Annotated in this window: 26 protein-coding genes; 14 read left to right on the top strand and 12 right to left on the bottom strand. The window is 73.9% G+C overall.

Going from position 1 to position 45,323, the window contains the following annotated elements; all coding sequences use genetic code 11:
- The first annotated feature begins 534 nt into the window (after positions 1–534).
- The 5 genes from RM844_RS27705 to RM844_RS27685 all read left to right on the top strand — a co-directional run bounded on the left by RM844_RS27705 (position 535) and on the right by RM844_RS27685 (position 12,427).
- On the top strand, positions 535–3,534 hold the full coding sequence (locus tag RM844_RS27705; protein WP_311670150.1) for a family 16 glycoside hydrolase: 3,000 nt from the start codon (positions 535–537) through the stop codon (positions 3,532–3,534).
- A gap of 277 nt (positions 3,535–3,811) precedes the next feature.
- Positions 3,812–5,392, top strand: coding sequence for a PQQ-dependent sugar dehydrogenase (locus RM844_RS27700; protein ID WP_311670149.1), 1,581 nt, complete (start codon positions 3,812–3,814; stop codon positions 5,390–5,392).
- A 340-nt stretch (positions 5,393–5,732) separates the two neighbouring features.
- Positions 5,733–6,401 carry a sigma-70 family RNA polymerase sigma factor gene (locus RM844_RS27695; RefSeq protein WP_311670148.1) on the top strand — a complete coding sequence of 223 codons (669 nt, stop codon included), beginning with the start codon at positions 5,733–5,735 and terminating at the stop codon, positions 6,399–6,401.
- A complete protein-coding gene (locus tag RM844_RS27690) occupies positions 6,398–7,624 on the top strand; it encodes a hypothetical protein (protein WP_311670147.1) in 1,227 nt (408 codons plus the stop codon). Before RM844_RS27695 ends, RM844_RS27690 begins: the two co-directional genes overlap by 4 nt.
- 102 nt (positions 7,625–7,726) lie before the next feature.
- The gene (locus tag RM844_RS27685) at positions 7,727–12,427 is read left to right on the top strand and encodes an FtsK/SpoIIIE domain-containing protein (RefSeq protein WP_311670146.1); all 4,701 of its coding nucleotides are present in this window, start codon (positions 7,727–7,729) and stop codon (positions 12,425–12,427) included.
- 54 nt (positions 12,428–12,481) lie between these two features.
- Here the strand turns inward: RM844_RS27685 and RM844_RS27680 are convergent, their stop codons facing one another.
- The 3 genes from RM844_RS27680 to RM844_RS27670 all read right to left on the bottom strand — a co-directional run bounded on the left by RM844_RS27680 (position 12,482) and on the right by RM844_RS27670 (position 14,306).
- A complete protein-coding gene (locus RM844_RS27680; protein WP_311670145.1) occupies positions 12,482–12,922 on the bottom strand; it encodes a hypothetical protein in 441 nt (146 codons plus the stop codon).
- Between the two features lie 7 nt (positions 12,923–12,929).
- Positions 12,930–13,235 carry a hypothetical protein gene (locus tag RM844_RS27675; protein WP_311670144.1) on the bottom strand — a complete coding sequence of 102 codons (306 nt, stop codon included), beginning with the start codon at positions 13,233–13,235 and terminating at the stop codon, positions 12,930–12,932.
- Positions 13,236–13,316: 81 nt separating this feature from the next.
- A complete protein-coding gene (locus RM844_RS27670) occupies positions 13,317–14,306 on the bottom strand; it encodes a hypothetical protein (RefSeq protein ID WP_311670143.1) in 990 nt (329 codons plus the stop codon).
- Positions 14,307–14,501: 195 nt separating this feature from the next.
- On the opposite strand from RM844_RS27670, the gene RM844_RS27665 reads away from it, so the two are divergent.
- The 5 genes from RM844_RS27665 to RM844_RS27645 all read left to right on the top strand — a co-directional run bounded on the left by RM844_RS27665 (position 14,502) and on the right by RM844_RS27645 (position 30,949).
- Positions 14,502–26,423 carry a hypothetical protein gene (locus RM844_RS27665; protein ID WP_311670142.1) on the top strand — a complete coding sequence of 3,974 codons (11,922 nt, stop codon included), beginning with the start codon at positions 14,502–14,504 and terminating at the stop codon, positions 26,421–26,423.
- Entirely contained in the window at positions 26,420–28,573 is a 2,154-nt protein-coding gene (locus RM844_RS27660) for a right-handed parallel beta-helix repeat-containing protein (RefSeq protein ID WP_311670141.1), read from the top strand. The genes RM844_RS27665 and RM844_RS27660 overlap by 4 nt, the downstream gene beginning before the upstream one ends.
- Positions 28,574–28,599: 26 nt before the next feature.
- Positions 28,600–29,499, top strand: a complete 900-nt coding sequence (locus RM844_RS27655; RefSeq protein ID WP_311670140.1) for an RICIN domain-containing protein — start codon at positions 28,600–28,602, stop codon at positions 29,497–29,499.
- 67 nt (positions 29,500–29,566) lie between these two features.
- On the top strand, positions 29,567–30,517 hold the full coding sequence (locus RM844_RS27650) for an aminoglycoside phosphotransferase/kinase family protein (protein WP_311670139.1): 951 nt from the start codon (positions 29,567–29,569) through the stop codon (positions 30,515–30,517).
- Positions 30,518–30,622: 105 nt separating this feature from the next.
- A complete protein-coding gene (locus RM844_RS27645) occupies positions 30,623–30,949 on the top strand; it encodes a DUF4333 domain-containing protein (protein ID WP_311670138.1) in 327 nt (108 codons plus the stop codon).
- Between the two features lie 126 nt (positions 30,950–31,075).
- Here RM844_RS27645 and RM844_RS27640 read toward each other — a convergent pair whose 3' ends face one another.
- From RM844_RS27640 to RM844_RS27615, 6 genes are all read right to left on the bottom strand, one after another.
- Complete coding sequence (locus RM844_RS27640; RefSeq protein WP_311670137.1) at positions 31,076–32,440, bottom strand: cytochrome P450 family protein; 1,365 nt, start codon at positions 32,438–32,440, stop codon at positions 31,076–31,078.
- A gap of 74 nt (positions 32,441–32,514) precedes the next feature.
- Positions 32,515–33,123 (bottom strand): GTP-binding protein, encoded by a 609-nt coding sequence (locus RM844_RS27635; protein WP_311670136.1) that lies wholly within the window; start codon positions 33,121–33,123, stop codon positions 32,515–32,517.
- Positions 33,095–33,472 carry a DUF742 domain-containing protein gene (locus RM844_RS27630; protein WP_311670135.1) on the bottom strand — a complete coding sequence of 126 codons (378 nt, stop codon included), beginning with the start codon at positions 33,470–33,472 and terminating at the stop codon, positions 33,095–33,097. Before RM844_RS27630 ends, RM844_RS27635 begins: the two co-directional genes overlap by 29 nt.
- Entirely contained in the window at positions 33,469–33,867 is a 399-nt protein-coding gene (locus tag RM844_RS27625; protein ID WP_311670134.1) for a roadblock/LC7 domain-containing protein, read from the bottom strand. The genes RM844_RS27630 and RM844_RS27625 overlap by 4 nt, the downstream gene beginning before the upstream one ends.
- Positions 33,864–35,051, bottom strand: a complete 1,188-nt coding sequence (locus tag RM844_RS27620) for an ATP-binding protein (RefSeq protein ID WP_311670133.1) — start codon at positions 35,049–35,051, stop codon at positions 33,864–33,866. Before RM844_RS27620 ends, RM844_RS27625 begins: the two co-directional genes overlap by 4 nt.
- 428 nt (positions 35,052–35,479) lie before the next feature.
- Complete coding sequence (locus RM844_RS27615) at positions 35,480–37,282, bottom strand: acyl-CoA dehydrogenase family protein (RefSeq protein WP_311670132.1); 1,803 nt, start codon at positions 37,280–37,282, stop codon at positions 35,480–35,482.
- Positions 37,283–37,626: 344 nt separating this feature from the next.
- On the opposite strand from RM844_RS27615, the gene RM844_RS27610 reads away from it, so the two are divergent.
- Together RM844_RS27610 and RM844_RS27605 are read left to right on the top strand one after the other, a co-directional pair.
- On the top strand, positions 37,627–39,153 hold the full coding sequence (locus RM844_RS27610) for an alpha/beta hydrolase (protein WP_311670131.1): 1,527 nt from the start codon (positions 37,627–37,629) through the stop codon (positions 39,151–39,153).
- 349 nt (positions 39,154–39,502) lie between these two features.
- Positions 39,503–39,817 carry a MazG-like family protein gene (locus tag RM844_RS27605; RefSeq protein WP_311670130.1) on the top strand — a complete coding sequence of 105 codons (315 nt, stop codon included), beginning with the start codon at positions 39,503–39,505 and terminating at the stop codon, positions 39,815–39,817.
- An 18-nt stretch (positions 39,818–39,835) separates the two neighbouring features.
- On the opposite strand, the gene RM844_RS27600 is transcribed toward RM844_RS27605, so the two are convergent.
- Both RM844_RS27600 and RM844_RS27595 read right to left on the bottom strand, forming a co-directional pair.
- Positions 39,836–40,486: a response regulator transcription factor gene (locus RM844_RS27600; protein WP_311670129.1), complete on the bottom strand. Its 651-nt coding sequence runs from the start codon at positions 40,484–40,486 to the stop codon at positions 39,836–39,838.
- On the bottom strand, positions 40,483–41,679 hold the full coding sequence (locus tag RM844_RS27595; RefSeq protein WP_311670128.1) for a sensor histidine kinase: 1,197 nt from the start codon (positions 41,677–41,679) through the stop codon (positions 40,483–40,485). The genes RM844_RS27600 and RM844_RS27595 overlap by 4 nt, the downstream gene beginning before the upstream one ends.
- A 142-nt stretch (positions 41,680–41,821) precedes the next feature.
- Between RM844_RS27595 and RM844_RS27590 the strand changes: the two genes are divergently transcribed.
- Positions 41,822–43,789, top strand: coding sequence for a protein-arginine deiminase family protein (locus RM844_RS27590; protein ID WP_311670127.1), 1,968 nt, complete (start codon positions 41,822–41,824; stop codon positions 43,787–43,789).
- On the opposite strand, the gene RM844_RS27585 is transcribed toward RM844_RS27590, so the two are convergent.
- Positions 43,786–44,247 (bottom strand): winged helix-turn-helix transcriptional regulator, encoded by a 462-nt coding sequence (locus RM844_RS27585; RefSeq protein ID WP_311670126.1) that lies wholly within the window; start codon positions 44,245–44,247, stop codon positions 43,786–43,788. The two genes, RM844_RS27590 and RM844_RS27585, sit on opposite strands and share 4 nt — an antisense overlap.
- A gap of 141 nt (positions 44,248–44,388) precedes the next feature.
- On the opposite strand from RM844_RS27585, the gene RM844_RS27580 reads away from it, so the two are divergent.
- On the top strand, positions 44,389–45,297 hold the full coding sequence (locus RM844_RS27580) for an NADP-dependent oxidoreductase (protein ID WP_311670125.1): 909 nt from the start codon (positions 44,389–44,391) through the stop codon (positions 45,295–45,297).
- The last annotated feature ends 26 nt before the right edge of the window (positions 45,298–45,323 follow it).

The raw sequence follows: 45,323 nt of genomic DNA, 5'->3' as shown, positions 1-45,323 counted from the left end.
CCCACCCACACCGCCCAACACTGGTTCAACCACCTCGACACCACCGCCCTCACCCCCCACCACAGCCTCACCCAACTCACCCACGCCATCGCACGACTCACCCGCGCCACATAGGCCCAGAAGCCCTGCCCCCGCCCCGCCCCCGCACCCCACCGCCCCGCCCGAAGGCCGGGGCGGTTTACGTGGATTGCCGCGCTTTCCGGGGACCGGAACCACGCGCCGCGCGGAACTGCGCCTGCCGCTGACATTGACAAGGGTTTGGTCCGAACCTACGTTCCCGAAGTGGTAAGCGCTTTCCCCCCGTTGGGGTGGTCGTCGGTGAACCGCGCCGCCCCCCGAGTCGCCCGCCGCGGGCGGACAGGACGCGTCCGCGGCCCGAGATGACGCACGCGCGCCCGTAGAAAACGTTCTCCCGCGTCCCTTCCGTGGACGCCTCACCCCACGCGCCGCACCCGGAAGCCGGCCGACTTCCGGGCCGCGCGGACAACTCCCACGCACCCGCACGTCTCCACAGCCGCGCAAAGGAGTTCGTTCATGAAGGCAACAGCGCGCCGCCGCGCGGCGGTGCCCCTGGGCATCGCCCTGGTCGCCGCGGTGCTCGTCCCGGTGGGAGCGGCCCAGGCCGCCGACCCGGGGGACGAGCTGCCGCCGCAGGAGCCGGGCATCACGCTCCGGGTCTTCGACGTCGGATTCGAGCCGGAGCAGATCTGTGAACTGACCGAAGGCCAGACACCGAACATCGACGTGTTGCGCCCGACCGTCGACTGGGTGTCCGACGAGGACTTCGGCGGCATCGGCAACAACTTCATGGCGCACGTGATCGGCAACATCCACGTGCCCGAGGACGGCAGTTACGACTTCCGGATCATCAGCGACGACGGGTCCAGGCTGTCGCTGAACGGGACCGAGATCATCGAGAACGACCGGCGGCAGCCGCCCACCGCCGCCGACGGGACGGCCGAGCTGACCGCGGGCGCGCACGCGCTGCGCGTCGACTACTTCCAGGGCGCCTACGACAAGGCGCTGCGGCTGGAGTGGAAGCCGCCGGGGGCGGCCGAGTTCGCGCTGGTGCCGGAGTCGGTGCTGACCACGGACGCCGGGGTCACCCGGGTCACCTCGCCCGGGGTGAAGCGGTGCGCCGGCGACGACACCAGCCCGGGGGACGGCCGGCCGCTCGTTGACGTGCACCCCGACTACACCGTGACCGACCTGCGGCCGGACGGCTTCGAGCCGATGGTCACCGGGATGGACTGGTTCGACGACGAGCGGATGGTCATCACCACCTGGGCGGGCCGGGAGAGCTTCGACGGCGCCGTCGAGATCGTCACCGGCACCGTCGGGGAGGACGCCGACCCGGCGGAGGTCACCACCGAGGTGGTGGCCACCGGGATGAACGAGCCGCAGGGCGTGCTGGTCGAGGACGGCGAGGTCATCGTCGCCGAGAAGCACCAGCTGAGCCGGCTGGTGGACGCCGAAGGCGACGGGTTCTACGAGGGCAGCGAGGCCATCGCGAGCTGGCCGAGCGGCGGCACGTACCACGAGTTCGGGTTCGGCCTGCTGGCCGACGAGGAGTACTACTACCTGAACCTGTCGGTGGCGATCACCCCGGGCGGCCGGACCACGGTGCCGCAGCACGTGGAGAACCGCGGCACCTCGGTGCGGATCGACAAGGAGACCGGCGAGCTGGAGTACGTGGCCGGCGGGCTGCGCACCCCCAACGGGATCGGCTGGGGGCCGGCGGGCGAGGTCTACGTGACCGACAACCAGGGGGACTGGCTGCCGTCGTCGAAGCTGGTGCGGATCGAGGAGGGCGCGTTCTACAACCACCACACCACCCCGCCGGGGCCGTTCGACGACCAGCCGGTCACCGAGCCGGTGCTGTGGCTGCCGCACGGCGAGATATCGAACTCGCCGACCAATCCGGTGACCATCGAGGAGGGCGTCTTCGCCGGCCAGTTGGCGTTCGGCGACGTCACCTACGGCGGCATCCAGCGGGCGTTCCTTGAGGAGGTAGACGGGCAGCAGCAGGGCGCGGTGTTCCGGCTGACCCAGGGTCTTGAGTCCGGGGTGAGCCGGCTGGCGCTGGGGCCGGACGGCTCGTTCTACGTCGGCGGGATCGGCGGCGGCGGGAACTGGGAGCAGCCGGGGAAGCTGCCCTACGGTCTCCAGAAGCTGACCCCCACCGGCCAGGACGCCATGGACATCGTGTCGATGGAGGTCACCGAGGCCGGGTTCGACCTGACCTACACCAAGCCGGTCGCCGCCGACGTGCTGGCGAACCTCGCCGAGCGCTACCAGGTCCAGCAGTGGTCCTACAACCCGACCTCGCAGTACGGGGGGCCGAAGCGGAACCTGGAGACGCTGACCGTCGCCGGGGCCTCGGTCTCCGACGACGGCCGGACGGTGCGCCTGGAGCTGCCGGGACTGCGGGAGGACCGGGTGGCGCACGTCCGCTCGCCCCGCCCGTTCGCGGCGGCCGACGGGACGGAGCTGTGGAGCACCGAGGCCTGGTACACCGTGCACAACATCCCCGGCTACCAGGCGCCGCCGAACCCGATCGGCCAGTACGAGGCCGAGGACGGGCTGCTGAGCGGCGGTGCGGACATCGACGACGAGCACGGCAACCACACCGGGGAGGGCTTCGTCGACGGCTTCGACACCATCGGCGCCGAGCTGACCTGGACCGTGGACGTCGCCGAGGCCGGGACCTACCCGGTGACCTTCCGCTACGCCAACGGGCCCAACCCGTATGTCGGCACCAAGACGATCTCGCTGGACGTGAACGGCGCCGACCTCGGTCAGCTCGCGGTCGAGACCACCGAGGTGTGGAACGCGTGGGCCGACCACGTGGTGCCGCTCGACCTCCAGGCGGGCCGCAACACCATCACGGTCGCCGCCGGCGAGGACGACGACCGGCACGTCAACTGGGACCACCTGCGGATCCAGGAGGAGGTCTGCTCACCGGCCGAGCCCGACGCCGGCTACCGGATGCTGTTCGACGGCACCACGGAGAGCCTCGCCGGCTGGGAGATGGCCGGGCCGGGCGACTTCGTCGCGCAGGCGGACTGCACCATGCGGTCCGTCGGCGGGCTCGGACTGCTCACCCACCCCGAGGAGTTCACCGACTACCGGCTGAAGCTGGACTGGAAGATGGGCGGCGACGACAACTCGGGCGTGCACATCGGCGTGCCCGACCCGCAGGGTGACCCGGCGGCCCGCAACGGCGGCTTCGAGGTGCAGATCGACGCCACCGACGTGCCGGAGCTGACCACGGGCGCGATCTACGACTTCCAGGGCGCGGACATCGCGGCGCGGGACGCGGCGCTGAACCCGCCGGGGGAGTGGAACGCCTACGAGATCGTGGTCGAGGACCTGCGGGTGCGGGTCTACCTCAACGGCGTGCTGATCAACGACTACGACACCGAGGGCGCTGACCCGGCCCGGGACCTCAGCTCCGGGCGCGTCGGGCTACAGAACCACCACACCGGTTCCGACGTCTGGTTCCGGAACGTCCAGATCATGCCGCTCGGCTGACCGGACGGCGCGCGCACGCACTCGGACCGGCCCCGCTGGCGGGGCCGGTCCTCACGCGGGCCAGGGCCCAGGACAACGTTTACTGCCGGGAACTCGCGTGGTCGCCCTGGTGTGCGGCCGGGTAACGGGTTAGCGTCGCGCGAAGTCCCACTCCGGGTACGGAAGTTCAGCGAAACCGAACAGAACTCCCCAGCCGCTGGACGGGGTCGCGCGACCGGAGTGGGCGAACCGGCAAAGACGATCCGTGCCCAACCCCCTCACCGCCGTTGGAGTCGCCATGCCACGACGCCGCTGGACCGGGCCGCTGCTGCTCGCCGCATCCCTCACCCTGCTCGCCCCGCTCGCCGTCACCACCACCGCCGTCGCCGCCGAGGACGCGGCGGCCCGGGACGCCCCGCCACCGGCCGCCGCCCTCGACCAGGCCGCCGGCGAACCCGGCACCGCCGAGGTCCCGTTGGACAACCTCACCGCGACCACCACCCAGGTGGCGTCCGGGCTGCGCCGCCCGACCAGCCTGGTCGCGCCGGACGACGGCAGCGGCCGGCTGTTCATCACCGAGAAGCCCGGCACCGTCCGCGCCTACCACCCGGACACCGGCCTTGAGACGACCCCGCTGATCGACATCACCGCCGAGGTGGACGCGGACGCCAACGAGCGCGGCCTGCTCGGCATCGCCACGCCGCCCGACTTCACCGAGAGCCAGCAGCTCTACCTCGCCTACACCGCCGCCGCCGACGGCGCGGTCACGCTGGCCCGCTACGACCTGGCCGACGCCGGCCTCGAAGTGCTGCTGAGCCAGGAGCACGCCGACTACGACAACCACAACGGCGGTCAACTCGCCTTCGGGCCCGACGGCTTCCTCTACTGGTCCATCGGCGACGGCGGCGGCTCCGGCGACCCGTTCGACACCGGGCAGCGGGTGGACACCCTGCTCGGCAAGATCCTCCGCCTGGACGTCAGCCAGAGCTGCGGCGAGCTGGCCTACTGCGTGCCCGAGGACAACCCGTTCGTCGGCGTCGAGGGCGCCCGCGCGGAGATCTGGCACTACGGGCTGCGCAACCCGTGGAAGTTCTCCTTCGACCCGGCCGACGACTCGCTGTGGATCGGCGACGTCGGCCAGGGCGGCTGGGAGGAGGTCAACCACCTGGCGCCCGGCCAGGGCGGCGCCAACCTCGGCTGGTCCTGCCGCGAGGGCCTCACCGAGTTCGACCCGGAGCAGTGCGACCCGGCGGCCGAACTCACCGACCCGGTCTTCACCTACCCGCTGACCGGCGGCAACTGCGCGGTGATCGGCGGCCACGTGTACCGCGGCGCGGAGTACGCCGAGCTGGCCGGCGGCACCTACATCGCCGTCGACTACTGCTCCTCCCGGGTCTTCGGCGTCCGCGCCGACGGCGCCGGCGGCTACGACAGCGCGCAGATCGGCGAGATCAGCGCCACCAGCACCCTGGTCTCCGCGCTGGGCACCACGGTGGACGGCGAGATCTACGCGGTGAACGACCTGCCCGGCGGGCTGCACCGGATGTCCTTCGAGGAGACCGTCCCGGCCAGCACCTGCCAGGTCGCGTTCACCGCCGAGGCCTGGAACAACGGCTACCAGGCCGAGATCACCCTGACCAACACGGGCGAGGAGCCGGTCGCCGACTGGCGGCTGGCCTTCGAACTGGCCGCCGGGCAGCGGTTCGTCTCCGGCTGGGGCGCCACCTTCGCGGCGGACGGCGCGACCGTGACCGCCCGCGGGGACGCGAGCATCCCCGCCGGGGGCAGCGCCACCCTCGGCCTGGTCGCCCGGCACACCGGCGACAGTTCGGCCCCGGCCGCCTTCACCCTCAACGAGGGAGCCTGCACCACCGCCTGACCCGCACCACCGCCTGACCCGCACCACCCCCGACGCCCCGCCGGCCACCCCGGCGGGGCTTCGTCGTGCCGGCCGCGTTCCCCGCGGAAGCGGCGGCTGTCGTTCGGCGGCTGTTGTCCCGCACGCGCGGAACCGGAGCGGCCGGCTCCGCCCCGGGCCTTCGCACTCGGAGGCCCGACTGGCAGGATATGACGTGAATTCAGAGAATCAGAGCTTCTCTTGAGCTATCTCTGACCATCCCAGCTCTATAAATGAGAGGTCGCAACGCACCGGAAACTTTGGGCGGTTTTCCACGACATAGCCTCAGTAGCCCCTTCCAGCGCACCGTTGGAGCCCAGCGATGTCTCAGGCTCAATCGTTTCACCACGCGTCCCGGCCGGTCCCCGCGCCCGCCGCCTCCCACGCGGTCCGGGCGGCGCCCGCCCCCCTGGCGCCCGCCGGCCCGCCGCCGGCCGCGGCGCCCGCCGCCGCCCAGCCCGCCGCCCGGCCGCAGCAGACGCTGCCGGCGGCCGAGCGGCACCGGGAACGGCTGCTCCGGTACGTCAGACGGCTGATGGTCGGGGACCCGCACCGCGCCGAGGACATCGTGCAGGAGACGATGCTGCGCGCGTGGCTGGCCGCGGACGAGTTCGCCGGGGACTTCGGCGGCGAGGCCGAGCGGGCCAGGAGCGACGACCGGCTCGCCGCCTGGCTGCACGTGGTGGCCCGCAACCTCGCGGTGGACGCCCACCGTCGCGAGCGGAGCGTGCCGGCCGGTATCCTCCCCACCGGCCTGCTGCAACAGGCCGACGAGCGGGTCGACGTGGCCGAGTCCGTCGTCAACCGGGTCGCCGTCACCCGCTCGTTGGCCCGGCTCGGCCCCCGACACCGCGACGTGCTCGTCCATGTCCACCTGTGTGACCGTTCCCGGGCCGAGACCGCGCGCATCCTGGGCATACCCAGGGGCACCGTGAAGTCCCGGGCCCACTACGCTCTGTCCGCCCTGCGACGGGAGTTCCCGGCAGTATGAGAGGCACTGACCCTCTGGAGTTCCTGTCCCGGCACCGGGAGATCATCTTCCGGATCCTCGGCATCGTCGCCGTGCTGCTGGTGATCTTCCTCATCATCCGGGCCATCGCCATGCGGATGGGCGGCTGGTCGGCCGCCTTCGCCCGGGTGCGCCGCGAACTGGCGATCACCGCGCACGCGTTCGCCTCCCCCGTCCGCGCCTGGCTGCGCTACCGCCGCTCGCTGCGGGTCCTGGTGCACGGCCTGCGCGCGCCGGCGACCTGGCGGGACGCCGAACGCGCGCTGGCCGCCGCCCGGCAGGCCGCCGGCCCCGACGGGCCGCGCCCGTACGCCGCGCTGGTCGACGGCGGCACGGTGACCGTGCTCCTGGCCGGCGACGGCGTGGGGCCGCCGGACATCGACCCGTGGTGGGTCGCCGACGACGACGCCCCCGACCACTGGAGCATCGACCGCGGCGACCTGCCGCCCGTGGTGCCGCTGCCCGACCAGGAGCCGCCGGTGCTGGTGGCGATCGGCGAACTGGGCGGCTGGTGCGCGTTCCTCGACGTGGCGGTCGGGCCGCCGCTGGTCTGCGTCGACGGCGAGCGGCGCGGCGCCACCGCGCTGCACCAGAGCGTCGCCGCCCAGCTGGACGTGCGGCTGCCCGAGGGCACCGTGGTGGTGGCCGAGGGCGTGCACCGCGCGTTCGACGGCGCCCCGATCCGCACCGCCTACCGCTCGGCCGCCCGCCTCGGCCCGGCCGCCGGGCTGGCCCCGTTCCTGGTCAGCGCCGAGCTGCCGGCCCCGGTGCCGCCCGAACTGGTCGCGCCGCCCGCGCCGTTCCCGCCGCTGCGGGTGCTGCTGCTGGGTGAGGGCCGCGGCTACGCGCGCACCCTGCTGAGCGACCGGACCGGGCAGGTCGGCGTCGTCGGCACGCCGCTGGTGGTCGAGGGCACCGCGCTCAGCCGCGCCATCGCCCGGGTGCTGGCCAGCATCCCGCCGGTGCTGCCGCCCGACCCGGCCGGCGACGCGAACCCGTCGGCGCGGATCTTCGCCGAACGGGACGACGAGGGCCTGGAAGAGGACTCCGAGGCCGTGCCCGCCGCCCCGCCGGTCGCGCTGGCCCCCGGGCCGCCGATCCCCGAGCGGGAGGACGAGGCCGAGGAGGAGGCCGTCGCCGCGCCGGTGGCCGACGAGGACGAGACGCAGGTGGCCGTCCCGTCCGCCCGCCCCCGGCAGCCCTGACCCCCCCGCACACCCCCTCCGCACCAACTCCCGCCGCACCACCCGCCCGACCAGCCCCCGTTACTGCCGACGCACCTCCCTCCGACACCCGTTGGACTGCCCGTGAAGCTGACCGTGACCACCGCCGACTCCCAGGGGCGGCGCACGGACCATCTGCTGGACCTGCCGGGGGACGCCACCGTCGGCGAACTCGCCGCCGCGCTGTCCGCCCCCCGCCTCTACCTCGGCGACCAGCCGCTGGACTCCGGGACGCCGCTGGGCGCCGGCGGCGTCCGGGACGGCGTGCTGCTCGGCCTGAACGCCCCCGCCCCGCCCGTGCCCGACCCGGCCCGCGCCTGGCACCCACCGGCCTCCGACCCGGTGCTGCTCGAACTGCGCCACGTCTCCGGGCCCGGCGCCGGGCAGGTCTGGTCGCTGGGGCCCGGCAGCTACGAGGTGGGCACCGACCGGCGGTGCTCGATCCGGCTGGTCGAACCGGACGCCGAGGAGCCGGGCGAGCCGGGGGAGTTGGCCTACGTGTCCGCGACGCCGGAGTACGGCACCTGGATCACCGTGCACACCGACGGCACGGTCAGCTACCGGCTGCCGGAGGACGCCGACCCGGCCCACTGCGGCCTGCGCAGCCTCACCCCGCCGCCGCCCGTCGATCCCGAGACCGGCACCCCGCTCACCGACGAGGAGCCGGCCGGCCCCCGGGACGGCGGCCCCGGCGGGCACTCCGAGGAGCCGCCGCCGGCCGGGCCCGACGGGCTGCCCGAGGAGGAGCCGCTGCCGCCGCCCGGCTACCGGCCGCCGCCGGCGGACGGCGCCGAGGAGTGGCCGCTCTTCGCCGACCTGTCGCTCGGCGACCATCTGCTGCGGCTGACGCCCCGGTTCGAGGCGGACGCCGCGGTGAAGCCGGCCGGGGACGGGCTGACCATCGAGTACAGCCGGCCGCCGCGCATCCTTCCGCACCTGGACGCCGAGAACCTGAGCCTGCCGGGCCCGCCGGCGCCCCCCGGGCCGCGACCGTTCCCGTTCATGCTGATGATCTCGCCCATGGTCATGGGCTTCGCCATGGTGGCGCTCTTCCGGTCCTTCTACTTCCTGATCCTCATCCTCTTCACCCCGCTGATGGCGCTGGGCAACTGGATGATGGGGCGCCGCACCAACCGCAAGCGGTACGAGGACCAGGTGCGCCGCTACCGGCTGCGCCGGGCCGCCCTGGAACGCGAGATGCGGCGCGCCACCGTGGAGGAGCGGCACCAGCGCAACACCGCGTCGCCCGACCCGGCGGCCGTGCTGCTGACCGCCCGCGGCCCGGGACACCAGCTGTGGGAGCGCCGCCGGCACCACGGCGACTACCTGACCCTGCGGCTCGGCGTGGTCAGCCGCGCCTCCCTCAAGCGCATCAGCGACCAGGCCAGGGAGAGCAACCACCGCCAGGTGCACTGGCGGTTGGCCGACGTGCCGATCGGCGCCGAGCTGCCGATGCTCGGCGTCATCGGGCTGACCGGCGACCAGGACACGGTGCGCGCGGTGGCCCGCTGGGCCGTCATCCAGTCCGCCGTCCTGCACAGCCCGCGGGACCTGCGGATCGTGGTGCTCACCGACGAGGAGCACCGCGCCGACTGGGCCTGGGTGCGCTGGCTGCAACACCTGCGCCCGGCCCGCCGGCAGGGCCCGGCCACCCCGCTGGTCGCCCTCGGCGCCGATCCGGCCTCCGTCAACCAGCGGGTCAGCGAGCTGTACGCGGACCTCCAGTCCCGCGCCTCGCTGGCCGGCAAGTCCACCGGCAACGCGGCGGTGCCCGGCGAGCCCGACATCCTGGTCATCCTGGACGGCGCCTACCGGCTGCGCGAGATACCCGGCATGATCGGCGTCCTCACCCAGGGCCCGCCGCTGCGGGTCTACAGCCTCTGCCTCGACGAGCGCGAGTACCTGCTGCCCGAGGAGTGCACCTCGGTGGTCACCGCCGAGGGCAACCGGCTGACCATGCGGGTCTCCGGCAACCCGGCCGTCACCGGCATCCGCGCCGACCAGGTCACCCCCGACTGGTGCGAGCAGGCCGCCCGCGCGCTGGCGCCGCTGCGCGACGTCACCGTCGAGGCGGACGCCGGCATGCCGTCCCAGGTGCGGCTGTTGCCGCTGCTCGGGCAGGAACCCCCGGACCCGGCCGCGCTGGTGCGGTCCTGGGCCCGCCGGCCGGCCAGCACCACCTTCCCGGTCGGCGCCGGCCACGACGGCACCGCCGCCCTGGACCTGGTCGCGGACGGGCCGCACGCGCTGATCGGCGGCACCACCGGGTCCGGCAAGTCCGAGCTGCTCCAGACGATGATCGCCTCGCTGGCCGCGGTGAACCGGCCGGACGAGCTGACCTTCGTGCTGATCGACTACAAGGGCGGCAGCGCGTTCCGCGAGTGCGCCGAACTCCCGCACACCCTCGGCATGATCACCGACCTCGACGGGCACCTGGTGGAGCGCGCGCTGGCCTCGCTCGACGCCGAGCTGCGCCGCCGCGAACAGCTGCTGGCCGACGTGGAGGTGAAGGACCACCGCGAGTACCGGGCCAAGCGGGCCAGGGAGCCCGAGCTGCCGGCGCTGCCCCGACTGCTGCTGATCATCGACGAGTTCGCCACCCTGGTGCGCGAGCAGGTCGAGTTCGTGCCGGGACTGGTCAGCCTCGCCCAGCGGGGCCGCTCGCTGGGCCTGCACCTGGTGCTGGCCACCCAGCGCCCGGCCGGCGCCGTCTCCAACGAGATCCGGGCCAACACCAACCTGCGGATCGCGCTGCGGGTCACCGACCGGATGGAGAGCACCGACATCATCAACGCGCCGACCGCGGCGGCGATCTCGCCCAGCACGCCCGGCCGGGCCCTGGTCCGGCGCGGCGACGGGCCGCCGATGCCGTTCCAGACGGCGTGGGTCGGCGTCGAGCGGCCGGACGAGGACCCGGACGGGCCCGGCACCCGGGTCGCGCCGCGCACCGTGCAGGGCGTGGAGCTGACCGTGGAGAAGCTCGGCCACCCGCTGCCCGCCCCCCGGGTCATCCACGAGGGCACCGACCCGATGGCCGAGTCGGACCCGGACGAGGAGCCGACCGTCGTGGCCGACGACCCGGACGACGACGGCAGGCCGGCCGACCCGGCCACCGACCTGAGCGTGCTGGTGGCCACCGTGCGGGCGGCGACCGACGCGCTGGAGGACTTCGAGACCCAGCCGCGGCCCTGGCTGCCGCCGCTGCCCGAGCAGCTGCCGATGGCCGCCCCGGAGCAGGACCCGCGCCCCGGCGGCGCCGCGCTGCCGCCGGTGCCGTACATCTTCTTCGACGTGCCGAGCCGGCAGGAACAGCGGCTGGGACACATCGAGTTCGGCACCTTCGGCCACCTGTACGTCATCGGCGCGCCGCGCTCCGGGCGCACCCAGACGCTGCGCACCATCGCCGGCTCGGCGGCCCTCCACCTGACCACCGACCAGCTGCACATCTACGGCATCGACGCGGGTGGCGGCGGCCTGGCCCCGCTGGAGGCGCTGCCGCACTGCGGCGCGGTCGTGCCCCGGCAGGACAGCGAGCGGCTGGAGCGGCTGGTGCGCCGGCTGGTGGCCCAGCTGACCGAACGGCAGCAGGTGATCGCCAAGCAGGGCGTGACCTCGCTGCCCGAGGCGCGGGCCAAGCTGCCCAGGGAGGAACGCCCCCCGCACCTGCTGCTGTTGATCGACGGCTGGGACGCGCTGGTGGCGCTGTGGGAGAAGCAGGACGGCGGCCGGCTCACCGAGGAGCTGCTGCGGGTGCTGCGGGAGGGCGCCACCGCCGGCATCCACGTGATCGCCACCTCCGAGCGGATGCTGCTCGGCGGCCGTCCTGGCCAGCACAACGACCGGCGGCTGGTGCTGCGCCAGTCGGACCGGATGGACTTCGGCATCGTCGGCGTCAACCGCCGGGCGGTGCCGGAGCGGGTGCCGGCCGGCCGCGGCTGGGCGACGCCCGGCGCCGTCGAGGGCCAGGTCCTCACCCTGCCGGCCTCCGCGCTGGCCAAGGGCGGCGACCAGGCGGACGTGCTGCGGGCCATCGGCCGGCAGGCGGCGATCCGGGACGGCGGGGTGGCGGACGAGCTGCGCCCGTTCACGGTGGCCGCGCTGCCGGAGCTGGTCGGCTTCCAGGAGGCGGCCGACCAGATCGCGGACGAGGCGCGCCGGCCGCTGTGGGCGCTGCTCGGCGTCGGCGGCGACACCGGCGGGGCGTTGGGCTACGACTTCGCGGTCGGCTCCGGGTCGTTCGTGGTCGCCGGGCCGCCGCACAGCGGGCGGTCGACGGCGCTGGCCGCGATGTGCGTCTCGCTGGTGACGGGCGGCACCTCGCTGGTGGTGCTCACGCCCCGGGAGTCGCCGCTGCGGCGGCTGGCCGCGCACGGGCTGGCGACGGTGATCGACGACATCGACCCGGACCCGGAGCAGGTGGAGCAGGCGCTGGCCGCGGTGGGCGACCGGCCCACCGTGGTGGTGGTGGACGACGCCGAACTGCTGGTCAACACGCGGGTGGACGGGCCGCTGCGGAAGGTCGCCTCGGCCGGTCGGGACCGGGGGCTGGGGCTGCTGCTGGCCGGCCCGGCGGACGGCATGACCAGCCTGGGCTGGATCGGGATCGCCCGGCGCGGCCGGCGCGGGCTGCTGCTGGCGCCCAAGGCGCTGAACGAGGGCGAGCTGATCGGGGCCCGGCTGACCACGGACCACCTGCGGCCGCAGGTCACCCCGGGCCGCGCCTGGACGGCCGACCCGACCGGGCGGCTGCTGGCGGTCCAGGTGCCGCTGACGGTGCTCCAGTAGCACGACGACGCGGGGCCGGCGCCGGGTGCGGCGCCGGCCCCGCGGTCGTCCGGGTCAGCCCTGGGAGATCGAGGTGCGGTCCTCGTTCCAGGTGACCGGCGACCCGTGCAGGTTGTTGTCGTTGTTCCACTCCGGCGGGTCCGGCGTGTCGGTCTCCACCTCTTCGGCGGTCAGTTCGAGACCGCCCTCACCGTCGATGCTGGAGAGCGTCGCGGCGAAGAGCGCGGAGTCGTTGTTCTTGAACGCGTCGTTGATGCCGGTGAACAGGTTGGCCCAGTTCTGGATGTTGCTGGCCGCCATCTGCATGGACTTGCTGAACTCTTCGTAGGCGGTCTTCAGCGCCGGGCTGGCCTGCTCCAGGTAGAGGCCGTTGTCGAGCAGCGTGCCCACCTTGCCGAGGAGGTCGTAGATCTCCGGCACGATGATGTTGCACTGCGCGCTGAGCTTGCTGGACGTTTCGGCGATGCCGGCGTAGTCGGCGGAGATGTCTGCCATGGCCGCCTCACTTCGGGTTGCGGATGTTCTCCGCGTACTGCTGGTCGAATTCGATCATGCCGTCCTTGATGTCCACGAACTGCTTGGCGAAGCCGTCGATCGCCTCGCACAGCTGCTGGAGCTGCTCGTGGAGCAGGTTGTACTGGTCGGTGATCGCCGCGTTGGTCTCCGGCAGGACGAGGGAGGTGCCCAGCGCGTCGTCGATCGCCGCCTTGGCCGCGTCCACGGCCGGCGTGATGGTGTTTTTGTTGGAGTTCTCCATCGCGGTCGCGGCTTCGTCCACGTCCTCGTAGGTGATGCTGATGTTGGGCACGAGATCTCACTTCCTGTCGTGACTGACTGCTGCTGCGGGCCGGTCGGGAACGGGAACGGGGCTGGGGCTGGGGCGGACCGGTCAGTCATCGACCTCCTGCCAGTCCGACTCCCAGTCCTCGTCGTCGTCCCCGTTCTTCTTGTCCCGGGTGTACTCGGTGACCTCCGTCTCCTCCTCGCCGTCGTCGTTGGTGGTGGTCGTGGTCACCGTCTGGGTGCCGGAGCCGTCGTCCTCGATGGTGTACTCGGCGACGCTCTCGGTGCCGTCCGGGCTGATCGTCGTCACCGTGAAGTCGCGCCGGTCGAAGGACTCGTCCGGGTTGTCCGGGTCGCTCGGGTCGGGCGGCCCGTCGTACTCGACCGTCGTGGTGACCGTCTGCCCGTCGGGCGTCTCGATGACGGTCTTCTCCTCGGTGACGTTGTAGTCCTCGTCGTAGGACAGGTACACGTCGACGGTGCTGCCGTCGTCGTCGGTGATCTGGATGCGGCTGGGCGGGTGCTCGGCCGGCTTGTCCGGCTCGGGGCCAGGGAACGGCGGCCGGTCCCCGAGGTCCTCCTGCCACTGCTCACACCAGCCGGGGGCCTCGCCCTCCCCCTCCGCCGGGTAGCAGTCCACCCACGGGTCGGCGTCCGGGTTCTCGTCGAAGTAGTCGCCCGCGCCGATCCGGTCGGCGTACTCGTCCCAGGCCTCCTTCTTCTCCTGCCAGTTCTCGTACGCCTCGCGCTCCCCGAGCCACTCGTCCAGCTCCGAGTGGCCGGTCATGGTCACGGCACCGGCGGCGATCGACGCGTCCCGCTCCAGCAGCACGTCGGCGACCCCGCCGAACATGTCGCCGAACTGCTTCAGCTTGTCCTTGCCGTCGTTGATCCGGGTCTTGGACAGGCCGTAGAAGATCTGGAACTGGTACGACAGGTTGTAGTTGCCGAAGATCGACTCGTTGGAGGTGGCGGTGCCGTCGCCGATCTCCTGCCACGCGTCCTCGCCGCCCGCCGTCTCGGCCCGGTCGGCCAGGGTGTGCAGCCCCCGCTTCATGGCGTAGAGCTTGTCGTAGTCCATCGCGTAGTCGACCATCGCGCCTCCCTCCACTGCCGGTTGCCGGGCGCCCCGGGCGGGGCCCGTCCTTCACCTGCTCCACGCACCAGCCCGGCGGAAGGTTCAGCGCGCGCGGAAATCCGGTGAACCTCCGGGCCCTCTCGTACGTAGAGCTTGCGAGGGGTGCCAGCGATCATCCCCGTCGTCGCCCGTACTCGGAGAAGGGACCCGGCCATGGCTCGACCTCCGGACTGGAGCGCTCTCAACCTGGGCAGCGACCCGACCCCGGGGGACCCGGACCGGCTGGAGGCGCTGATCGAGGCACAGAAGGCGATCGTCGACCTGGCCACCGAGCTCGACGACGACCTCGACCAACTGATGCGGGAGAACAGCGAGTTCTTCATCGGCGAGACGGCCAAGGCGCTGCGCGAGGAGATGGACGACCGGGTCCGCAAGTTCGTCCAGAGCTTCGCCGAGTCGCACGAGTCGGTCCGCACCGCGCTGGTCACCTACCACGAGGCGATGGTCACCCAACAGGGCATCGCCGACGGGGCGTTGAGCGCCGTGGAGGGGCTGGACGAGGACGACGACGAGATCGAGGTACAGAAGGAGACCGCGCAGAACGCGGGGGAGGCCCTGGAGACGGCGGCCGGCGTCGCGGCCAGCGCCATCCAGGAGGCCGGCTCCAACATCAGCTCGATGATCGACCCGTGCGAGGCGTTCTGGAAGTTCCTCCAGTTCTTCCTGATCGCGCTGATCCTGCCGGCGATCATCCTCGGCGGCCCGACCGCGATCCTCTTCCTCACCCTCAGCGCGGTCCTCTTCGTCAAGACCGTCATCGACTACGTCGGCGGTCGGGCCGGCGTCACCGAGCTGGTGCTGTCCGTCCTCGGCATGCTGGTGCCCACCACCCGCGGCCTCAACGTGGCCGGCATCACCAAGGCCATCAACAACTTCGCCGGCAAGAGCTGGGCCGGCGCCGGCCACAAGTTCAACCAGCTGGTGATCAACGGCGCGAAGGGCTCCTGGACCTCCCTCAAGGGCGGCGGCGCCCTCTTCGTCAAGACCTTCACCCACCTGAAGGCCGGCGGCGCCTTCGCCAACAGCCCGCTGGCCCTCAAGCTGGCCTGGGTCAAGGACTTCGGCAAGTACGTCTGGGCGCACTTCAGCAGCTTCAAGGGCTTCAGCGCGATCTTCCTCCCGGTCAACGTCACCGAGATGGGCGCCGGGTTCGCCGGCTTCGCCAACGCCTTCAAGATCTCCCTGTGGAACCGCGGCGTCCTCGGCCAGTACCGGGCCGGCGCCTTCGTCTCCGGCACCCACATCGTCGACGTGCGCGCCATCACCGGCTTCGACCAGGCCGGCCGCCCCCAGGTCAACTCGGCGCTGTACGCGTTCTACCAGCCGAACGCCTCCAACACCGCCAGGTACATCGCCACGCCGCCCAGGCACGGCTGGAACGACGTCAGCACCGCGCCGATCATCACCATCGGCGGCGGGTTCACCCCGAACAGCGCGGCCGGCTCCGTCGCCGACTTCTCGCTGGCGCCCCCCACTCCCGCCAACAGCTCCGTGGTCTCGCTGCTCGGCAACGGCAGCCGGTCCCACTTCTCCTCGCCCAACGTCTCCACCACCGACGTGTCGGTCATCTCGTCCAGCCCGCGAAACAGCGTGGACAACCTGTCCGTGTTCAGCGAGCCGCCCAGCCGGCCGGCCACGCCGGCCAGCTCGATCTCCGACATGCGGCCGGTCCAGTCGATCGGGATGCACTTCGCCGACCAGGGCCGCAGCCTGGCCCCGCCCACCCCGGTCGTCGCCAACCACGCCGCCGACGGCATCCCCAACATGGCCGGCGAGTTCTACGTGGCCGGCTCGCCCACCGTGGTCACCCACGTGCCGGCCGGCAACGGCCAGATCGTCGGCGTCACCTCGCCGATGCCGTCCAACGCGTCCACGCACACCGTGACCCCCGTCACCAGCACGGTCTCGACGCCCGCCGCCACGCCGGCCGCCACCGCGGTGCCCACCCCCTCGACGGTGACCACCCCCACCGGGGCGCCGGTGGTCAACGCCAGCACGACGACCAACACCAGCACCGTCGTCAACGCGGCCCCCACGCCCACCGCGACCCCGACCGTCAACGTCACCAGCACCACCATCGCGTCGTCGGCCCCGACCGGCAGCACCGTGCACGTCGGCGGCCTGAACTCCCACAGCAACGTCACCACCAGCGCCAACATCGTCTCCGACGCCTCGACCACCACGTTCTCCCCGATCCGCTCCGAGGGCGCGGTGGACGTCTCCCGCACCATCACCGCCGGCGCCCACAACCCCACGTCGGCCGTCAACATCAACGGCGTCACCGGCGTCAACGCGAACGGCGGGCACCTGCCCGGCACGTTCGGCGGGCCGCAGGCCGGCTCGTTCGTCGGCGGCCAGAACGGCGCCCCGACCGGCGTCAACCGGGGCACCGGGGTGGACAACGTCACCGACCTCAACCTGGGCTCGGTCTCCCCGCTCCCGGTTCACTTCGCCGACCAGGGCAGGGGCCTCGGCGTCCCGGACGTCGCCCAGGCCGGCGCCGGCGCCCGCCAGTTCACCGACACCCACATCGGCCCGATCGAGGCGCCCGTCAACCCCGGCGCCCAGCACACCGCGCCCGGCGGCGGCCCGGCCGCCCTCGCCGACGACGTGCCCGCCGTCATCCCGACCGCCCAGCCGCTCCAGGCCAACCCGGCCGGCGGCGGCCACCTCGGCGACGCCCTCAGCCAGCCGGCCGCCGGCCCCGTCGCCCGCCCCGGCGGCGGCGCGCCCCCGGCGCAGGCCACCAACGACCTGGCGGCCCCCACCCACACGTTCACCCCGCCGGGACAGGCCGGCGGCAGCGCCGGCGCCGGTGGCGGCGGCATCGGTGGCGCGCCGCCGGTCCGCCCGGCCGCCGGAGCCGGCACGTTCGGCGACATCGCCAGCCACGTGGACGGCGTCCGGCCGGTCAACCTCAGCGCCATCGGCACCCGCGCCGTGCCCACCACCGAGCCGCTGCCGACCTCGGCCCCGCCCGCCGCCACCCGCGAGGGCGGCGAGGGCGTCCCGCCCGGCCGCCCGTCCGGCGAGGGCCAGCAGGGCCCCGGCGTGGTGCCGGTGGCGAGCATCACCCCCGTCACCCGGGGCGGCGACGGGTTGGCCACCCCGCCGCCCCCCACCACGACGCCGCTGTCGCTGACCCCCGACGGGCCGCCGCCGCCGGTGCTCACCAGGGGCGGCGACGGCGCGGCGCCAGCCGCCGGCGGCCGGGCCGAGATCCCGGCCGGCGCCGGCCAGTTCCCGCACCGCTCCGGGCCGTTGGCCGGCCACACCGTGGTCACCCCGCCGGGCGCGGCGCCGTTCCTGGTCGGCCCGGGCGGCGCCCGGGTCGGCGGCGGCACCCCGCTCGGCGACCTCGGCTGGGGCGTCATCGCCCCCGGCCAGCGCGTCGGGGCCGTGGTGGACGGCTCCGGGCAGCGCACCCACGACCTGGTGCCGCTCGGCGGCCGGGGCGAGCGCGCCACCGGCGAGTACGCCGCGGTGCCGCTGACCGGCGACCGCACCCCGGTGCTCTTCGGCAAGGACGGCGCCCCGTTGGCCGCCCCGACCCGCTTCCTCGGCGACGCCTTCGCCGTACAACGCACCGCCGACAGCGCCCACTTCCACGACCTGAACGGCGTGCTGACCGGCGCCTCGCACCGGCTGCCGGGCCCCGGCGGCCATGAACTGCTCGTCAACCACGGCACCCAGCGCGCCTCCGTGGTGACCCCGGACGGCAACCCGCTGACCGGCGCCGACGCGCGCCCGCTCGGCGACCACGGCTTCCTGGTGGAGCGCGTCGGCCGGCCGACGATCCTGGTCAACGGCGACGGCCTCGCCACCCACACCGTGACCAAGCTGCCCGACCAGGGCGGCCACCCGTGGTCGTTGGCCGTCCCGGTGCCCGGCCACGCGGGCGGCCCGCTGCTGATCCGCGGCGCCGACCAGGTGGTCCCGCCGACCGGCGGCGCCACCCTCACCCCGCTCGGCCAGCACGGCAACCTGGTCAGGATCGGCAGCGACGCGCCGCTGCTGGTGGACGACCTCGGCAACGTCGCCCCCGCCGTGCTGCTCAAAAACCGCAAGGGCGCGGCCGTTGACCTGGTGTTCGCCCCGGCGAGCGGCCGGGCCGGCTCGCCGGCCGTCTACCACACCGACGGCCGGCTCTTCAGCGGCGAGGTGTTCAGCGGCTTCGACGGCCGCCGGATCGTCGTCCAGGGCGCCGGCACCTACACGGTGCACGGCCCCGACGGCACGCTGCTCGCCTCGGGCGCCGGCCGCGCCGGCGGCCCGCTCGGTGAGGGCAACCGGCTGGCGTTCCCGGAGGGCGGCGGCCGGCCCCAGGTGGTCGGCCCCAACAACGCGAAGGCGCCCGGCTCTTCGGCGACCCCGCTGGACGGGGAGCGGTTCCTGATCCAGGTGCCGGGCCAGCGGCCAGGCGTGGTGGACGCCTCGGGCGCGCACACCGCCGACGCGATCCGGCTCGGCACCGGCAAGGGCGACCCGCACGGCTTCGTCACCGTCCCCAGGGACGGCGGCGCGCCCACCGTGTACGGGCCGGCCGGCCGGCCGCTGCCGCACGTCTCGGTGGACGTGGACGGCCGGTGGATCACCCTCCGCCCGGCCGACTCCGGCACCACCACGCTGTACGACCTGGCCGGCGGCTTCCAGGGGCTGCGGCACGGGCTGCCCGGCGGCTACCAGTTCGTCGTCGCCGCGGGCGGCGGCGTGCGGGTCCTTGACCCCAAGGGCACGTCGATGGCCGTCGAGGTGTCCAAGTTCGCCTCGGGGGAACACGCCGTCAAGATCGACGGGGTGATCCGCCTGATCGGCAAGGACGGCTCCAGCACGTACACGATGCGGCCGCTGTTCGGCGAGGACGGGCGGGCCGACGTGGTGGTGCTGGTCCGCCCCGACGGCACCGTCTACCCCTACCCGCGCGACGTGGACGGAGTCCCGCTCACCGACCGGGTGGTGCGCTACTCGGAGACCACACCGAGGCCAACGCCCGCGAACCCCAACCCGGAGCGCACCTTCGTCTACCAGGTCTACTCGGCGGACAAGACCGTCTCCTACGCCGCGGACACCGGCCGGTTCGGCGGCAGTGCCCCCGGCACCGCCGGCCTGCACAAGGTCGACGACATCGAGTACCGCGGCCTCGACCCGGCCGACCAGGCCGCCGTCCGGCAGGAGTTGCTGGAGTCGGTCGGCCGCCCCGCGATCCGGCCGCCCGGCCTGGACGACACCGACCGGTTCGTCTTCATGATGCACGGCGGCTCGTCCAGCACCGGCGGGGCCGGCGGCGTGCCGCCCGTCGGCTCGATGGTCCCGGTCCCCGGCCCGGCCGGCGCCCCGGCGACCTACCTGCACATCTCCGGCGGGACCCTGACGGTCTACCGGGCGGGCGCCGACGGCACGTTGGCCCCCCTGCCCAACGCGGCCACCGCGCTCGTGGACGGCTCCGGCTTCCGGGTGGCGCTGCCCGAGGGCCAGTTCGCCGTCAACAAGGCCGGCGTCCGCACCCACGACGTGCTGCCGCTGGGCACCGAGACCGGCCGGCCGGTGGACTTCCTCTTCACCCCGGCCGCCGGCGGCCCGCCGGTGCTGCGCGGCCCCGCGGGCGAGGCCAAAGCCGAGGTGCCGCAGGTCAACGGCGGCACGGTCGACGTGCCCCGGGGCAACGTCACCCACCGGTACGACCTGGCCACCGGCGACTGGCAGCGGCGCACCCACCAGATCACCGGCGGCACCTGGGCCAACCACCAGGTGACGGTGCCCAACCCGACGCTCACCCCGGGCGCCCGGCCCACCCTGGTGGACAACACGGGCACCCAGGTGCCCGGCGTCACCGTGCACGAGCTGCGGAACCAGGACCTCCGGATCACCACCGACACGCACGGCGGCGGCGTCGTGGTGGACCGGCTCGGCGCCGAGCTGGGCACCAGCCAGCGGCTGCGCGACTTCGGCAACAACTTCACCGACGAGTACGTCATGGTGCCCAACCGGGGCCCGGTGCCGGCCGGTGGCGCCGCCGCGGCCGGCGGGCCGCCGCCCGCGCTCCAGGCGGTCGACGGCGCCCCGGTGCGCGGCGGCAACGTGACGCAGACCGGCACCGACTTCACGGTCACCAGGACGGCCACCCCGGACACCGTCACCGTGCACGGCCCGGACGGCGCCGTCCGCCACCTCGACCACGGCATCCGGGGCGGCACCGCCCTCGACGGCAACCGGCTGATCGTGCCCCGCCAGGGCAACCCGCGGATCGAGGACGGCCACGGTGCGGCGGTGCCCCACACCCAGATCGTGCCGAGCCCCGCCGCCACCGGCGGCTACCTGGTCGTCACCGGCGACGGGGTCGTCACCGCCCAACGGGTCGTCGGGGTCGGCCCCACCGGCGCCGCCGCCGACGTGGCCCTGCCGCTCGGCGGCCGGCCCGCGACCGCGACCGGGCCGGCGCCCGCCCCCGCACCGCAGCTGACCCTGCACACCGGGACCGGCGGCGCCGGCCCCCGGGTGATGGAGACCCAGGCGACCGGCCCGGTCCAGGTCGCCGGCGCCGCCGACATCCGCGTGGTGGGCGGCGACCTGCACGTGGTGCGGGGCACCCACACCGCGGTGCACCACCTCACCGACGGCCGGCTGCTGCAGGACGTACACCGGCTCGGCGGGCCGGTGGCGGCGTTCAACGGGGCCGACCTGGTGGTGCCGGTCGGCGCCCCGGCCCAGCTGGAGCGGGGCGGGACCATGGTGCCCGGCAGCTCGGTCACCGACCTGCCCGGCGACAGCGGCCACGTGGTCCGCGCCGGCGGCGCGCAGCAGATCCTGGACCAGCACGCCCGCCCGCACCCCGGCGCCATGGACGTGACGCTCCCCGACGGCACGGCCGGCGTCGCCGTCCAGTCCCAACGAGCCGGTGTCCCGGACGCGTTCGTCAACAACGCCGGCGTCCTGGACGCCGCCCGCAACCCGCGGTTCGGCCTCGCCGCCGACGGCTCCCCCCAGCAGCTCACCGTCACCTGGCAGGGTGGCGCCCTCGACTACCGGGTCACCCCGGCCGCCGGCGGCGGCTTCACCACCCAGCTCACCCGCGAGACCTACCCGGTGCAGGGCGGACGCACCCTGGAGATCAACCACGCGGTGGGCGGCGGCACCACCGCCCAGTTCCGGACCGGCACCGGCGCGTTCACCCCGGCCGTTCACCAGCAGTGGACCGGCTTCGACGGCTACCGACTCCCGTCGCCCGGCGCCGCCGCCGACACCGTCGTCAACAACCGGGGCGTCGTCACCCACAACGCCCTGCCGCTGCCCAACCGTGGCGGTGTGCGGGACGCGTTCGTCTTCCGGCCGGAGGGCACCACCCCGGGCGGCCCCGTGCTGCGCCAGCCGGACGGCGGCGCCCACCCGGCGACGACCTTCAACCCCGGCCGCGACAGCTATGAGTTCACCACCCCGGGCGGCGTCACCCGCCGGCACGGCGGCGACGGCCGGTTCCTGGAGGAGAACTTCACCGTCAACGGCGGGCAGCTCGCCAACTACCAGCTGCGGCTGCCCGACGACCTCGGCCAGGCCAGCGTCCGGCCGCCCGGCGGCCGGCGGGACACGCCGGTCACCGCCGTCATCCAGACCGACGGCAGCATCCGGGTGCAACACAACACCCTGCACACCGTCGTCAACCCGGCCAACGGCACCGCCGCCACCCACGACGTGCTCACCCTCGCCCCGGCCGGCCACGGTCCAGTGCACGCCTTCACCGACCTGGCCAGCGGGAACCTGCTGCCCGCGCCGCGCGCCGCCAACGGCGACGTCGTGCCGAACACCACCGTCACCAGGACGGTCGACAACGACATCGCGTTCACCCCGACCGGCAACCCGGTCACCAGCATCCTCGACGGCACCACCGGCGCGTTCCGGTTCACCGAGACCACGCTCAACGGCGGCGGCGCGGCGCTGCCGGGAGCCGCGTTCCGCACCTACGAGTTCACCCACAACGGCCAGACCTTCCGCGGCTTCGACCTGCTGGACCGGAACCGCGCCGTGGTCGACGGCTGGGTGGTCACCGGTCGCGGCGACTTCCCCACCGCCGCCGCGCCAACGGCCCCGGACGGCGTCCGTATGACCAACGGCGCCGGCACCGAGACCTGGGTGCTCGGCGCCAACGGCCGGCCGCTGCTGCACATCGGCGCACCGGACGCCACCACCAACGTCCGGGTCGGCACCGTCTACACCCAGGTGGACGGCGGCCCCGCCACCACCACCACCCACCGGGTGATCGCCCTCGGCGACGGCGGCGGCCGACGCTTCTTCGACGCCCCGGCGGCGGGCGCCGCCCCCGGCCCGCGGCCGGTCCGCGACGGCGAGCTGAACCAGATCGGCACCCACCAGGTCACCGTGCAGGGCGCCCACTTCCGCTACACCGACCACGCGGGTGGCCTGCGGGGCGGCGAGTACAAGGACTACGACAACCTCGGCCGGCTGGTCGAGCAGCGGATCAACATCATCAACCGGGGACAGGTCCTCGACGGTCACCACTACAAGGTCAACTACACGTACGACGCCGCCGGGAAGATGAGCGGCACCTACGAGCACTGGCGCCCCAACCCGGCCTGGACCCCGCCGGCCGGCGGCGCCGCCCCGGCCGCCGGCGCGCCGCCCCGCTCCCTCGCGCCGCCCGCCAAGGGACCCTGGCTCGACCGCGGCCGGGTGGACGTCAAGGGCGCAGGCAACGGCCATGTCACCCTGCTCACCAACAACACCGACGGCCTGCGCGGCTTCGTCTTCGAACGCCGCCCGACGCCGAACGGCGGCGTGCTGGACGCGCACGCCCCCGGCACCGTCGAGAAGTTCGTCAAGACCGACGGCAAGCTGTTCTTCGTCCCGAAGATGCGGGAACGCTGGCAGGAGCTGGACGCCGGCGGCAACGCGGCCGGCCACGGCATCCGGATCTGGGGCACCAGCAAGAAGACCTTCTTCGACTACACCGACGGCTGGCACATCTCCCGCTCGAACTCCGGCCCTGTCCACCACTACCGGGAGACCCCGCAGGGCGGCTACGTCATGGCCCACCGCGACGAGGGGGGCGCCTTCTCCTACAAGGCCGGCGAACGGGGCACCTGGTACCGGTACGACGCCGACTTCGCGCCGCTGGCCACCGGGGAGCGCCGCTGGGGTGCCTTCGGCCACGGCTGGACCGACCGGATACTCGACCCGCGGAGCGGCGACTTCACCCTGGTCGCGAAGAAGTTCCCCAGCGGCTGGGGCCACAACGTCCGCAACTTCCAGTCCTTCGACCTGGGCAAGGACGGGCTGCCCGCGGGCAAGGGCGACTACATCACCGTCTCACCGCAGGGCAAGGAGACCGGCGTCCACCGGACCGACGCCGACGGCACCTGGTTCGAGAACCACCGGATCGCCGAGCAGCGCCCGCCGAACTTCATGCGCTGGGCGCTGTCCGACAACTTCCGCCACGTGGACACCGGCGCCCGCGAGGGGCTGCACTCCTTCCTGCCGCACCCCTTCTTCCACCGCAACCACCGCTACACCACCTCGGGCGACCACGCGGCGTTCATGATGGACAGCCGCTTCCAGACCTTCGACTTCCGGCGCGGCGACGCCACCGGGGCCGTCACCGAGCGCGGCATCCAGGGCATCAGCTCCCGCGGCTGGAACACCGTCACCGTCCCGACCGGGGGCCGGATCTCCGGCGAGACCCGGCCCCTGGTCAACGGCAACACGCTCACCGTCGGGAGCGACGTGGCGCTGCCGCCGGGCGCCGTGCTGGACGCCAACCGCCTGCCGTGGACCGAGGGCGCCGGCAAGCTCTCCGGCCACCGCACCTTCGACAGCAACGACTTCGTCGACCCGCCGACCGGCAGCAACAAGACCCGCGACGACGTGGCCTGGCAGGACCAGTTCCGCGCGGACGTGCCCGCCGGCGGCAACTGGTACTCCCGTGGCACGGGCCACGACTGGCACATTGCCAGGATCGGGTTCAAGGACGGCACCATCCTCGACTTCCGGCCCCGCCCCGCCGAGCGGCCCGCCGGGACCGTCGGCGACGGCGGCCTCACCTTCCAACGCGACGTGCACGCCGGCGACATCGCCGGCGGGCGTCCGCGCCCCGCCGGCTACCTGGAGAGCGACTGGGTCCTCACCAACCACCACGGGAAGCTGCTGGCCCGCGGCGACACCTTCCCCGGCTCCGGGGTCGGCGGCATCGACGTCCGGGTGGTCAGCCACTACAAGGAGAGCCCGCTGGGCGCCGGTTCCATCAAGTGGACCGCTGACGACGGGACGAGCGGCGTCCGCAAGCTCGCCTCCCGCAACGACATGGGCCACCACAACTACTTCGACCGCGAGTCCTTCCGCGACTTCATCGAGGTCGACGGGAAGCTCGGCAAGAAGCTGGTACCGGTCCGCGAGCTGCGGCTGCTGGCCGACAACACCACCGTCGTCGCCTGGAAGGTGCCGCCCCCGGCCGGCGCGGCCCCCGCCGCACCGGGCGGCGGCGCCGCGGCCGGCGCCGGCGCGGCGGCCGACACCTGGCGCTGGAACAAGATCGACCGGCACGGCAACATCATGTCCTTCGGCGCCCCCGAGCAGCGGATCCGGCACTGGACGGACGGCGGCGGGATGCGCCGCTGGGAGGACTGGCTGGAGAACGTGCCCGCCGGCAGGCCCGTGCCCGCCGGCGCCTACACCAGCCCGGGCGGCGCCACCCACACCGTCATCCAGGAGATCCCCGCCGAGGTCGGCGGCGCCCTCCGGCAGGCCTTCAACTACCGGCCGCTGCGCCCCCGCGAGTACTTCCCCGACCCGGGCAGCCTCGGCACCCTCGGCCGTACCGGGGACGACCTGCGGGCCCTGGGCTGGAAGGACTTCGAGAGCGGCGCCGTCGCGCACCGCAAGACCGAGCTGCCGGACGGCACCTTCCTGGAGCTGGAGACCATGGCCAAGCAGTGGCGCCGCTGGGCCTACGACCCCGGCACCGGCCAGTGGACGGTGCTCACCGAACGGTCGATCGCCGGCTACGTCTCGGAGCTGCCCGCCTCCTCGTTCACGGCCGCCGCCACCAACGGCGGCACGTTCACCGGCAAGCTCCAGTACACCGGCCGGGAGACGTACTTCATCAGCGCCCTCAACGAGTACCGCGGCTTCGAGCGGATGTACCGCCAGCCCCGCCGCACCCCCTGGGGCGCCGGCGACACCTCGGTCGGCGAGTCTCCCTACACGCCGTTCGCCGTGCAGAACTTCCAGCACATGCTGCTGGAGTTCGGGCAGGAGTTCGTCCTCGACTTCCTCGTCACCATGGCCGTCCTCGCCATCCTGCCCGGCGACTTCGGCTGGGCCGACGTGGGCCACGCGGCGCTCAGCGCGCTCATCTCCAGCTCCGTCAAGAGCGCCACCATCGGCGCCCACAACCTGGGCGCCCACCACTCGCAGTTCCGGGTCGGCCTCAACTGGCAGGACCGCGGCTTCCCCTACCGGTTCCGCCAGGACGACGACGACTGGGCGGGCGAGTGGGCGTCCAACGAGTTCGTGCTCCGCTGGCGCGGCGGCAGCTACGACTTCATCAGGGACGGCTTCTTCGTCGCCCCGCTCGGCGCCTTCCTCGGCAACCTCGCCGCCCTGGAGGTCTTCGGCATGCGGGACGACGAGGGCAACCGGTTCGACATCTCCTTCGGCGAGGCCGCCCTGCTCGCCGCCGGCGCCGCCGCCAGCGCCGCGTTCGGCTCGGCCACCATCGGCGTCGGCAAGACCCTCTTCCAGGGCAACGCCGCCACCCGCATCTGGCACCGGCAGGGCATCGTCGACTTCACCATCGCGCCGATCCTCAGCAAGTTCCTGGAGAAGCCGCTGGGCGCGTTCGTCATCACCCCGTACATCCGCGACCAGCTGGGCATCACCCCGCCCCCGGCGCCCGACAGCCAGGCGGGCGCGGACACCGCGCCGCCACCCCTGCCGGACGGCGGCGCGGTGTCGGCGGCCATGCTGGAGCCCCCGCCCACCCCCGAGTTCGGCAGCGACCTGCCCGTCCTCGGGCCCATGAGCCCCTACCCGCCCGCCGGGCTGCCCAACTGGGAGACCACACCGTGACCGACGACCGCATCCGCGTCGCGCCCCGCAGCCGGGGCGCCCACCGGACCATCACCCAGGCCCTCGGCGCAGCACCGGCCGGCGCGGTGGTCAGCATCGCGCCCGGCGAGTACCACGAGTCGTTCCGGCTGATCCGCCGCGTGACGCTGGTCCCGGAGCACGGCAGCGGCTCGGTCACGGTCGTGGTGCCGGCCGCCGCCGGCGCGGTCACCGTCGCCGCCCCCGACTGCCGGATCAGCGGCCTGGTGCTGCGCGGCACCGACCCGGGCGAGACGCTGCTGCGCGTCGAGGACGCCGCCGGGCTGACCCTGGAGGACTGCGTCGTCAGCCACGGCCGGGTCGAGGTGCTCGGCTCCCGCACCACCGCCAACCGGATCGACCGGCCGGTCGGCGACATCCCGCTCGACCACGACCTGGCCGCCGAACTGGCCGACCCCACCGACGGCGGCGTGCTGGTCACCCGCAGGACCCGGCTGCGCTCCGCCCGGCACACCGCGCTGCACCTCACCGGCGACGCGCTGGCCCGGCTCGACGACACCAGCATCATGGACGTCGAGGGCATCGGCGTCGCCGTCTCCGGCACCGCCGTGCTCCGCGCCGATCAGCTGCGGGTGCACGGCGGCTCCGGCTCGGCGCTGCGCGCCCGCGACGCCTCCCGGGTCCTGCTGCGCGGCAGCGGCCTGTTCGGCGCCGGCCGCAACGGGCTGCTCGTCGAGGACGCCGCCGAGGCGCTGCTCACCGACTGCCGGGTGGAGAACGTGGCCCGCTCCGCGGTCCGGCTGGACGGCACCGCCCGCGCCGAGATCGAGGAGTCCACCCTCGCCGGCGCCCGGCTCTCCGGCGTCGAGGTCCGCGACCAGGCCCGGGTGATGATGCGCGGCGTCCGGGTCAGCGGCGGCGAGACCGGCGTCCGGCTCCGGTCCGAGCAGGAGTCGGTGCTGCTGCACTGCTCCGTCACCGGCCAGCAGGGCAACGGCGTCGAACTGGCCGTCGGCGCCGACCCCCGGCTGCGCGGCGTGCGGGTGGCCCGCACCGGCAAGCACGGCGTGATGGTCGGCGACAACTCCCGCGGCACCTTCGACCACTGCGACGTCATCGCCAGCGGCTTCCCCGCCATCCACGTCGGCCGGGACGGCGCGCCCCGGTTCCGCGGCTGCCGGGTCTTCGACTCCGCGCACGACCTGGGCGTCGCCGAGGGCGCCAACCCGGTCTTCGAGAACTGCGTGGCCATCAACGTCGGTTCGCCCCGGCTGCCCGGCGCCCCGCGCGGCGGCGCCGCCGACCGGAAGGTGGCGCCCCAGCGGGACGAGGAGGACGACGGCCCCGAGGCCGAGTCGCTGACCGACCTGCTGGCCGAACTGGACGAGCTGGTCGGCCTGGAGAACGTCAAGCGGGACGTCGGCGGCATGGTCAAGCTGATGCAGACGGTCCGGATGCGGCAGGAGGCCGGTCTGCCGGCGCCGCCGCTCAGCCGCCACCTGGTCTTCGCCGGCAACCCCGGCACCGGCAAGACCACGGTGGCCCGGCTCTACGGCCGGCTGCTGCACGCCCTGGGGCTGCTCTCCCGGGGCCACCTGGAGGAGGTCGACCGCAGCGCGCTGGTCGGCGAGTACATCGGGCACACCGGCCCGAAGACCACCGAGGCGTTCGAACGGGCGCGCGGCGGAGTACTGTTCATCGATGAGGCGTACGCGCTGACCCCGCCAGGGGTCGCGCAGGACTTCGGTTCGGAGGCGATCGCCACGCTGGTGAAGCTGATGGAGGATCACCGCGACGAGGTCGTCGTCATCGCCGCCGGCTACCCGGGGGAGATGGACCGTTTCATCGGCTCCAACCCGGGCCTGGCGTCCCGCTTCACCCGCAGTCTGCTGTTCACCGACTACGACACGGAGGAACTGGTGCGGATCGTGGAACACCACGCTCGCCGGCACCGCTACGACCTGACCGAGGGCGCCCGCGAGGCGCTCACCGCCCACATCGGGGCCATCCCGCGCGGCGACCGGTTCGGCAACGGCCGCACCGCCCGCCAGCTCTTCCAGCAGATGACGGAGCGCCAGGCGATGCGCGTCGCGGAGCTGACCTCCCCGAAGGACAGCGAGTTGATGGCCCTGAACGAGAACGACCTACCCCTGCCCACGTCCGTGTCCTGACCCACGAGGTATCTCACGAGGCGCCGATGACAAGAAAGCGACCCCAGACCAACCGAAGGTTCGCCACCGAGTTCGCCCGCAGACCGACCGTCGCACGACGCGGACTGCTGCCCGGGCGGCGGGTGTTCACCTCCCTGGTGTGGGCGGTGGCCATGGTGGCGGTGGTCACCGGCTCGATCCGGTTGGTCGGAGCCGTGCTGCCGGGCGACGGCGACAGCGAGACGGTGGCGGCCCCCGCGCCCCCACCGCCGGTGCTGGAGCCCGAACCGGAGCCCGAACCCGAGCCGGAACCGGAACCGGAGCCCGAGCCCGAGCCGGAGCCCGAGCCCGAGCCGGACCCCGAGCCGGACCCCGTGCCCGAGCCGGACCCCGAGCCCGAGCCCGACCCGGAGCCCGAGCCGGACCCCGAGCCCGAGCCCGACCCGGAGCCCGAGCCGGACCCCGAGCCGGAGCCGGCGATGGCGCAAGGACCGGTCTTCCACGACCCGTCCCAGCTCCAGCCCGGTGCCGTCTACTCCCTGGTCGCCGCCACCGCGGACGACCGCTGCCTGGACGTGCCGAGCAGCCAGACCGAGCCCGGCGTCAGGCTCCAGCAGTGGGAGTGCAACGACACCAACGCCCAGCACTTCGTGCTCAACACGACCGGCCAACCGAACACCTACACGCTCAAGTCCATGGGGAACTGCCTGGACGTGCCGAACGGCACCAGCCAGGAGGGCACCCGCATCATGATGTGGTCCTGCAACGGGCAGTCCCCGCAGAACTGGCGCATCGAGTCGCTCGGCAACGGCACCGTCCAACTGGTCGCCGCCATCAACGGCTACTGCCTGGACGTGGCCAGCTCCTCGCCGAACCTCGGCGCCGAGATCCGCCAGTGGGCCTGCAACGGCAGCATCGCCCAGAGCTGGCGGATGCAGCGCATGTGACCCACCCCGCACAACCCCCGCGCCCGGCCCACGGCCGGCCGGCGGCGGCCGCTGGGACGATGGCCCCATGGCAACCTTCCTGACCCCCCAGCAGCTCGCCGACCGCACCGCGGCCGCCGTCGCGGCGGCCGTCGCCGCCGGGCGGGCACTCGGGCTGACCGTCACCGAGCCGAGGGTGCTGCACGACCTCTTCTCCGTCGTCGTCCACCTGGCGCCCGCGCCGGTCGTGGCCCGCCTGCCGACCGTCCTGCCCCACCCGGAGGACCTGGCCGCCGTCGGGCGCCGGCAGCGGGACGAGCTGGACGTGGCCCGCTGGCTGGCCGACCAGGGAGTGCCCGTGATCCCGCCCAGCCCCCTCGTCCCGCCGGAGCCGGTGCGGCGCGACGGCTTCTCCCTGACGTTCTGGTCATACCTCCCGGAGGACCGGGACCGGGAACCCGACTACGTGGCCAACGCCGAGAGCGTCGCCGACCTGCACGCGGCCCTGCGCGGCTACCCCGGCCGGCTGGCCTTCCTGTCCGCGGCCGACCCGGACTCCCTCGACGAGAGCCTCGCCGAACTCGACCGGCACCCCACCCTGATCGACGCGGCCGACCTGGACCGGGCCCGCCGCGAGTGGCGGGCCCTGGCGCCCCCGGCGCGCTCCCGCACCGCCTTCGAAGCCCGCTTCCCCGGCGTCGCACTCCAGCCCCTGCACGGCGACTCGCCGCCGGCGAACATCTTCCACGGCGTGGACGGCGACCGCTACGCCGACTTCGAGCTGGTCACCCTGGGCCCCGTCGAGTGGGACCTGGCCGGCCTCGGCCCCGAGCACGCCGCCGCCTACGACCGCGGCGCGCGGCGCACCGGCGGCCGACCACTCGACCCGGAGGTCCTCCGCTTCGTCAACGCCCTGGGCACGCTGCGGGTGATCGCCACCCTGACCCTGGTCCCGCGACTGCCCCCACTGCTGGAGTACCTCACCCCCGCCATCGACCACTGGCGCACCACCCCCTTCGCGGGCGGCCTCACCCTCTGACTCCGCGCGGGCCGTCCACATTCGTCCCCGCTGTCCCAGAACCGTTCTCCCGTCCCTGGCGTCTCCCAGTGGCAGGCCCAACCCCCCAACACACACGGAGAAGCGATGCGACGCGTACGACGGAGCCGGATAGCGGCGGGGACCACGCTGGGAGCCCTGGCCGTGCTACTGGCCAGTGGCTGCTCGTCCGGCGACCCGGTGGTCGAGAGCGAGGAGTTGGAGCGGCAGGTCACCAGCGCGCTGACCGAGCAGGTCGGGCAGGCTCCCGACGATGTCAGCTGCCCCGACGAACTGCCGGCCGAGGTCGGCGAGTCGGTGCGCTGCGAGCTGACCGCGGGGGGCACGACCATCGGGGTGACGGTGACCGCGTCCGCGGTGGACGGCAGCGACGCGGAGCTGGACATCCAGGTGGACGACGCCCCGTCCGGCTGACCCGTCCCGCGGGTGGGCGCCGGCGACCCCGGCCCCACCCGCCCCGCACAGCGGACCAGCCCGGCCCACCGGACAGGTGGGCCGGGCTGGTCGCCGGTGGGGTCCCCACGGTGGGGGAGCGCCGGGTCAGACGCGGAAGATCTCCAGGAAGCTGCTCCAGAAGCCCTTCTTGCCCTTGCCCGCGCCGCCGGCGCTCCCCGCGGTGGCGGTGGGCGCGGGCACCGGCGCGAGCGGTGTCGGCTGGGCGGCGGCGCGCGCGGGGGTGGTGCGGTACGCCGACGCGGTCCGGGTGGCCGGGGTGGGGCTGAACTCGACGGGCAGCGCGACCAGGGCCCGGTGGAACGGGCCGGGCCGCCACTGGAGTTCGGCGGTCGAGCCGCTGAGCGTGATGTCGGGCAGCGCGTTGAGCAGCTGCTCGATGGCGGTGACCGCGATGACCTGCGCCAGGCTCTTGGCGGGGCAGGCGTGCGGGCCGGCGCCCCAGGCGAGGTGGGCGCTGCGGCTGTGCGCCTGGCCCGCCTCGGTGAGGCTCGGGTCGCTGTTGGCCCCGGCGAAGCTGATGACGACCGGGGTGTTGGCCCGGGCCAGCACGCCGCCGAGGTCCACGTCCTGGAGCGGGAAGTGGGTGGCGTAGTTGGCGATCGGCGGGTTGTTGAGCAGCACGTGGTCGAGGGCGTCCTCGATCTGCATGCTCGGCCCGTCGTCGCCGCCGCGCTCCAGCAGCAGGAGCAGGGAGTTGCCGATCAGGTTGCGCTCGGGCTCCACGCTGGCGCCGATCAGCATGACCAGCTGGTCCTTCAGCTCCTCGTCGCTGAGGCCGGCCGGGTGCTGGACGAGCCAGGAGGTGATGTCCTCGGCCGGGCTGCGGCGCTTGAGGGAGACCAACTCCAGGAAGCAGTCGCTGAGTTCCTCGCTGGCCCGCTGCGCGTCCCGGCCGTCGAACATGTCGGCCATCGCCGTGGTCACCCGGTCGCCGATGGCGGCCGGGCAGCCGAACAGCTTGTTGATCAGCAGCATCGGGAGCAGCTTGGCGTAGTGGTTGATCACGTCCGCCCGGCCCAGCTCGCTGAACTGGTCGATCAGGTAGGCCGCGATCGGCTCGACGTCCCGCCGGATGCGGGTCACGTTGAGCTTGTCGAGGCTCTCGGTGACCGCCTTGCGCAGCCGCAGGTGCTGGGCGCCGTCCGTGAACAGGCAGTTGGGCCGGTAGGCCATCATCGGCAGCACCGGGCTGTCGAGCGGGATCCGGCCTTCGGCCAGCATCGTCCAGCGGCGTCCGTCGCGGGCGAAGACCCCGGGGTTCTGGAGTACCCGCCGGGCCGTCTCGTGCTCGACCACCAGGGTGGCGTCCACGCCGGGGGCGAGTTCGACGGGGCCGGCGGGGCCGTGTGCCCTGAGGTAGTCGTAGACCTTCTCCGGGGCGGCGGCGAAGGCCTCGTCGTGCATGGGACATCTGGCCGCACCGGCGGCGTTGGGGTTGTGCACGTCCATCTTCGTGTCCTTTGGGGGCCCGGGCCCGTGGTCCCGGGGAAGGGGGCCCGGGCCCGTGGTCCCGGGGGAGGGGGTCAGGCCGCGCGATCGAGCAGGTGGCGGACCAGGGCGATCAGCGCCTCGGTGGAGGAGCGCCGACTCCGCGCGTCGCAGAAGATCACGGGGGTGTCCGGGAGCAGGTCCAGCGCCTCACGGATCTCCGCCTCGTCGAACTTCTCCGCGTCGGAGAAGGAGTTGACGGCGATCGCGTACTCCAGGCCGTACTCGTCGATCAGGTCGATGACCGGGAAGGTCTCCTCCAGCCGCGCCGGGTCGATCAGCAGCAGCGCGCCGAGGGCGCCGCGCGCCATGTCCTCCCAGACCTGGATGAAGCGCTGCTGCCCCGGGGTGCCGAACAGGTAGAGCACCAGGTCGTCGCTGAGGGTGAGCCGGCCGAAGTCCAGCGCCACGGTGGTGGTCGCCTTGTTCGGCGCGCCCCGCAGGTCGTCGACGTGCACCGACGCCTGCGTCATCTTCTCCTCGGTGCGCAGCGGCGCGATCTCCGACAGGGACCCGATCAAGGTGGTCTTCCCCACCGCGAAGTGCCCCACCACCAGGATCTTGGCGGCGGTGGTCACGTCCTCGGAGACGTAGATGGATCCGTTCACCGTGGCGTCAGCCGATGTTGAGGGCTTCGAGTCCATGCAGAACCTTCTCGAGAATCGGGCGGGGAACGAGTTGGGCGGGGGCCGGTTCCGCGCGGCGCAGCAGGTGGCCCTGCTCGGACAGGTCGGAGAGCAGGAGCCGGGTGACACCGACCGGTAATCCCAGGTGCCCGGCCACCTCGGCGACCGACAGGTAGCCGCCGCCGCACAGCTCCCAGATGGCCCGCACCTCTGGGCTGGCACCGCGCGGCAGGGTCCGGTCGGGGGCCAGACAGACCAGGGTGTGCAGGGCCAGCTCGCTGTTGGACGGGAGTCGACGGCCGCCCGTGATGACGTAGGAGCGGACGAAGCCGCTGGTCGCCGGAGTCTCCTCGGGAGGCCAGGTCATACGTCCGCACCCATGGTCTGGCGGGGTGCCGCGCTCATCGCCTTGGCGAGCGCGCTCACGGTCTTCTGCATCCGGATCGACATGGCCTCCATATCGACGTCGAGGGAGGTGGAGACGGCCAGGTAGGAGCCCTGCCCGCCGGCGATCAGGAAGATCCAGCCGCCGTCGAACTCGATCAGCGTCTGCTTCCACAGGTCGCCGTTCTCGACGAAGGAGGCGACGCTGCGGCAGAGCGACTGGAGCGAACTCATCGCGGCGGCGTTCCGCTCCGCGTCGTCCCGGCCGATGCCGTCGGAGCGTTGCATGAGCAGGCCGTCCGCCGAGACCAGGATGGCGTGGTGGGCTCCGCGTACCTCTAGCACGTCGTTCAACACCCAGGACAGATTGGCGCTCACTGGTTCTGAGGTCCTTCCGCGTTGTCTGAGTCCCGGCCGAGCATGGTGCCGCGCGCGAACGCCTTGAGCCTTGACGCGGTCTTCTCGCTGCTCTCCTCGTCGGGCACCAGCGTGCTGGAGGAGGGCACCACGGTGACGGAGCCGTTCCGGCGCCGGCGGCGCTTGGGGAGCCCGCCGGCGGTCTGCCCGACGACCAGGGAGGTGATGGGCGTCGGCTGGACCTCCTCGGCCTCGTCGTGGTCCGACGGTTCCTGGGTGGTGGACACGGGCGCGGGGACCTCCGCTGTCAGCAGGGTCTCCGGCACCCGGATCACGGCGCGGACGCCGCCGTAGGGGGAGACGGCGTCGACGGACACGTGGAACCCGTAGTGGGCGGCGAGCTTCCCGGAGAGGGCGAAGCCGAACTTGGGCGGGTCACCGAGGCTGGTGATGTCCACGGCGCCGCCCGTGGTCAGCAGGGACGCGGCACGGGCCTTCGTCTCCTGGTCCATGCCGAGGCCCGCGTCGTCCACGATCAGGCAGATGCCGGTCGGCACGACCTGGATGTTGATCTCGACGGGCGAGCCGGGCGCGCTGTACTTGGTGGCGTTGTCGAGCAGTTCGGCCAGCACCATGGCGATGGGCTCCACCGCCCGGTTGCTGACGGCGACGTTCGCCTGGGAGTTGATCCGGACCCGCTCGTAGCCGCGGATCCGGCCCTGGGCGCTGCGTGCCACGTCGTACACCGAGGCGTCCCGGTCCCGCCGGCCGAGCCAGCCGCCGCAGAGCACCGAGATGCCCTTGGTGCGCCGGCTGAACTGGCTGCCGGTGTGGTCGACCAGCATCAGGTCGGCCAGGAAGGCCCGGTCGTCCCCGTACTTCTGCTGGAGCTCGTCCAGCAGGGCCAGCTGCTCCTCGGCGAGGGTCGCCAGGGTGCCGACCGCCGACTTCAGGGTGGCCTTGGTCGCGGACTCGGCGTCCTTGCGCACCTCCTCCAGGTCGGCGGCGTGCCGGGAGCTGGCCGAGGAGTAGACGGCCTGGAGCTCGGCGAGCTGGCCTCGCACGGTGGTGAGTTCGCCGGTGAGTCCGTTGTTGCTCGCGCGGAGTTGGATGTTGGTTCTCCGCGCCCGGGTCACCGCGAAGACCGCGGCGACGAGCACCACAAGCAGGACCCACAGGAGTGGATCCTCTAACAATGACGTCATGAAACTCTCTTCGAGTGGCCTCGCGTCGGGAGGCCGATCGGTGGGTCCCCGCCGGAGGGTGACCGCCGCCGTGCTGCCGCGGGGCCTTACCGGCGGATCAACGATCGCTCCCTCACGATGGGGCTGCTGTGGCTGTCCCCCGCACGTGCATGACGCAACGTCAGCCCGCTGAAAAGCGTAATGATCTTAACAGTCGGCGCATCCCCACAAGACCGCACAGGGGGCCGGACGCTTGCCCACGGCGTGCCCGATCGCCGGGGGTTGTGGACGGCTGGCGAAGTCGTTGTGCCTGGCCGGAGCCCGTTCGATGAGGATCGGGCGAGCGGGCGGGCCGAGGTGGCCGGCTACCTCGGCCGCTGCCGGCCGGCCGCCTCGGTCCGCTCCCGACCGGCCGGGTCAGCCGGCCCGGCGGGTGGTGACCGCCTCGGTCACAGCACCGAGACCGCGGTGCGCAACATGGGGTGACGGTCCGTCAACTCATCGAGGGTGTCGAAGGCGTCGGTGAGGGTGAGGGCCTCGGGGATCAGCGCGGCCACGACGGCCTCCACGGTCTCCGGCAGTTGCCGGACCTGCTCGCTGGTCAGCCGCTCGTGTGCCAGCAACTCCCCGCTGTGCGCCGTCACGTAGCGGAGCGCGAACAGCCGGTGCAGGTCCGTCAGCAGCCCGGCCGCCTTCGGGTCGGCGGCCCGTTCGGCGGCGGCCAGCACCTCCTGGGCGGCCAGCCGGTGGGCGTGCGCGTCCACCAGGGCCAGCGCTGGGCCGGACGCCCCGTTCCACCGCTCCAGGGGCGAGCCGGCGCCCCGGGTGCGCAGCCGGGTGCGGGCCCGCCCGTGCCGGACGCGCTCCAGGTCGGCCAGCAGGTCCAGCAGGTGGCCCGGGTCGAGCAGCGAGCGGCTGGCCGGGGCGACGTCGCTGGCCGGCCGCGGGGTGAAGCCGCCGAGCAGCATCTCGCCGGCGGCCTTGACCCAGATGACCGTGTTGTCGCCCTCGGCGGTGATGGAGCCCTCGTTGGCCGCCAGTTGGCCGGCTATGCCGTTGGACAGCAGCAGCCCCTGCGCCCCGCACCGCTCCCGGCACTCGGTCATCACCTGGCGCGCCTGCCAGGTGGTCCAGCCCTTGGCGATGGCCACCAGCCGCTCGGCGTCCTCCCGGTTCTCCGGGGTGGCCCGCGTCCAGCCGCGGGTGACGGCGCGGTGCAGCAGGCTGGCCGCGTAGACGGTGGCCAGCGCCTCCACCAGCGGGGCGTGGTGGGAGCGGTGCGCGAACAGCGGCACCCGCTGGCCGCTGGTCATGCCGGAGGTGACCCGCTGGTGGGCGTGGCGCACCGCGACGGTCAGGGCGTGCCGCATCGCGCCGAGGCTGTAGCCGCTCATGCAGAGCTTGCCGGCGGTGACCCGGCCGATGGAGCGCAGGAAGCGTTTGCGGGAGCTGCCCAGGGCGGAGCTGAACCGGCCGTCGGGGGAGAGCCGGCCGTGGTCGCCCTGGAGCATGGCGGTCAGTGGCAGCCGGACCCCGTGGAAGGAGGTGGCGCAGTGGTCCATCGGGCTGCTGGCGGTCTGCGGCAGGTGTCTCACCTCGATCCCGGGCAGGTGCTGACCCGAGGCGTCGGTGAGCGGCGTGAGGAAGAGGAAGACGCCGTGGTCCGCGTTGTCGATCAGCAGCCGGGCCGCCACCACGGCGTCCTTGGGGCCGCCGATGCCCGAGGTGTTGGGCATCCACTTGCGGGCCCCGGGGTCCGGCGTGTCCAGCACCAGGGTGCCGGTGGCCCGGTCCAGGGTCGCGGTGGTCTGGAGCTGGGGCGCGTCGTTGCCGTGCGCCTGCTCGGTGCACAGGAAGGTGCCGACCCGGTCCATCCGCAGGTAGGGGCCCAGGTCCCGGTCCGCGTGGTCGTGTTCGAGCAGGCTCCCGAGGAACAGGTTGTAGTGGATGCTGAGGATCGTGGTCAGCCCCGAGTCGGCCACGCCGGCCCACTCGTGCAGGGCGCTCAGCGCCTCGGCGTCACCGACGACCGCCCTCGGGTCGGCCATGGCCGCGTTGACCAGGCGGAGTCGGCGGTATGACAGCTCCGTGCGCTCCCGGTGGGTCAGCCCCTCCTGGTAGGCGAAGGCGGACGAGCTGAACAGGCGGCGCCAGGGTTCGTGCACCTCCTCCCGAGCTTCGAAGAGCAGCTCGCGGAGCGCCGATGAGGTGGTCAACGGATCTGACTTCACGGGGAGTTGAGAGACAGTCACCGGAGGAAAAATACCGTCCGTGGCGTGCGGTGACATTATGATCATCGACACGATTGAGTGATCATGATCCGCGGTATGTTTTCGGGCCCTCACCTGCCGCGATGCCCGTTCGGGCGCCCCCGTGTTCGCCCCGCCGAACGCCAGGCCGCCGCCAACCGGGAGGGTGTGTCCGGTTCCTGACGCCGTGTCCTACCGAAGTGCCATTCCGCCGCGCCCGATACGCCACCCCGCCATGGCCGACCGTCGCCCCAGCCGATCTGTCACACCCAACCGCTGACGAACGTCACGCCAGGACGTGACAGCACGCCCTGCCGGACCGGCGGGACCGCCGATGGGATGGGGACATGACCACGACACCCGGACGACTGACCCGCGGAACCCTCGCCCTCGCCCTCGCCACCACCGCCCTCGCGGCCACCCTGGCGCCCGGCACGGCCGCGGCGACCACCCCCGACTCCGTGCGCTGGGGCCCCTGCCCCGAGGGCGTCGACGACGCCCGCCTGGAGTGCGGCACGCTCGACGTCCCGCTGGACTACCGCGACCCGGACGGCCGCCGGATAGAGATCGTGATCTCCCGGCTGGCCAGCGAACACCCGGACCGGCGCCGTGGCGTGCTGGTGACCAACCCCGGCGGCCCCGGCGGCCCGGGCCTCGACTTCCCCGCCGTGCTCGCCGACTCCGGGCTGCCCCAGGAGATCCTCGACGGCTACGACCTGATCGGCATGGACCCGCGCGGCGTCGGCCACAGCACCCCCGTCACCTGCGAGATGACCGAGGACCAGCAGCGGCGCGGCGCCTTCGCCCCCTACGCGCACACCGAGGCCGACGTCGCCGCCGAGGCGCCCCACGCGCGTGAACTCGCGGCCCAGTGCGCCGACTCCGCCACCGACTGGCTGCTGCCGCACACCACCACCGCCAACACCGCCCGCGACCTGGACCGGGTCCGGGCGGCGCTCGGCGAGCCGCGGATCTCCTACCTCGGCTACTCCTACGGCACCCAACTCGGCGCCACCTACGCCACCCTGTTCCCCGAGCGCGGCGACCGGATGGTCCTCGACAGCGCCCTCGGCGCCGACGGCTACGACGTCGACGCCATGCGGCTGTTCGCCCGCGGCCTGCAGGACCGCTTCCCGGACTTCGCCGCGTACGCCGCCGCCCACCCCGAGTACGGCCTGGGCGAGACACCCGAGCAGGTCACCGCCACGTTCTACGAGCTGGCCGACCGGCTGGACGCGGACCCGGTCGACGGCGTGCACGGCACCCACTTCCGGGGCCTCACCTTCGAACTCCTCTACGCCGACGCGACCATGCCCCTGCTCGCCGAGTACTGGCGGGACCTCGACGCCGGCCGGCCGCTGCCCGGTGAACTCCCCGCCGGCCGGGAGAACATGATGGCCGCCCGCCTCTTCTTCACCTGCGCCGACAGCCGCTGGCCCACCACCGTCGCCGCCTACCAGCGGAACACCGCCGTCGACCGGGAGCGGTACCCCATGCTGGGCGGCTCGACGGCCAGCATCGGCCCGTGCGCCTACTGGCCGACCGAGGGCATCGAGCCGCCGGTCCGGATCGGCGACGACGGCCCCGCCAACCTGTTGCTGGTGCAGAACGAACGCGACCCCGGCACCCCGCTGGTCGGCGCCCTGGACCTGCGGCGGGCCCTCGGCGACCGCGCCACCCTGGTCACCGCCGACCAGGGCGGCCACGGCGTCTACCTCTTCGGCACCAACACCTGCGCCAACGAGGCGGTGACCACCTACCTGACCACCGGCCGGCGCCCGGCGGACGACCTGGCCTGCGCGGCCGAGCCCCAGCCCGAGCCGGGCGACGAGCCCCGGCCCGAGGCCCGACGCCTGCCCCTGCCCCTGGGCTAGCGGCATCCTCAACACGCCTGCCCCGTGGGGCCGTTGCGATCAGCGACCGGCGCCGCACCCACCGGTGGGCGCCGGCCACCCCGGCCGACGCCCACCGGTGGACCCACGCGGGACGCCGCACCCCGTGAGACGCGGAGGGGGACCGCGCTGGGCGCGCCGCTGCTGGCCGGCGTCGCCGTCGCCGTCCGGCGTCGGTCGACCGCCGCCAGCGCACCCGCACCACCCACCCGGAGTCCCGCACCGGCGACCCCACCCACCCGACCAGCCCGACGACGGCCCCACCCCGGATAGGCTGCGCTGACGCGCCACGCGCTACCGACAGTCCACCCACCACCACGATCGGCGACACATGGACTCGGCGACCTGGGCCACGATCAGCCGCCTCGTCGACTGGCTCGACGCCCACGACACCAACGCCCCCGAACTCACCCGCGTGCTGCGGGTCCTGAAACTCCAGGAAGAAGCCGGCGAGGTGGCCGAGGCCGTGCACGGCGTGCTGGGCGCCAACCCCCGCAAGGGCGCCAGCCACACCTGGGCCGACGTCGAGCGGGAACTCTGCGACGTCATCCTCACCGGCATGGTGGCCCTGGCCACCATCGCCCCCGACCCGCGGGCCGCCTTCGCCCACCACCTCGACCGGGTCGCCGACCGCTCCCTCGGGTGAGGCCGGCGGCGGCGCCGGTCAGTGGGTCAGACCCGTGCGCCAGGCCCAGGCGGCGACGCCGACCCGGTTCCGCGCGCCGACCTTCCGCTGGGCGCTGGCCACATGGGTCTTCACCGTGCCGGGGGAGATCCGCAACTCGGCGGCGATCTCCGCGTTGGTGAGGCCCTGGGCCACCAACCCGGCCACCTCCGCCTCCCGTTCGGTCAGCGCGGCCGGCGCCGAGGCGGGCGCGGGGGCGGCGGTCAGGCCCCGCAGCAGGCGGACCGTGATCGACGGCGAGACCAGCGCCTCGCCCGACACCGCCGCCCGGACCGCCTCGACCAGCAGGGCAGGCCCGGACCGCTTCAGCAGGTAGCCGGCCGCCCCGTCGCGCAGCGCCGGGTAGACGTACTCGTCGAGGTCGAAGGTCGTCACCACGACGACCCGGGTCTCCGGGACGGCGCCTGGGCCGTCGCCGGCCAGCCGGCGGACCACCTCCAGGCCGTCCAGCCGGGGCATCCGGACATCGACCAACAGCACGTCGGGGCGGAGCAGTCGGGCGGTCTCCAACGCGGCGACGCCGTCGGCTGCCTCCCCGACCACACACAGGTCGGGTTGCGCGTCGAGAACCAGCCGGAAGCCGTGTCGGATCGCCGCCTGGTCGTCCGCGATGACGATGCGGGTGGTCACGTCGGCCATGCTGTCACGAACCTCGCCGTCACCCGCCAGCCCCTCGGGGCGCGGGCCCCCGACGTCAACGTGCCGCCCAGCGCGCCGACCTGCCGCGCCAGTTCGGCCAGCCCGGTGCCGCCGGCCGCCCGAGGCAGGCCGGCGGCGCGCCCGGCCGCCCCCTCGTCGGGCACCCCGTCGTCCGTCACGCTGATCACCAACGCGGCGCCCAGCCGCCGGGCCACCACCCGCACTCGCCCGACCGTCCCGGCGTGCCGCCGGACGTTGGTCAGCGCCTCCAGCACCACCCGGTAGGCGGCGCCCGAGACGGCCGCCGACAGGCCAGGGTCCCGGGTCGCCGGGTCCTGCTCCAGCACCACCTCGGCGTCGTCGGCCGTGCGGAACCGCGCCACCAGCCCGGCCAACTCGGCCAGCCCCGCCTCGAACGGCGGGGCGGCGGCCGGCGCTTCGGCGTCCGCCGCGCCGAGCAGCAGCACCGCGTGGTCCAGCGAGGCGAGGGCCCGCTGCCCGGCCTCCTCCACCTCGCGCAGCGCGGCCAGCGCCGCCCGCGGATCGCGCTCGCCCACCACGCCGCCGGCCTGCGCCCGCACCAACATGCCGCTCACCTCGTGGGCGACGAAGTCGTGGAGATGCCGCGCGAGCGCCAGCCGCTGGGCTCGCCGGGCCTCCGTCACCGCCCGCTCCCGGCGCCGGTCCAGCCGCCGTAGCGCCGCGCCGCCCGCCGCCGCGGCCAGCCCGGCCAGCGCCCAGCCGGCACTCAGCCCCAGCAACTCGCCGGCGGACGACGGCGGGTCCATCCGCAGCCCGAGCCGGGCGGGCAGCGCGCCGACGGCCAGCAGTAGCCCGCCCGCCGCCGGCACCGCCCAGCGGGCCGGTTCGGCCCGGACGGTCAGCGTCAACAGGGCCAGCAGCCCGGCCGTCTCGACCAGCCACCACACGCCGGCCCGGTTCGGCGACGCCCCGCCGTAGCCGAGAGTCGAACCCACCGACAGGGCGACCGCCGCCGCGACGGCCAGCCGCCCGGCCGGGACCCCCGCCGGCCGCCGGCCGGCCAGGGCCGGCCACAGCACCGCCGCGCCGGCCGCCCACACCGCCGGCCACGTGATCAACCACCCCACGGCGGGCACGTCATGCCCGGCCCACGCCACCAACCCGCAGGCGAGGACCGGGCCGACCCGCGCTCCCCAACTCATCCGCCCAGCCTAGGCACGACGTTCCGCCCACCCCGCCCGCGCCCCCGCCTCCCCCGAACGGGGGAGCCGCCCGCGCCGGCCGGGTGGGCGCCTCCGCCGAAGCGCCGACGTGCCGCCGCCCCGCCCGGAACAGGCTGGTCGCATGCCGAAGAAACCGCTTCCGTCTCCCCTCCTGTTCTCGCCCGCCCGCCGCCGGGCCACCGGCGGTCTGCTGACCGCCGCCCTGCTGGGCACCGGGCTGGCCGTCGGCGTGAGCGCCCACGGCTCCTCGGATCCCCCAGACCGCCCCCGCCTGCTGGCGGACACCGACCGCGACGGCCGGCCCACCGAGCGGGACGAGGCCGGCAAGGGCGAGTGGCACGACGGCCGGGGCGCCATCGTGCTGCCCAACCTCGACGACGACGCCGGACGGTGCCCGACGCTGGACCCGGACGGCGAGCGCCTGACCGACGACCGCCTGGCCGCCTGCCACGACGGGGCGGACGACGCGGTGGCCGGCGCCGAGGACGCCGCCGACCTGGCGCCGCTGCTGCTGGTCGGCGCCGACACGAGCCCGACCGCCCGCGCCACCCTCACCCTGGACGAGGCGTCCACCGAGCACGCCGGACTGTTCCTGCGCGGCACCGGCCCCGACGGCGAACCCACCCACACCCCGTTGCCGGACGACGGCGAGCTGACCGGCGAACAGCTCGTCGAAGGTGCGGAGTTCGCCCTGGAGGTGCGCGACTTCGTCCGCGACCCGGAGCGCTGGGACGGGTTCGTGGACGTCACGCTGACCGTCACCGACCGGGGCGAGACCCACCGGGACCGGGTGCGCCTGAAGGTGGCGCCGCTGCTGCTCACCCACGACCTGCTGCCGGTGGAACGGATGCTGGTCTCGGACAACGGCACCACGCCCGAACAGGTCGAACGTGCGGACTACGACCCCCAGGCGCCGGTCGAGTCGCGGCTGCCCGGCGAGGCGGAGTTCCGCGCCGACCTCGCCGCCGGCCTGGCCGAGGCCGGGCTGGACGACCGGCTCCTCGCGTACCCGACCGGCGGCGACCACTGGCTGCGCGACCAGTTCATCACCGGCTACGCCGTCGCGCCGGGCCCCGACGGGGAGCCCCGCCGGCTGAGCGTCCTCCTCCGATCGGCCGACGTGATGCCGGAGGGCAGCAGTGCCGACTTCCCGCTGCGGGACGGCGGCCGGCCGGCGTTCACCCTGTTCCGCGGCGCGGACACCGCCGTGATCCAGGAGTTCACCGCCGACCGGGTGGGGGACGACGCACACAGCATGCTCTGGGGCTCCTTCAGCTCCACCGGCAACTTCCTGGTCACCCCGCCCTACCGGACCGAGACGACGGACTTCCCGGCCGGCCGGGTGCTCTACGGCTCCGACGGCGAACTGGCCGCCCCCGACCCGGCGTTCACCGGGCTGCTGGCGGCCCAGGGCGAGCAGGACCCGCTGGCCGTGGACACCAGTTGGCTGGGGGTGGGGCACATCGACGAGTTCCTGTCCTTCGTGCCCGTCGACAACGAGCGGGGCTGGGCCGCGCTGGTCGCCGACCCCGGCTGGGGCTGGCGGCTGCTCACCGAGGTGGCCGAGGCGGGCGGGGGCGACCAGCCGCTGGTCCGCGACGTGGACCCGGAGCTGACCCCCTACCCCGGGTTGACCGTGGCCGCCGCCCTGGAGCACCCCCAACTGCGGGCCGGCACCGAGCTGGCGACCGCCGGCGTCGACGCGGCGCTGGCTGTGCTGACCGAGGAACTCACCCTCACCGAGGAGGACATCGTTCGGGTGCCGGCACTCTTCGAGCGCCTGGAGATCCCGGACTACCCGCGGCAGGACATCGTCGCCAACCACCTGCCGGCGGTGGCCAACGGCGTCCAGCCGGGCGCCGAGGTCTTCCTGGCACCCGACCCGCACGCCCCGCTCGACCCCTCGGGCGCGGACGTCTTCCAGCGCGCCACCGAGGAGTCACTGGCCCGGGTGGGCAACCGGGTCGCCTGGGTGGAGGACTGGGAGTACGGCCACGGCGTGGGCACCGTCGGCGGCGAACTCCACTGCGTCACCAACGCGTTCCGCGACCTGAGCGCCGTCGAGCCCTGGTGGCGCGAGGAGGGCTAGGACAGGGCGGGGGCACCGGGCTCGTCCCCGGCCCCGCGGGCGTCGTACCGCTCCCGGTGCTCCAACACCTCGGACATGTGCGCCTCCGCCCAGCCCTTCACCCCGCGCAGCAGGTCATGGAGCGAGTGCCCCAGCCCGGTCAGCTCGTAGGTCACGGTGACCGGCACGGTCGGCGTCACCGTGCGGCTGAGCAGGCCGTCACGCTCCAGCGCCCGCAGGGTCTGGGTGAGCATCTTCTGGCTGACGCCGGCCAGTCGGGCGGCCAGCTCGGAGTAGCGCATCGCCCGCGGCGGCCCGTCGCAGTCCTCCCCGGGGCGCGGACCGTCGCCGCCGAGCGCGGCCAGCACCAGCGCCACCCACTTGTCGGAGATCCGGGACAGCAACTGGTGGCTCGGGCAGTCCGCCAGGAACGCGTCGTACTCCCGCCGCGCCCGCGCCCGCCGTTCCGCCGCCGTCATCGTCGGCACTGTCCGACCACCCTTCCACCGTTGCCGGGTCACGCACCACGGGGCCCGCTACGCACCTCGAAGTGCCTTCTTCCCGGTCGAGTCGCATCCCCCCAGTGTGGAGGACAGCAACAGTCGCCACTGGAGGAGACCATGAGCACCACCTTCCGCACCGCGGTCGTCCGCAGCCCGCGGGGCCCGGACTCCATCGAGATCATCGAGGTGCCGACCGTCGAGCCGGGCCCGGGACAGGTCCGGGTCGAGGTCGCCGCGGCCGGCGTGAACCCCGTCGACGTGGCGGTCGCCGCCGGCGTCTTCCACCGGATGGGAGTGATCCACCAGGACCGGCACACGGGCCTCGGCTGGGACTTCGCCGGCACCGTCGGCGCGGTCGGCCCGGGCGTCGACCTGCCGGTCGGCAGCCGGGTCGCGGGGCTGGTGGACGGCTTCGACCGGGACTTCGGCGCCTACGCCGAACAACTCGTGGTCCCCACCGGCAACATCGCCCCGGTGCCGGACACGCTGGACCTGACCGCCGCGGCCACCGTCCCGGTCAACGGGCTGGCCGCGGCTCAGCTCGTCGACCTGCTGGGACCCGGCGAAGGCCGCCGCCTGCTGGTGACCGGCGCCGCCGGCGCGGTCGGCGGGAACGTCCTGCCGCTCGCCCGGGACCACGGCTGGCGGGTCACCGGGCTCGCCAGGGCCGCCGACGAGGCGTTCGTGCGGGGCCTGGGCGCCGACTTCACCACGGCGCCCGAGCCCGGCTGGGACTCGGTCGCCGACGCCGCCGTACTCCAGGAGCGGGGCGTCGAACTGGTCCGTGACGGCGGCGACTTCGTCGGCATGCAGCCGGGGACGCTGCCCGCCGCGGTGCGCGGCGTCCGGGTCCAGGTGGTGGTGGCGGCCCCGGACGCCGCCCGGCTCGCCGAGCTGCTCACCGCGGCCGCGAACGGCCACCTACCGACCCGGGTGCACGCCGTGCTGCCCCTCGACCAGGCCGCCGAAGCACACCGCGCGCTCACCGGGGGCGGCATCCGCGGCCGCTACGTCCTGCGGCCCTGACCCGACGAGTCGGCCGGGGCGACCCC

The organism is Streptomyces chisholmiae, from assembly GCF_031845445.1.
In the GTDB taxonomy this organism is placed as follows: domain Bacteria; phylum Actinomycetota; class Actinomycetes; order Streptomycetales; family Streptomycetaceae; genus Streptomyces; species Streptomyces chisholmiae.
The sequence above is the reverse complement of the archived record's forward strand: the minus strand, read 5'-3'. Positions and strand labels throughout refer to the sequence as shown.

Excerpts from the sequence above, each read along its gene's own strand:
- RM844_RS27705 (WP_311670150.1), top strand. The coding sequence starts at position 535 with ATGAAGGCAACAGCGCGCCGCCGCGCGGCGGTGCCCCTGGGCATCGCC.
- RM844_RS27700 (WP_311670149.1), top strand. The coding sequence starts at position 3,812 with ATGCCACGACGCCGCTGGACCGGGCCGCTGCTGCTCGCCGCATCCCTC.
- RM844_RS27695 (WP_311670148.1), top strand. The coding sequence starts at position 5,733 with ATGTCTCAGGCTCAATCGTTTCACCACGCGTCCCGGCCGGTCCCCGCG.
- RM844_RS27690 (WP_311670147.1), top strand. The coding sequence starts at position 6,398 with ATGAGAGGCACTGACCCTCTGGAGTTCCTGTCCCGGCACCGGGAGATC.
- RM844_RS27680 (WP_311670145.1), bottom strand. The coding sequence starts at position 12,922 with ATGGCAGACATCTCCGCCGACTACGCCGGCATCGCCGAAACGTCCAGC.
- RM844_RS27670 (WP_311670143.1), bottom strand. The coding sequence starts at position 14,306 with ATGGTCGACTACGCGATGGACTACGACAAGCTCTACGCCATGAAGCGG.
- RM844_RS27665 (WP_311670142.1), top strand. The coding sequence starts at position 14,502 with ATGGCTCGACCTCCGGACTGGAGCGCTCTCAACCTGGGCAGCGACCCG.
- RM844_RS27655 (WP_311670140.1), top strand. The coding sequence starts at position 28,600 with ATGACAAGAAAGCGACCCCAGACCAACCGAAGGTTCGCCACCGAGTTC.
- RM844_RS27650 (WP_311670139.1), top strand. The coding sequence starts at position 29,567 with ATGGCAACCTTCCTGACCCCCCAGCAGCTCGCCGACCGCACCGCGGCC.
- RM844_RS27645 (WP_311670138.1), top strand. The coding sequence starts at position 30,623 with ATGCGACGCGTACGACGGAGCCGGATAGCGGCGGGGACCACGCTGGGA.
- RM844_RS27640 (WP_311670137.1), bottom strand. The coding sequence starts at position 32,440 with ATGGACGTGCACAACCCCAACGCCGCCGGTGCGGCCAGATGTCCCATG.
- RM844_RS27635 (WP_311670136.1), bottom strand. The coding sequence starts at position 33,123 with ATGGACTCGAAGCCCTCAACATCGGCTGACGCCACGGTGAACGGATCC.
- RM844_RS27630 (WP_311670135.1), bottom strand. The coding sequence starts at position 33,472 with ATGACCTGGCCTCCCGAGGAGACTCCGGCGACCAGCGGCTTCGTCCGC.
- RM844_RS27620 (WP_311670133.1), bottom strand. The coding sequence starts at position 35,051 with ATGACGTCATTGTTAGAGGATCCACTCCTGTGGGTCCTGCTTGTGGTG.
- RM844_RS27610 (WP_311670131.1), top strand. The coding sequence starts at position 37,627 with ATGACCACGACACCCGGACGACTGACCCGCGGAACCCTCGCCCTCGCC.
- RM844_RS27605 (WP_311670130.1), top strand. The coding sequence starts at position 39,503 with ATGGACTCGGCGACCTGGGCCACGATCAGCCGCCTCGTCGACTGGCTC.
- RM844_RS27595 (WP_311670128.1), bottom strand. The coding sequence starts at position 41,679 with ATGAGTTGGGGAGCGCGGGTCGGCCCGGTCCTCGCCTGCGGGTTGGTG.
- RM844_RS27590 (WP_311670127.1), top strand. The coding sequence starts at position 41,822 with ATGCCGAAGAAACCGCTTCCGTCTCCCCTCCTGTTCTCGCCCGCCCGC.
- RM844_RS27585 (WP_311670126.1), bottom strand. The coding sequence starts at position 44,247 with ATGACGGCGGCGGAACGGCGGGCGCGGGCGCGGCGGGAGTACGACGCG.
- RM844_RS27580 (WP_311670125.1), top strand. The coding sequence starts at position 44,389 with ATGAGCACCACCTTCCGCACCGCGGTCGTCCGCAGCCCGCGGGGCCCG.